Origin of the sequence: Methylobacter sp. BBA5.1 (genome assembly GCF_000746145.1) — a bacterium.
GTDB classification, from domain to species: domain Bacteria; phylum Pseudomonadota; class Gammaproteobacteria; order Methylococcales; family Methylomonadaceae; genus Methylobacter; species Methylobacter marinus.
This window is the reverse complement of record NZ_JQKS01000005.1, coordinates 114673-172343: the sequence shown is the minus strand read 5'-3', so window position 1 is coordinate 172343 and position 57671 is coordinate 114673. Positions and strand designations below refer to the sequence as shown.

Genomic DNA, 57671 nt, shown 5'->3' with positions numbered 1-57671 from the left:
TTTAGCGAGGACCGCTTAGGCCTATGGCATGCCGATTGCTCGCGTTATTCATGTCTAGAGAAAAACTACCGCGCCCGATGTCATCAAGGGTTAATAAAGTTGATTTAAGCTACTGGCCATTGGGTTGTTATACCAGTTTGGGACGGGAATGAAATAAGACCCGCAATTGAGGCAGGATTTCTGTTCCTGTTCAAGGCGCGCAAACAGGCGCATAGCAAGCTATGTAACTGTTTGCGCAACGCCGAAGAGGGACGGAAAGACAACTCAATTGCGGGAGTTATAAAATTCACGTTCCTTAAGTTAAAAGGAAAAGTCGATGTCACACTTCAATGCATTTCTCGAATCCCTTATTACATGGGCAGCGCTGACATCCGGAGAATTAGCCACGACAGCACTGCTTGTGTTTTTTGTCATCCTTTCAACACTTGAGGTGAGTGCCCCTAAAGAAAAACTTCCCCCGACGGGCCGGCGCAAATCCTTTCAAGCCAATATCAACCTGTTTGTTTTCAACAGCGCGGCGCTTTCGCTATTGCCGGTTTCGTCGCTGTTGCTGCTGGCCGAACAATATTCAGGCAACGGCTTGCTGAGCTATATTGCCAATCCCGTCTGGGCAGCCTTTCTGTCGTTCTTATTGCTCGACCTGATGCATTACTTCTGGCATAAAGCCAGCCACAGCTTTGACTGCCTGTGGATGTTTCACAAAGTCCACCACAGCGATCCTTATTTAAATGTTTCAACCGCGTTTCGCGTCCATTTCATTGAACTGTTCATTATCACGGCGCTGAAAGCGGCTTACATTATCCTGTTGGGCGCGGATAAAACCACCGTGCTGATCAATGAGACCATCACGACGCTGTTCGTCATGTTCCACCACTCGAACATTACCTTTCGCGGCGAAAAACTGCTGGGCCGACTCATCATCGTGCCCTGCCTGCATCGGGTGCATCATTCAACCGAACGCCGCGAGCATGACCGCAACTATGGATTTGTACTGTCAATCTGGGATCGCCTGTTTGGCACTTGCGCGGAGTTGGAGCCTGCCGGGATCGGCATCAAAAACAATGTGCCTCAGGATCTGCTGAACCTGTTGAAATTGGGCTTTACCAGTGATCCGGCACCGGTAGCGCCTGTCCCTGAACATGTGAAACCCATGATCGCCGAGGCCGCCTATTACAAAGCCAAATGCCGCGATTTTTCTCCCGGCCATGAGCTTTACGATTGGCTGGAAGCCGAAAGAGACATTCTCGGCGTCATGTATAAAGACAGCCTGCAGAGACAGCCCAGCCGCAGACAGAAGCTGTTCAACCCCAAACTGATCCTCCGGTCCCGTTATGCTTAAGCATCGGTGTCGGCGCATCAATCATCCTCTCATGGCCGGGTTATGCCGCGGCGTAATCCGGCCATTTTTTGGCTTTTCGCGTACGGGACTGGGCGGAAGAACTGAAAGACTGCGCACAGGCCACGCCCATCAATAATGCGTAAGCATAAGAAACGGCCGGAATTTGCATGCTGAAATCAATTAACGAATGAGCCCCGATCAAAACCGTGGCAGCGACACCGATGGCCGGGAAGATCATATCCCTCTTTCTGTTCAGAAAGCCTTTAAAACAAATCCAGGCGATCTTTACAAAACCGTAAAACAACGCCAGGGCCGCCGGCAAACCCAGTTCAAAAACAGCTTCCAGATATGTGTTATGCGCGTAGTCATGAATCATCGGCGTTACTTCGTTTCCGCTGATATCCATGCTCTGGTACAAGTGAAATGCCTCCTCGTAACTGCCCAATCCGAAACCTGCCCAGGGATTGCTCAAAATACTGTTCCAGGTCAAATCATAGACCGTCGTTCTGATTTTGCTTTCCTCGTCGAGGCGGCCGAAACGATCAAGCAACGCCTCGCTGCTGACGAAAAAAATGATCGCGCCAAACAGGATCAGGGAACCGAATATTATCAAGGTATTTTTGTTGCGGGTACGGGGGTTGACATAAAAGAGCAACAAAAACGCCAACAGCGCCAGACTGACGCTCAAAAATCCGCCGCGCGAGTATGACAGGATTAATGCCGAACCGATGGTGAAAAAAGCCAGCAAGGGAAACCAGGCCCGGGTGATCAGGTTCTCGATAAAGCGCTGTTTACCCAGATTGCCGGACAGATTGTATTCCCCCATGGTTTGCATGCGTTCGCTGAGCAAAGCCAGCGAGCAAAGCAGCGTTAACCCCGCAAATGTCGCAAAATGGTTGCGATTGATAAAAGTCGAGGAGACGGAACCGGCATAAGACCTTTCACGCCAGAGCACCATTCTGAAATCGCCTAATTGAATAATCAGGCCATAAACCGCATAAATAAAACCGGCCACCATCAAGCCATAAAAGACGGTTCTGGCCTTGCGGCTGTCCTGGCCATAGCATAAGGCCAGCCAGAACACCAACGCATAGCTGAGCAGGCGCATGATTGACGTCACCGTATCGGCCGGATTCAGTGAAACAGCGCCGGCGGAGAAGTTCAACAGTTCATTTTGCAGCTGCCATAACGGATGCGGCCCGGAGATATAACCGGTCGTTTGCATACAGGCCCAGACCAAGGCGACAAAAAACAAAACGGCGGCATCGCCAATCGCAGCGAAATGCCGAAAAAAAGGAGTTTGCCGTTTTTGGACAAAAAACCGCACCGCCCAAGCCATGGCCAACAGCGCTATCAACAGGGCGCACAGGCTCCATGACCAGGGACGGTTGGCCCCGTAAGGCAAAGGCGACAATAATACGACAGCCAACAAGCTATAGAAGATCATTCAGTTTTACCTAGTGAACGCCAACAGTATAGGCGCGCCATTCCATCAGTTTGATCTTATGCTGCTCGGCGATCTGTTTTAATTTGGATAAGTTATCGGTTGAAATGGCGGTCGTCAGTATGACCTCATCGATATGGTGCTTTGAAACCAGCTCATTGAAATCGCTCAACTGGCCCAATACGGCCTTGCCGTAAACATATTTTTGCCTTAACAGGCTGTTGTCATCGATAAAGCCGACCACATTCACCGAATCCAGCTCGACACTGTGATTTAAATGGCGCTCCCGCACGTATAAACCGCCATGGGTACCGGCGCCGTATATCAAGACATTGCGTTTATTGTGCCGATGGTTGACCGCGCACCATTCCCTGATGACTTGATGGGGCGTCCGTATGCCGATCACGCCGATCAGTGAGAACAGACAAAACAGCAGTAACTGGTTAAACGTGGCAATGCCCGCATTGCCGGTCAGCAGGCAAACCAGTGCCCAGCTAATGCTGCAGCCGACAAGCACGGCCAGCATCAAGGACAGATAGTCCCTGAAAACGCTATTGCGCCAGATTTTAATGTAAACCTTGGACATCAATAGCGATGACAGCACCGGCATGACCCATAAAAACACCTGGAAAGCCCAGTCGCCGATGCCGTGAAACGGCTGCTTTCCCGACAGCACGATCATGCCTGCCAGCCATACGGAAAGCGACATCCACAGCAAATCGAACAACGGATAAAATATCAACTTGAAACGCGTGATCCGGGGTTTGTCGTTGGACCGGGCCAGCAGCCTGGAGGTCTCCCATAACTCGATCTGCAGCACGTATTTAACCAGCAGATAAACAGCGGTGATCAGAATGATGAAAAGCAGGCCGTTGGCGGCCTCCTGGGCGATGATGAAAAACAGCCCCAAACCGACAATCAGCATGTTGACCGCATACAAGACCAACGCGACATGATGCTGTTTAAGGCCGTAATCAAGCAACCGGTGATGCAAGTGTTCTTTATCCGGCTGCATGATTTTAACGCCGGGATTGCCGTCGCGATGCGCCAGTACCTTGCGGATTGAACGGCGCCAGATGGCCAGCAGCGTGTCGATAATCGGAATGCCGGCAATAAAAAAAGGCGCGGCCAGAATGACAAAGAATGAGCCCTTGCCCCCCGCGTGCAAGCTGATGCTGGCCAGGGCGAAACCTAGAAACATGCTGCCGGTATCGCCCAGAAAAACCTTGGCCGGGAAGAAATTATAACGCAGAAAGCCCACGCAGCCGCCCGCCAGAGCCAGGCAGATCATCGCGTCGCCGGGCACGCCCCGGAACATGAACACAGCCGCCAGGCCGACGCTGGAGATCATCGCCAGTCCCGAACATAAGCCATCCAGGCCATCAATCAAATTAAACGCATTGACGATGCCCAGCGTCCAGATCAGAACAAACACCATGCCGCCCCAAAAGCCGAAATCAAAACCCAGCAAATTAAATTGATGGCCTGAGATTAAATAAAGGCAAACCGTTGCCAGCGCCTGTCCCGCCAGTTTGTTTAAAGGCGACATTCCAGCAATGTCATCCACTAAACCGACAATCAGCAAAATGGCTGACGAAATGAAAAAAGCCTGCCACCAGCCGATATCCAGATGGCCGGTAAAATCTGGCCAGAAATAGTGATAAAGCGAATAACAAGCGACATTAAAGCCAATGAATACAATGACGCCGCCGCCTAATGGCGTGATTTTTTTATGAATGCAACGCTCATCAGGCACATCCATCAGGCCTGCAAGCGGAGCCAGTTTTATAAATAATGGAGTTAATAAAATAACAATCGCGGCAGATACACCAAATACTGCCCAATATTCAAACAGATGATCAGATAGCATTTTATGTTTAATCCTTAAGTTAAAAAGTACGACGGGTAAATAGATAATCTCTACAAAAATCAGCCGGCCTGCCGACTGGAAAGGGTTTCACTTTTTTCTTCAGGGCGATTTTTCCATTGTTGAAATAGGTTGCTCGTTTGCAGTCTGTTTACAAGGAGATGGGCCGGACAACGCCGGCTTTAACCGTTTTTGGCCAATACACCTGAATGCAGCGGCGCCGGCTCGGGTTTCTCCGGTATCGCGGCTCTATTGCTTGCCGTCTTGACCCCATGACCGACAGCGAATGCGGTGATTCTGTCCACGGCGGATGCAACCGAAAACTGCTCATTCAAGAGTCTGTTCGCATTTTCCCCCATCTGAATTCTCAGTGTTTCATCATGCAGCAGCGTCAAGGCATTGTTCAGCAAGCCTTCATCATCACCATTGACGGTAATCAGGCCGCCCCCCGCTTCTTCTATCGCCGGCTTCAGGTCATTATTCGGATTAATACTGCCCAGTATGGGCATATGCTGAACCATGTAGCCCAACAGCTTGCCGGGAAAATTATGGGTCGAATGACCGGGATGAAGCGTAAAGAGTCCGACATCGAATTCGGCCAGCATCTGTTTGAATTCATCCTGGGAAACAGCGGGCAGCAATGAAATATTGTTCAAACCTTCCCGGGCCATGGCGCTGCGAACAAGCCCGACTTCATCGCCGTCGCCGACCAGGACAAAATGCGCCCTGGTTTCTGTCCGCATATTTTTTGCCAGGCGCACAATATTCATCATGTCCTGCGCGTGGCCGATGTTGCCGCCATAAAAATAAACAACTTTATCCTTGAGCCCCAGGGCTTCGCGATAATGGCCGCCGCGTGAAGGCACGGGCTCGTTGGCGGCCCAGTTATACAGCACCTCCAAAGGCTTGCCGGTTTGCGTCGTCCTGGCAAACCAGGTCTTATTGCCGGGCGATTGGATCGCGATCGTATCGGCGGCCTGATAGTTGAGCCACTCGAAAAACCGGAAGTATTTAGTGATCGGCGAGCGGGCGCTCAAAATGCCGTTATCAATGACCCATTGCGGAAAAAAGTCCCGCAGAATCAGGTAGCTTGGCGCGCCCCAGTTTTTTTTCAGCTTCCTGACCAGACTGCCCCAGAAAATGGTCGGCGAATAATAAACAATCAGGTCATGCCTGTTGTTATTGAAGTGGTTTTTATAGGCCCGCCAGGCATTATAGGAAAGCAGCGTCTCATTAACGGCTCTTTTCACCTTGGCAACGTTTTTGATTTCGCCCGAACGAAAGCGGCAGACGGTCACGCCATCCAGCACCGTTGTTTCGGCTCGCTTGCCGATTCTGTGATCCGGCGTGATCACGGTGACCTGATTCCCGCGCGCCACAAACTCGACAGCCAACTCATGCATCATCTTGGCGCCGACCTTGATGCTGTCGGGCAAGTAATCGTCAATTATTAACAGTACTTTCATTTAACTCAGCCGGTAATGGGAATAATAGTCGGAATGCGCATTCATCCAGTCGCGCAGCTCAATCAACATGGCCTCATAGGCCGGTTTGCGGTAATTAAAATCAGTTCGCGTGCACACCAGGCTTTTATCAACCATATAGTTTTCATAAGGTTGCACTGAAATATCCTGATTCCATACCTGGGCGAAAAGCCTGAGCAATTCATATTTCGATATCTTTTCGTCCGGGCATAACTGGTAAAGTCCGGTAAGATCCTGCCTGATCAGTTCATGGGTTGCTTTTGCCAATTCAAGCGTCGTCACGCCGGACCAGTAAGCTCTGGAATAGCCTTTGATTTCACCCTGCTGCTTAAAAAACCAGTCCAGCAGGCCGGTGCCGTTGTGTTTGAGCTCCGGGCCAATGATGGAGGTGCGGATGGTCAGATCGCGATCGTTAATGACTTCGCCCAGCGCTTTGGTTCTCGCATAGTTGTCGTTGCCGTCCCGGAAGGCATCTTCATGATACTGGCCATCCTTGCCGGAGAACACACAGTCCGTGCTGATATGGACCAGCTTGAAGCCAAGTTCCGTGCCCAGCCGGGAAAGAAAATGCGGCAGATAACTGTTGATCTGGATGGCGGTGCACAGATCATTGGAGGACTGGCTGACGAGCACGCCGATGCAGTTAATCACCCGATCCGGCTTTACCTCGCTGAGATAGTCCTGCAGCCCGGAAAAATCAAGCACATCCAGTTTCTTATCGATATAACGGCCGTGTTCGCGCGCGACGCCGTGGACATGATATTCACCGGTCGCCTGCAGGTATTCGGTCATGATATGGCCTGCCATGCCGACGCTGCCTAATACCACCACTTTTTTCATATCAATAGTGCTTCCATACGGTTCTGTTGATGTAATCGATGTAGCTGACAATGATCCTGACCACCTTGCGGGACACATTGTCCACGTCATAATCCTTGACGAGATGCACGCTGTTAGGATTCTCGCGCCATTGATCGGTGACGATATCAATCGCATTGATGATGGCTTCGGCTTTAAGCCCCGACATGATCAGCGTACCTTCATCCATGCCTTCGGGCCGCTCATGGGCCTGGCGGATGGTCACGGCGGGAAAGCCCAGTATCGAGGCTTCCTCGGTAATGGTGCCGCTGTCGGAAATCGCGCAAAAAGCCTGTTTCTGCAGACAGATGTAATCAAAGAAACCGAGCGGTTTCATGAACTCGATCAGCGCGTTGAATTGTCCGCCTTTGAAGGACTCCAGTTTCTTCCGGGTACGCGGATGCGTCGAGACAATGACTCTTTTGCCGTATTTTTCGGCTATCGCGTTTAACGACGCCAGCAGATCGTTGAAGTTTTCCTCGGAATCGATATTTTCTTCCCGATGCGCACTGACGATAAAAAACTCCCGTGGCACCAGTCCAAGCCGCTCCAGGACGTTCGATTTCTCGATATCGGCCTGATAGTGGTTCAGCACTTCCAGCATGGAGGAGCCGGTTTTTATCACCGTCTCCGGATGAACGCCCTCGGAGACCAGATAATGTCTGGCATGTTCGGTCAGCGTCATATTGATATCGCTGAGATGGTCGACTATTTTCCGGTTGATTTCCTCAGGCACGCGTTGATCGAAACAGCGATTGCCCGCCTCCATGTGAAACACAGGGATCTTTCTGCGCTTGGCGGAAATCACCGACAAGCAACTGTTGGTATCGCCATAGACCAACAGCGCATCAGGGCATACTTCGGCTAACAGCTGGTCGGATTTTATGATGACGTTGCCGATGGTCTCGGCGGCATTGTTGCCGGCCGCATTTAAAAAATAATCGGGTTTTCGGATTCCCAGTTCCTTGAAGAACACTTCATTGAGTTCATAATCGTAGTTCTGGCCGGTATGAACCAGAACATGATCCGTGTACTTTTCCAGCTGGGCAATCACCCGGCTCAGTTTGATGATTTCCGGGCGCGTGCCCACGATCGTCATAATTTTTTTCATGGCCATCAAAAATCCGACTGGAGTTCGTCTTTGATATAGTCAAGCTTCATCAATAACTCGATCATGCCTTCCACATCCAGTCGCTGCGTATTCTCGGAGGTGTAATCCTGCTCCTGAGACAGGACCTGCTCGCCTTTTTCAAAGTACTTGGCATAATTCAGGTCCCGGGTATCGGCGGGAATTCTGAAATACCGGCCCAAATCTTCGGCTTTCATGTACTCTTCCCGGCACAGCAGCGCTTCATGCTTTTTCTCGCCGTGCCGCGTGCCCAAAATACGAATTTCATTTTTAGCGTTAAAAATTTTCTTTAAGGCCTTGGCCAAGGTTAAAACGGTTGCCGCCGGCGCCTTTTGCACGAAGGTATCGCCTTGCACGCCATGCTCGAAGGCAAACAGAACCAGGTCAACCGCATCGGGCAATGACATCATGAAACGCGTCATCTCAGGATCGGTAATGGTCAAGGGGGCGCCGGACTTGATCTGTTCGACAAACAAGGGGATCACGGAACCGCGTGACGCCATGACATTGCCATAACGGGTATTGCACATGACCGGTCCGTTGGCCGGGACATTGCGGGACGTCGCGACGGACACTTTCTCCATCAGGGCTTTACTCATACCCATCGCGTTGATCGGGTAAACGGCTTTATCGGTGCTTAATACAATGGCATTTTTAACCTGATTTTTGATCGCGGCTTTCAGGGTGTTTTCCGTGCCCAGGATATTGGTTTTAACGGCTTCGATGGGATAAAACTCGCAAGAAGGGACTTGTTTCAAGGCCGCCGCGCTAAACACGTAGTCGACGCCGCACATCGCGGCATTGATGCTGTCGAAGGAGCGCACATCGCCAATGTAAAACTTTATCTTGTCATTGTTATACTGAAGCCGCATGTCGTGCTGCTTTTTTTCGTCACGGCTGAATATGCGGATTTCCTGGATGTCGGTATTAAGAAATCTATCCAGCACGGCGTTGCCGAACGAGCCGGTACCGCCGGTAATCAATAGCGTTTTATTAGTAAACATTATTTATCTGATTTAATTATCGTTAAGAAAAAGGCTACGGTTTTCATATCGTCATCCTGCAGCCCTAAAGTCCTGGCCGCTTGCTGGGCAGACACTGTCATTGATCAATCTCTCGGTAAAAAAGCATGCATTGTGCAATCAAAATCCGCTAATGCGTCAGCAGCGTAGTCCGGTCATCCCTGGCATTAGACGGGCTATTGCCCCGAAAACATCTAACGGCAAAAACCAGCTGATAATGCTTGAGCGCAGAACCTTACCGCTTTTTGCTCATGGCGGAATGATCCGGTAACCGCATGCCAAGCCTGCTTCATCGATACAGGCTGATTAAAATTCACTGTTCCGTACTTGCTTGCTCCCGGCAGAAACTCTTGTTTGTTGGGCCGGCCTCATGCTTTTTTAAACTGTACCCGGTCCGTTTCCAGACATAGCCCAGACGTTTCAACTCTGTCCGCAAAGTGGTATTGCCGACCTGTACGCTGAATGTTTTTTCCAGTCGGTTTAACAGAGCCCGAGCCGTTAATGGCTCTGCTTCAATCCAACTTCTGAGCTGATTTCGGTGCTCATCCGTCAGCTTAATCGGTGCCCCGCTCCGCGGTTTGTCGGGCAAACTGGCGAAGCCCGTTTTTAACCATTTTCGCCGCCGTTCGCGGATCGCTTCCCGAGTCAGTCGCTGCTTTTCGGCCGTTTCCTTGACGGTATATCCGTCAGCCAGCATCAGGATCGTTTCGGCCCGGTTGCTCTCCCGCCAATCGGCGCTTTTCTTAATGAGCCGCTGAAGCTGCTGTCGATCAGTCTCAAGCAATTCTATCGGTTTGACTCCCATTTTTATTCGTTCCTTATAGAGATGGAAAACGGGAAAACTTATGCATGTTATTTATTGAAATAATAATATATTAAGAAAAACTTAATAACTTTATATTACCCAATAAAATAAATATAAAAGCGTGACGACAATCACCTTTTCATGCATTATTTATTCATGTAAACCTTATGATAAATTTATAGAATAATCAGTGAATCGCATCACAATACCATTATCCCAAACACCTTTATATGAATAAAGGTTATTAAATACATGTTTATTTATTGGTAATTGCTTAGCTTGCGACTTATTTGTTGAAAGAGAGTTTATTATATTTCTCTCTTGAGAAATTGATAATTTATAAAGTTTGTGATGAAAATCACCTTAATTTTACAGCATGGCTATGCGGCTTGTGCATTTTTAGTATCAGTAGAATATCAACAGGTATTTCAGTTTGAACTGGTCTTTTTTATATAACCGGACTGGAATATATATTTAGCCAATCGCCCGGTTATTAATTTGAATTAATTATTGTTAATAAGGAAATCCATTGTTCTTTGCGCAGTGCTGCTCCAGTCAAACTTTAGCGCTTGCTTATAAGCTTTATCGGCCATTTTATTCATCATTGAAGCCTGTGCTTCCATACCCATGATTTTTTCATATAAATCGCCCGGCTCATAAGGATCGAAATAGATGCCGGCATCGCCGCCAAATTCAGGCATGGGCTCTATATTTGAGCAAAACACCGGCTTTCCCGCAGCCAGTTTTTCAAGCAAGATATTCGGGCAGCATTCGCAGGATGAAGCAAACACCAAGGCCCTGGCCGATTTATAAAGACCAGGCAGTTGGTCATAATCGATTTTTCCCAAGTAGATGACTTTACCCTGAAGCTCCAACCGGTCAATCAAGGCGATGACTTCTTCGCCATATTGATTATATTTTGGCCCGGCCAAAACCAGAGGATATGGAAAATCATGGTCCCGTAATTTTCTCCAGGCTTTTACAATCTCTTTTTGTGCCTTATAGACATCCAATATCGAAACATATAAATAGAACTGGTCCGCCTGAAGCCCATCCGGCAGATCATAAGACGCTTCAGTATTTAAAAACCGGCTGTTAAGCCCATGCGGCACAACAATGCCTTTGCTCGCTATGCCAGGCAGGTATTGTTTAACAACCGACATTGAGTACTCGGATATAAACACGACCTTGTCCGATTTTTGATAGGACTTCAAAAATACAAACCGCAACAGCCACAGCTTGAATCGAATAAGTGAAACAAGCGGAAACCGTTTCCGCTCCCTGTCATCAAATGGCAGCATGTTTCTTAAGGCCGTCGCACTGAGACAACCTTTTGGCGGCCGGGTAATCATGACGCCACCCGGCGCATAATAGACATCCGCCTGCCAGGCCTGCAATTTTCCGGGCAATGCGAACCGTTCCCACAAAGTCCGGTGCAAAATGCTTTTTGATGCCCAAACCGCCTCAAAGAGTTCGATACGATCCGAGCCGTATTGGGAGAACAACTGTTTATTCTGGCTATTTACCAAAAGTACAACCTTAAAATCGCCCTCCGGTAAATAACTAAGCAGGTTGATCAGGTAAGTCTGACCTCCGCCCCGAAGCGCACTTAATGCATTAATGGCAATAGTTTTCATTTGATTGACGCCGTGCAAAACGCTAGATAGTCGTCAGATATTTTTTCCAGCGCAAAATTGTCGCTTATCTTTGCCGCTTCCCTGGATAACCGGTTTCTGATTTCCGTATTACTGATCAGGGCTTCCAGCCGCCTGGCTAGCAGGTCGACATCCCGCACCGGCACCAGGTAGCCATTCTCGCCATCGACTATTATGTCTCTTGGCCCGGTATCACAATCAAAACTGACGCAGGGAAGCCCGGCCGCCATGGCCTCGACAAGCGCATTGGGAAAGCCTTCGTACAAAGAAGGAAAAGCAAAGACCGATGCCCTGGCTAGCCAGCGATCTATTTCATTAACGGCTCCGGGCATTATGACCCGGTCTTTTACACCTAATTGTTCAGCGTGTTGTTTTAACTGACCATGTAACGGTCCATCGCCTAATATAGCTATCTTCCATTCGGTATCCTTAATCCTTTTGAATGCCTCCAAAAGATATTTTTGGCCTTTTTGATCAACCAAGCGGCCGACGTTCAGGATCATTTTCTCTCTCTCAATATCCTCATAAAATGAAATCGCTTTGAGAGGGTTCGGGATGATCGCTATATTTTTATTTCCTGTGTTTTTTTCAAGAATTAATTTAGCCAAGCCGGTTTGGGCGATAATGCCATCAGCAAATCTATAGGTAATTTTTCTTAGAAGCGATATAAGAATCGGCAATTGTTGCCTAGGGTTATTTCTATCCGAGACAAATACTCTTAAATTAAGAAAGGACGCTGCAAAAATCGTCAATATATTGTATTTACTCATAAAGCTGAGCACAAAATCCGGCTTTTGTTGTTTTAATAACTTTCGTAGTTTAAAAAAAACTTTCAGCTCATTAAAAACCTTGCTAAGCAATCCCGAATGACTAAATCCTAATTGATGAATAATTACATTGTTATTAATGGGATAAAAGTTTTCGGATTTGGCTAATAATACAAGATGTATTTCATGCTGCCTGCTCCAGGCATTTGCCAGTTCCGACATCACCCGCTCAGCGCCCCCCTGATGCAGGGTGGGAATTATCAGCATTATCCTAGACATTCTTTCTTCTCCGTTTAACAAGAAAATAAGATAACCCCATTCCCCAGACAATCAATCTGAAAGGATCCAATAAACTGCCTCGCCCCAGATAAAACGCTATGCTGCCCAATAACGCCGCTATTATCATCCAGTAATAACTTTGCTGCAGCCTAAGCTCATTTTGTGCTTTTTTAAAAAACATGCCTAAAAGAAATAAACAGATTAATACACCGGCCAGCCCGAAGTTAATAAATGCATCGGCTATTAATGAAGTGCCCTCGCCCGAAGTCGGGTTGAGCCCGTATTTTAAATAAGTAATATACCCTGCCGAGCTCATTTCATAGGTAACATCCTCTGAAAGCTGTAAATAAATATTTTGCGCGAGAGGAATAACACTCAATAATCTATCCAGCCAAAGCTTGCCATAGAAATAATCATGATAGCCCGGGACAGTTGCCAATGTACTGTGTAATGTTCTTATACTATCGGCCAACTCCAGAGTAATATCATAGCCGGACATTATCTCCAGGTTATCCAGTCCTGAAGATAATATATCGCCGTCATAAGCACTTCTTCCTAATCCGATTATGGTTAATAACAATCCTCCGATAATACTTATAACAATGAGTTCCACCAAGGTTATTGACCGGATCAAGCTGCCAAATAAAATAAGGAACGCGAAGATAACCTGTATTGCAGCACCTCTATCGCCAATAGACAAAAATAATAAAACGTAGCCGATAGATATAAACAAATACTTTTTATCCAGACTTAAAAGCCAAGCTATACTATTTGTATCAAAGTTATCTTTTTTATCTAATAAAACAACAGCCGTTAATACTATGATAGAAATTGAAAGCAATAATTGAAAATAGACTGAAACACCTTCGCCTACGCCTGTTCCCTGCGAGCCTTTATAGATGCCGCCTGACAAGTAGTCAGATCCTGCTGTCGACAGAAATAAACCACTTAATATTATGGTCAGCCAAAGCAGCTTTTTATAATTAAAAGAATACCTCACTGTATCAGGCACGGTTTTTTTTGCCAGAAGAGAATACCCCAGAAACCAGGAAACAATACCTATGGCCGAAAGCCATGTTGCATAATTGACCTGGTAGGACGTCATCGAGACCTTTGCGTATTTCTCCGGATAAATGTCACTGATAGCCGACATGATGGGCCATTGGAAATGAACTATGCCATAACCTAAAAGGAAAATAACATCCAGACGAAACCAGTTTTTGTTATCCCATTCGCTAAATAAATGAATAAAGATTGCAGTGAAAAAGATAAAAATATAAATACCCAAAAGGCCGGGGTCAGTCACACTTTCAAATTCAGGCTTTACAAAAAAAAGCACCAGCAATAAAAGAATAAAAAACAATCTAATGTATAGTGCATTCATTGTTATCAAGATGTAACTCCTCAACAAAAAATCAGCGTCAATCCCGAACTAACCCAAATCTTAACCACGCCATTCGTCTTTTCAGTTTGTTGAGGGCAAATGGTACTGGACAACAGCCATTTGTATTTTATTTCACATCAATTATCTCAATGCCATTTCATTTCCTGGTGGCAGGATTTACCGGACAATTGCCATGATTTTTCTCTAACACATCAACCATATCCTCAGCCAATAACCCAAAGCGCCATAAACACTCCACTCAAGCACGATTTGTCTTCAGCAACAGATTGCAATGAAAGCCTATGGTCTTTTTGTCTCCATACATGTTTCACGGTGCTTATAAAGCCTCACTGCGCTGTCCTTGTTTTTTAAGCTATTTTTTAGCGCTGATCTCTTTTATTAAGACTACCGACTTCAGTTCGGCCAATGCAAATTAGCTTGATTTCAAAAAGATATCTATGTGTATTGATTATTCGCGGATTATGAACTTGATTCCGGAAAAACTTCTCTTAGAATTTTTTCTTTTTTAACGGAATCTATTGAAGACGTGTTTAAGAAAAAATTATTATTTTTTTCTTTATACTCATCAATTGAACAAATATATTTAGCTGGGACTCCAGCATAAACACTATTGGAGTTCAATTCGCCTCTGACGACACTACCAGCACCAATAATAACATTGTCACCTATTTTGGTACCTAACAGAATAGTTACATTAAATCCTATAAATACATTATTCCCAATAACAATCTTTTTAATTAAATCAATCTTTTTAAGATCTTTGTATAAATTTCTTAAAACCCCCACACCGCCGTCATGATTGATGAAATAAACATTCATTGCGGTTTGAACATTGTCGCCAATTTCTATTAAATATGGTTCAGTTCCAAAATATTTTGTTCGAAACTTACAATTAGTGCCGAATTTAACACCAATAAACCTTGCATAATTATTGGGACTAAGAAATTTATAACCTAAATTTTTTAATATTCCGTTTATTTTTAGCATTTTTAGCCATTATTTTATCAATTAGGAACATATTTTATTGAATTTATCTTTGCACTAATAATGCGTTTGACTCTTCTTTTTTATTCAAAAACCGCTTGTTTTTTATGAAATAAAAAATAAGGTTCGCAAACTGTGCAAATGAAAATAACAATAACATATCAACATAGCTTAATGAGTAGATCTTAAAAGCCAGATAGGCTGAACAAATTAAAGTAAAAAATATAAAATTTACAAGTAGATTGTAATTAAACAATTTGAATATGGAAATAGCCCTGGAATAAGGAATACTAATTGCCCAGACAAAATAGAACACGGCCATATAACTAAAAATGCGTTGTATCTCTTTTATTTCTTCAAAGGAAAATTTACCTTTAAAAAACAGACCCAGAATATAGGGCAAAATGAAATACAATACCGTGAACCCTATCACAAGCAAGAGAACTGTTTGAACCAGAACATCCCTTCTTAAGCTTTTAATTTCATGAAATTTTTTATTGGCGACAACTTCATTCAGTCTGGCCACGTATATATTCACTATAGGGGCGTTTGTTATCTGAAACAAAGCCACTGAAAACTTATTGGCATAATTGAACAATGAATAAACGCCGCTGCCGAAGCTGGTAAAAACAGTAACTAAAATAATATCCTTGAATCCATATAATAATAATCCGATATTCATTTTTATTGAATTTCTGTAGATACTCGGCATCTCCTTTTGAGATATAGACAGCCGGTATCTGTAATTCAGCCTGAAAAAAACCAGATAAAGTTGCCATATGACAGCCAAAATGGCGGCAATGATAGTGGAATAGGCAATAATGACTATATCGCCTTTTGAAAAGAATAACAGGATGATTAAGTTAATGGTTGTAATAAAAATATCAACCAGGTAAAAAACAGCAAAGTGTTTTTCAAGATTCAATATTGCCTTATTGAAAAGAATAATACTCTGGAGAACCAGATAATAAATAAACACATCCAGAAATTCTTTTTTTTCCGGCGAAATCACTCGAAAATTATTAGTGACCAAAAAATACAGCAGGATCTCTGCCAAAGAGATAAGAATCACATTATTGAGCAACACTGAATATAATTTAGCGGCCAACTGTGAATCTTCCACTTTTAATCTTGTGTAATAAGGACTCATAGCACCCCATACACATTGAGCTAAAATACCCAAATAACCCACTATCGTGATAGATAAAAAATAAATATCGGTACTATCCCCTGCGCCGAATTTGCGCCCCAGGAAAATAATAAAAACAAAGGAAATAGTTATATTAATAAGTGACAATAAATTATATTGTAAATTTTTACTGAACATTATATTGCCAATTTTAAATTAAAAATGGTGTGGCTTTTTTGGTGCTTGAAATGCTTACGATTGCTTATTAGGTCCTAATATATATAAACCCACCGATGACCCTAGTTTTTCAGGAAATCAAGCAAGCCGTTCACTATCGGTCCAGGTCATGTTTATTCAGAGAAATGGTTTTCGCACTGACCTGGCTTTAATTTCAGCGAGACCGCTCATCGAAATTCAAGGATTTTTAGTGCCCGGTCAAGCAAGTTAATCCCCTGGCCTTATCAAGGCAGCGCCAAGGTAATTCTCTGCCTGATCTGCTTCAGGCTATTACCTTAGCCAATCATGCCAAGGCTTCCACACAGAGGCGGCAGGAATTTGTCCGAAAAACGATAATTAACCGGGGGTGATATTGTTGTAAGTCAGATACCAGTCCACAAATTTGCCGATCCCTTTCTCAATGGTCGTATCGGGTTTATACCCGACATCCGCTACCAGCGCTTCCACATCGGCATAAGTATCGGGCACATCGCCGGGCTGTAATGGCAACAGCTGTTTTTCCGCGGTTTTACCCAGGGCTTTTTCCAGGGTTTCTATATAAGTCATCAATTCGACCGGCTTTTGGTTGCCGATATTGTAGACCCGCCACGGCGCCTTGCTGGTGCCCGGGTCCGGCAGTTTGCCGGTCCATTCCGGATTGGGTTTGGCGGGATTGTCCAGCGTCCTGATAATGCCTTCGACAATATCATCAATATAGGTAAAGTCGCGGCGGTGTTTGCCATAGTTAAACACCTGGATCGGCTCGCCCGCCAGTATGGCTTTGGTGAATAAAAACAGCGCCATGTCCGGCCGTCCCCACGGCCCGTAAACGGTAAAAAATCTTAATCCGGTGGTCGGCAGTTGATACAAATTGCTATAGGTATGAGCCATCAGTTCATTGGCTTTCTTGGAGGCTGCATACAGGCTGAGCGGATGATCGACGTTGTCGTGCACGGAAAACGGCATCGTTTCGTTGGCGCCATAAACCGAGCTGCTGGAGGCATAAACCAGATGCTCTATCTTCTGATGCCGGCAGCCTTCAAGGATATTGATGAAACCGACGATATTGCTGTCGACGTAGGCATGAGGATTCTCAATGGAATAGCGAACCCCCGCCTGCGCGGCCAGATTGACCACGCGTTGCGGCTGATATTGTTTGAACAATCGATCCATCGTATCCCGATCGGCGATATCGGCGCGGATATCGGTGTAATTCCCGTAATCGAGAATGCGCGCCAGGCGCGCTTTTTTCAGGTTGACGTCGTAGTAATCATTAAGGTTGTCGACGCCTATGACTTCATCGCCTCTTTCCAGTAATTTTATCGCCAGGTGATTGCCGATAAAGCCTGCGGTGCCGGTGACTAATATTTTCATGGTTATAACCTGTCATCAGTTTGGTTAGCGGGAAACAGATACTTCAGATCATAAATTACAGACTCCGGCTTGGTATACCCCTTTATTTGCTCAATGGTCAATTGTTTGAATTGCTCATGCGCGACCGCCAGAATGACCGCATCGTATTTTTTTTCCTCCGGCTTTTCAATCAGGGCAATGCCGTATTCATGCCTGGCTTCTTCCGGGCTGACCCAGGGATCATAAACATGGGTATTGACTTCATAGTCTTTCAGTTCTTCGATAATGTCGATGACCCGGGTATTGCGTAAATCAGGGCAGTTTTCCTTAAAGGTCAGGCCCATGATCAAAACCTCGGCCTGCTGGATATGGATGCGCTTTTTCAACAGGTTTTTTATCAGCTGCGAGACCACATATTCGCCCATGCGATCGTTGATGCGCCGTCCCGACAGGATAACCTCGGGATTATAGCCAACTGCCTGCGCTTTATGGGTCAGATAATAAGGATCCACGCCTATGCAGTGCCCGCCCACCAGTCCGGGCCTAAACGGCAGGAAATTCCACTTGGTTCCCGCGGCCAGCAACACCTCTTCGGTATCGATACCCAGTCGGTTGAACAGGATGGCCAATTCATTGATCAAGGCGATATTGACATCGCGCTGGGTATTTTCAATGACCTTGGCCGCTTCGGCCACTTTAAGGCTGCTGGCCTTGTGCGTGCCGGCGGTAATGATGCTTTTGTAAAGACTGTCGACATAATCCGCGGCTTGCTCGGTAGAACCCGAAGTCACTTTCAGAATATTGGTGACGCGGTGTTCCTTATCGCCCGGATTGATACGTTCCGGGCTATAGCCGGCATAAAATTGCTCGTTGAATTTCAGGCCAGAATGCTGCTCCAGCAACGGCACGCAGACCTCTTCGGTTGCGCCGGGATAAACGGTCGATTCGTAGATGACCACGTCATCGGGCTTCAGAATGGTCCCTATGGCTTCACTGGCTTTTATCAATGGCGTCAGATCCGGCTGCTTGTGTTCATTGATAGGCGTGGGCACGGTCACAATATAGACATTGCAGCTTTTAATGTCTTTCAATGAGGCGGTGTAGCTTAAAAACGCGGCCTGGCCCAGCTCCTCAGTGCTGACTTCCAGGGTCGAATCCCGGCCTGCCTGCAATTCCTGCACGCGCTTTTGATTAATATCGAAACCGATGGTTGGATACTTTTTGCCGAATTCCACTGCAAGGGGTAAACCTACATAGCCTAATCCAACTATGGCTATTTTTGTTTGTTCCAGAGTTTTCAAAATATATCTCCTAAATATCATGAATAATGAACAGGCTAACCATCAGGCATGCACAAAAGAAAATATCAAACCAGCCCCCAGAACGTGCCCGATGATGAGGTTTGTATTTTCGATACCCAAAGCGTCCTTATCTAAAAATTTTTACTGCTGATTTAACTCGTTTAAAGTTGCAGACCCAATGAAAAGTACACACTGTTAATATCGAAATCGGAATTGCTTAAATTTGTCGACCGGGTTCTAAAGCTGTATCCGGTTCTAAGGAAAAAATTACGATTAAGCAGGTATTTTGCCGACAGCCCCGCGTGATAAGTATCTTCCTGACGGCCCAGGCCGCCCTGATAATCATTGAAAACATATCCGCCACTGGCATTGAGCAGGACGTTGCGCAGTAATTCGTGATCGATACTCAACCGGGAGGCGGTACTGAGGTAACCGGATGACAATCCCTGAGTGGTCTCATTAATGGCTCTGTCAACCCGGACAGAAACGGTAGTCAGTCCCGTTGCCATCCATCGCAACCCCATACCGCCTGTCAAGGCGCTGATCGTCTTTAACCGGGCATCATCATATGTCTGCCTGGTATAGCCAATATAGGCATCGCCCACTAATTTCCCGGTAAAATCCAGAGCCACACCGGCAACCGTTTCATAACCGTACGATGAACGCTGCAAGCCATTATCATCAAATTGCCGATCATATTCGATAACGTTGTAACTGCCTCTGACGAACGCCTCATAGGCCGGCATAATCTCGTAACCGATATAGGCGGTCGAGGTACTTATCTGACGGTCGCGATCATCGTTATTGATAAAATTGCTGCTTCTGGTTATGCCGTTATTAAAATCCAGATGTTGAATGTCTTGTAGAACATTAAACCGGAGGCGGTTGATTTTATGCTCATAGCCAACCACACCGCCGGTGATATCATATTGCACGGGCTGCAAGGCATTGAAGGGGGAATCGGGCGATGCCCTGTCTTCATAGCGGTTGGCATAATAAAATTTGGCTGTAGCAAAACTGTTTTTCAATACATCCAGCCTGCCATTCACATCGAAGTCATAGATTTCCTTGTCCTCGCTGCCGTGCGAAGCATAGATCTGTATATCCGTATCGATATGCGCCTCTAAGGCATGGCGATTCCAATCACTTTTGACGCTTAGCCCCGGTTGCAGGTGAAAGATAAAGTCATCCTGAGGGCTGTCTTGCTGCGAATAAATATTATCCTTGTATTCATTCTGGCTTTCAAAAACGGGATTAATCATAAAACTGCCGGCTCTGATGCCTACCGGCGTATAGTCCCTGTTTGTCCGTTCACTGACCCCTATGCCTCTTTCCACGTCCGCGCCCCATACAGATGCCGAGCAAATTAATGTCAGCGGCGAAATAAGATACTTAACAATTCGTATTCGTCGATCACTAGCCATGAAATGTCTAACAACAAGCTTAAGGCGCTTGCACAGCCACTGTAAAAAGGGCTTTAGTCACGACAATCGCGGCTAAAGCCCCTTAATAAAGATACTCATCATGCTCAAGCCGATTGGCTTTATGATGAATTTATCCTTTTATAGTTATAAAAATCCGATGACTCGAATCAGCTAGGTGATACGGGTTTTCCGCCACCGTTATTCAGCGCGTTTTCAAGTCCGTTTAGCGCATGTGAACCTTGCGCCCGGCTGATAAGTCCCTGGAGTACCGCTTCCCGGACGCTGGTTCTCAATTGCTTGACGGCCGTTGCTGTCTCATTCGCTGGAACTTTGCCATGATTGGCTTTGATAGCTTCGATCTTCTCAGCGATATCCGAGGGAACACCTTTCCCATCGACTGCGGCATTGCTCAAAGGGGAAAATACAGCCAAAGCTAATATCAATGTTAATTTCTTCATAATCCTATATACCTATATTCAGTTAAATTAAACAGACAGCATGGATTAAATAATTAAAGACCAAACCCGCCAGCAAAATTAAAATAAATATAATATATCTATTAAAATATTATTAATGCGAATTTATTCACAATTTAATTACCTAATATCCATTACATTGCCCTCAATAAATAAACATACATTCTGATATAACCGGCTCCAGTAGAAATCTGGCACAGTTTAAAAGGATATACCAGTTTTCTTACTAAAGACTTAAAACCGGAAAGCAGTATAACTGATGCCCTAAAAATAAAGGTGATTTTCATCACAAACTTTATAAATTATCAATTTAGATACCCGAAAATATAATAAACTTACCTACCATATATCAATAACATGTTAATTCATTCACAAAAATATACATGTATTAAAATTCCATTTTCCATATGTAAAGGACCGAACAAAAAATGGGAGTCAAACCGATAGAATTGCTAGAAACTGATCGAGAGCAGCTTCAACAACTCATTAAGAAAGGCGCCGATTGGCGGGAGAGAAACCGGGCCGAAACGATCCTGATGCTGGCCGAAGGGCATACCGTCAAGGAAACCGCCGAAAGGCAGCGACTGACTCGGGAAGCGATCCGCGAACGGCGACGGAAATGGCTAAAAACGGGCTTCGCCAGTTTGCCCGACAAACCGCGGAGCGGGGCGCCGAGCAAACTGACCGATCAACACCGCGCTCAGCTCAGGCACTGGCTGGAACAGGAGTCCCTGACCGCTCGCGTGTTATTGAGCCGATTGGAAGAGACCTTCGGCGTGCGCATTGGCGACACGACCTTACGGACTGAACTGAAGCGCCTGGGCTATGTCTGGAAACGGACCCGGTACAGCTTAAAAACGTGTTGTCCGCATGTGGCGAAAAGGTCCAAATAGAGCGCCCGTCCCAGCCTGCATCGGACAGCATGGAGCCGGATTTGCCCGCGCGCCGATAAAACGGATTATCGATCATCCGTCCAAAATGTTGCTTATAGTGAAAAGCGGCGCAGGGCATGCGCGGGTAATAATGGCCGCGTCAGGTGGACGTTAGATCATCGTGGGAATAAGTATTTTTTAGGTTTTTGATGCCCATGTTCGAAAGAAAGCCAAAGGGGACATTTGAATACTGTCCGTTATACCAAATGAAAGATTATGGCTTTACTGGAGCCGCTGACAGAACTGACGCCGTTTTTTGGCAAAGGAATACACACCGATTTTTTCTGAAACCCGATCCAATTATTATTTATGTATAAGATTAAAACCTATTTGTTTTCAGGTTAAAACTATCGGAAATAACGAATACAAAAGCTTGCATTAACCGCACACTACCCTCTCCCATCACAGAAACTGCATACTTAATATGAGGTATTTTAAGTGAAAAAAAATCTTATTCTATTATATTTCCTTAGCATAATATTCTTTGCCACTTTGAATGCACATGCTGAAGAACCAAAAGAGACGTATTATCGTTTAGGCAGCGGTGATAAATTGCAAATCACCGTGTTTAATCACGAAGACTTGACCGGCGAATACACGGTTGACGGGACCGGCAATGTTTCGATACCGCTGATCGGCACTATCACCGCCAAAAACCTGAGCCTGTCGGAGTTTGAAGAGACATTGAGATCCAAACTGAGCCCCGACTATATTGTGAACCCTAAATTCAGCATTCAGGTGCTTAACTACAGACCTTTTTACATTTTGGGTGAAGTAGAAAGGCCTGATTCTTATTCTTACGTAAGCGGCATGACTTATTTAACGGCTGTAGCCATTGCCGGCGGCTTTACTTATCGCGCCAAACAGAATCATGTTTTTGTGATTCACGCGAATGATGCAACGAAAACAGAAGTACAAGCCAAAATGGATATGCCGGTTATGCCCGGGGACATCATCCGGGTTGATGAACGGATGTTTTAATGTTCCAAATGGGTTTTCGCCGCGACTTTTGCGGCGAAAACCCTGCCCTCCAAGCCATTACCTTTAATTTTACAAGCGCTCAAGGATTTACCTCATGCAGCCAAGCAAGCCGCCATTTGCGACAATGGATAATAACGCTTCGTTCCAAGAAGAAGAAACCCTATCGATAAGCCATATACTGCATGTTTTCTGGTTACACCGTCAGATGTTTATTGCGGTTTTTGTGTTTATTACCATTTCCGCCTCTATTGTTCTGTTTCAATTAACACCGGAATACACGTCCGAAGCCAAAATTCTGGTGGGTGCGGCAAAAGCCCAGGTTGTTGACGTTAAAGCCGTGTTAAGCGGCGACATGAGTACTGACGATGCGGTCAAGAGCGAAGTTGAAATTTTGACGTCAAGAAGCCTGGCTAAAAAAGTGATTACCAGGCTCGATTTGTTAAACCATGCCGAATTTAATCCACAACTCAAGGAGAAAAGCTTTTTTTCAAACCTGAATCCTGTCAACTGGATTCCCGATGAGTTTAAAGAAGCGCTAGGCAAAAAATCCGAGCCGCTAACGGAAGAGGAAGCCGAACAGCAACGCCTGGCTAAAGCGACCGATATTTATATTAAAAAATTAACCGCGTCGCCGGTCAGGGGTTCTCAGGTGATCAAGATCACCTTCAAGTCTACCGACCCCAAACTGGCTGCCAAAATAGCCAATACTCATGGCGAAATTTATATCGTCGACCAGCTTGAAGCCAAGTTTGAAGCGACCGAAAAAGCCAGCGCCTGGCTTAATGATCAACTGACTGAATTGCGCATTAAAGTGGCCGACTCCGAAAAAGCGGTGGAAACGTATCGGAGCACCCATAACCTGTCCCGGGGCGCCCAAGGCGAGGGTTTGCTGCAAGGGCAATTGTCCGAAATCAACAGTCAGCTGATCATTGCCAAAGCGGCACGCGCCGAAGCCGGCGCCCGATTGCGCCAGGTAGAAAATTTACTGAAAAACGGCGCGGACATCGAGACAGCGCCTGAAGTGTTGTCATCTCCCTTGATCCAGAGCTTGCGTCAGCAGGAAGCCGAACTTACCCGGAAAATATCCGAGATGGCCGTTGAATATGGCGCCAAACATCCGAAAATGATTCGGATTAAGGCAGAAATCGCTGACTTACAAGCCAATATCGATGCCGAGATAAGAAAAATAGCCGCCGGCCTTAGAAATGAAGTCAATATTGCCAGCAGCCGAGAACAAAGCTTGCAAAGCAGTTTAGCCGCGATCGAATATAGGTCGGGCAGCAGTCAAAAAGACGAAGTGGCATTAAGAGCGCTGGAACGCGAAGCCAACGCCAATAGAATATTATTCGAGACCTTCTTAAACCGCTTTAAGGAAACATCATCCACGCAGGGCATGGCCGAAGCCGATGCCCGGATTATTTCTGCAGCCGAGATACCGCAGCAAGCTTCCTTCCCCAAGAAACCCCTGATGCTTATGCTGATTGTCATTATGGCGACCGTCGTTAGCTCAGCCGTTGTCTTCCTGCTCGAAATGCTTAACCCGGGGTTAAGATCGCCGGAAGAAATCGAGTCATTGCTGGGCGTGCCCGCTATCGGTTTAATTCCCATGATCAATGACCGCGACGCCATTGACTATATTCTGGAAAAACCTAATTCAAGCCTGGCCGAAGCCATTAATTCCCTGCGCGTTTCCATCACGCTGTCCTCGCCTGATAAAGACATCAAATCAGTGATGATTTCGTCGTCCGTTCCTTCGGAAGGGAAAAGCACACTGGCCTTATGCCTTGCTCGCGGCGCCGCCCAGTCAGGACTGAAAGTCATCATTGTCGATGCCGATTTACGACGGCCGACCATTGAGAAAAAACTCGGTCTCCTGACTAAATCGAAAGGTCTCACAGATTTGATTATGTCTGATGAGAAAAACATGGCCGAATTTATGTTTAAAGATGAAAAATCAAATCTTTACATCATGCCGAAGGGCCATGCCGACTATGTCAATGCGACCGATGTTTTCAATTCGCATCGAATGAAAAAATTAATAGAAGCCATGAAGGCGCGGTTTGACCTGATTATTTTTGATTTGCCCCCGGTTATGGCCGTCACCGATGCACGTATCCTGGCGTCACTCATGGACAAAACCATCTATGTCGTCAGCTGGGATAAAACCCCCAGAAAAGTGATCAAAGCCGGCCTGCAGCAATTGGTCAATGCCAACGCCAATATTGCCGGCATTGTTTTACAACAAGTGGATTTAAAACAATACGGCAGTTTCGACTACAGCAATTCCGGACACTTTTATCATTACGGAAAATATGGCCAATATTATTCCAATTGATGCGCCATCATTGGCGGTAAATAATCGGCGATAAACGCCGGACAGGAACAGGCGCCAGAAGACTTTGATCGCGATCATGACCGTTAAGACGCTTACCATCGGTTCGTTGCTCACGCTAAATAGCGGCTAATTACTATGATGAATTTCAATCGTTTTTTCCCCCTCCTTGTTTTATGTCTTGGCATGGCGCTGGCTTTCACCGCAGTGCCCAGGGTCAGAGCGGCGCTGAATCATGTGCCGGTTGAAACAGGCATTGACAAGATTGCGCAACATCACTCCCTGACCGAGGCCGAAGTATCGGCACTGATCAGGAAAGCCCAAAAAAGCATCGAGCTGTTTGATCACCCGGACTACTGGCAGGACTTGAGCGAACTGTTCTATTTTCAGGCCCAAAACCAGAACGTATTCAGCGATGCCGGCCAAGCCCTGTTAAGACAATCGGCGGACAGCGCGCAACAATCGCTACTACGCTCTCCCGCCAACGCCTTCTTATGGTATAAATTAGCCTCTATTGATATTTTGCTGAATGAACAGCCTGATAAAACCCAAAAAAAACTACGCATGTCCATCATCACCGGTCCGCACGATACGGCATTTTTGATACCCCGCCTGCGGCTTTGCTTATCGCTGCTTCCCTCATTCACATCGGACGATATGGCCTTATTGGCCGATCAGGTTGTGGCAGCCTGGGATATATCGCATAAACGATTCGTCAAAGCCATTGACAGCACCCTGTACATGGATGCCATTAGCGCTTTGTTGATCAACAGACATCCGCTTATTCTTCAAGAAATGGTCACGGAATTTGAAAAAACTCATTAATCGATTGTTAAAGGCAAAACCCTATCCCACCCCTGCTTTACCCGACGATACCCGCGTTTACTGCATTGGCGACATTCATGGCCGTCATGACTTGCTGGTTCAGCTGTTGAGCCGGATCAGACAGGATTCGGCCGGCTTTTCCGGCCGCGTGATCATGATTTACCTGGGCGACTTTATCGATAGAGGCCCGCAGTCCCGGGAAGTCATCGAAGAACTGATGCGGAATACGCAGCCGAATATCGAATACGTTTATTTACGCGGCAATCATGAGCAGACCATGCTCGATTTCCTGCATAACGATACTGTCGGCCTTGCCTGGTTCACCTATGGCGGCCAAGCGACTTTAGCCAGCTATAACGCCGTCGGTGATAAGGAAATGCCTAACCAACGCGAAGATTTCATAGCCATACAACGGCAATTATTGAAAAAACTGCCGCACGCGCATTACCAGTTCCTGAAAAGCACCTCGTTTTCTTATTCAATAGGCTCTTATTTTTTTGTCCACGCCGGCATAGATCCTGACTGCCCGTTATCCCGGCAAAAGCCCGATGATCTGCTGTGGATACGGAGTGAATTTACCGGCTCAACCAAACCTTTTGAAAAAATCATTGTCCACGGCCACACCATAACCGATGAACCCGAACTGCTGCCCAATCGCATCGGCATCGACACCGGCGCCTATGCATCGGGCATCCTGACCTGCCTGGTATTACAGGCCGACCAGCAAAGACTGATCCAGACCCGGCCCGAATAACAGCCAGGCGCGTTCGAAACGTTCAACTCTCGATACTGGCCAGCGCGACATACTGCTACAATGCCGTTTTTTTCAACCGTATAAGACCCTAGAAAATGGACGTAATCCAACGTATAGCCGAAGAATTATCCGTCAACAGCCGCCAAGTCAGCGCCGCCGTATCGTTACTGGATGAAGGCGCGACGGTGCCGTTTATCGCCCGCTACCGCAAGGAAGCGACCGGCGGCCTTGATGACGGCCAGTTAAGATTGCTGGAAGAACGCCTGACTTACCTGCGCGAACTGAACGAGCGCCGCAAAACCATACTGGACAGCATCAGCGCCCAGGACAAGCTGACGCCGGAACTGGAAAAGGCCATTCGCGAAGCGGACACCAAAACCCTGCTCGAAGACCTCTACCTGCCCTACAAGCCCAAACGCCGCACCAAAGCGCAGATCGCGCGTGAAGCAGGGCTCGAACCCCTGGCCGATGCCCTGCTCGATGACCGCGGCCTGATTCCGGAACAGATCGCCGCCGGCTATATCGATGCCGACAAGGGCGTGCCGGACAGCGCCGCCGCGCTCGAAGGCGCGCGCCAGATCATCATGGAGCGCATCTCCGAAGATGCCGAACTGCTGGCCGAACTGCGCGAGCGCACCTGGCAGAAAGGCATCCTGCATGCCACCGTCGTCAAGGACAAAGAACGCGAGGCGGCGAAATTCCAGGATTACTTCGATTACCAGGAAGCGATCAGCAAGATCCCTTCGCATCGCGCGCTGGCGCTGTTCCGCGGCCGCAATGAGGATCTGCTCAATCTTGCTCTCAAACCCAGCGCCGAGGAAAAAGAGGAACACGATCTGTGCGCGCAGCTGGTGGCGCGCCATCTCCAAATTACTGACGTGTCCAAGCCGGCCGATGTCTGGCTGGCCGAAACCGCCCGCCTGGCCTGGAAAATCAAGCTGTTCACGCGCATCGACCTGGATTTGAAGCTGCGGCTGCGCGAAGCGGCCGAACTCGAAGCCATCCGCGTCTTCGCCAGCAATTTAAGAGACCTGCTGCTGGCCGCGCCGGCCGGCCCCAAGGCCACGATGGGACTGGACCCGGGCATTCGCACCGGCGTCAAAGTCGCCGTCGTCGATCCGACCGGCAAACTGCTGGCTACCGACACGATTTACCCGCATGCGCCGCGCAACCAGTGGGACGCATCGATAGACACGCTGGCCCGGCTGATCGCCCGGCACAATGTGGACCTGGTCAGCATCGGCAACGGCACCGGCTCGCGCGAAACCGACCAGCTCGTCGCCGATGTGATCAAACGCCACAGCGCGCTTAAATTCACCAAGCTGACCGTATCGGAAGCCGGCGCCTCGGTTTACTCGGCCTCGGAACTGGCCGCCAGGGAATTCCCCGAGCTCGACGTCTCACTGCGCGGCGCCGTGTCGATCGCCCGGCGCTTGCAGGACCCGCTGGCCGAACTGGTCAAGATCGAGCCGAAATCGATCGGCGTCGGCCAGTACCAGCATGACGTCAACCAGGTGCAACTGGCGCGCAGTCTCGACGCCGTCGTCGAGGATTGCGTGAACGCGGTCGGCGTCGATGTCAACACCGCCTCAGTGGCCCTGCTGAAACAGGTCTCGGGGCTGTCGGCCAGCGTCAGCGAAAACATCGTCGCGTTCCGTAACGAGCACGGCCCGTTCAAAAACCGCGCACAGCTGAAAAAAGTGCCGCGGCTCGGCGACAAGACTTACGAACAGGCCGCGGGCTTCTTGCGCGTCATGAACGGCGACAATCCGCTCGATGCCTCGGCGGTACACCCGGAAGCTTATCCGGTCGTCGAAGCGATCATCGAAAACACCGGCAAATCGATACGCGACCTGATCGGTCAAAGCAGTTTCCTGCGCACGCTGAACCCGGCCAATTACACCGATGAACACTTCGGCCTGCCGACCGTGACCGATATCCTGCAGGAACTCGAGAAGCCGGGCCGCGACCCGCGCCCGGAATTCAAAAGCGTGCAGTTCAAGGAGGGCGTCGAGAAAATCACCGACCTCAAGCCGGGCATGACCCTGGACGGCGTGGTCACCAACGTCGCCAACTTCGGCGCGTTCGTCGATATCGGCGTGCATCAGGACGGCCTGGTGCATATCTCGCATTTGTCGGACACTTTCGTCAAGGATCCGCGCGAAGTGGTCAAAACCGGCGATCTGGTCAAGGTCAAGGTGCTGGAAGTCGACGTCGAGCGCAAGCGTATCTCGCTGACCATGAAAAAAGACACCGAGGAAGCCCATCCCAGAGCCGAACGCAAACCTGCAAATGCGGACAGGAAACCCAGGCAGCGGGGACCGGAACCGCAAAAAATCACCGGCTCGATGGCTAACGCATTTGCCAAGGCGCTGAAAAAATAATTTGAAAAAGCTCTGCTATACTTGAGTGAATTATTCAACCAATGCGCAGGACTTGACATGACTAAACTCAACCGCTTTTTTGCTCCACTGCTATTAACGGGTCTGCTGACGGCTTATGCCCCTTTAAATCAGGCCGCTGACATGCAGCAAGGTTATGGCGATCTGTCTTATAGGACCGCTCCACAAATTGACAAGGCCCACCAGGAGACAACCTATGGCGGCAAGGTCGGCAGAAAAGCGGCATCCGCGTTTGCCAATTTAACGACAGGCGTGCTGGAAATCCCCAAGAACATGATCAACACGACCAACCAGAGCAATGTCTTCTACGGCATCATCGGCGGTCTCTTCAAAGGCATCGTCCATACGGCCGGACGCCTGGGCGTCGGCGTTGCCGATCTGGTTACGATTCCGCTGCCTACCAAGCCGATCGCCTATCCGGTCTACATCTGGGAGGATTTTGATGTCGATACGACTTATGGCGAAGTCTTCCGTCTGGATACCACGGAGCCGCCCGCCCCTATTGCGCCGACAGCAGCCGTACAACCGGCCGCGCCCGTTGTCGTACCGCCCAGCGCGCCGATAGTCGACCGCTCCGATGAATATACCCGGGAAACCAACAAAACCCTGGACACCTTCTTCGAAAAGGAAATGATGAAATAAACCTTATTGCTTCAATCCGCATCAGAGAAAAAAGCCCGATAGGACATCCCATCGGGCTTTTTTGTTTGGCCGCCACCTCATGGGCGCCGATGCCGTTCAGCGTTGAAAATCCGCGGATCGACGCCATTATAGTTGGAAACTCAGGGACTTAACTTAGGTCACAGAAACAGTCCCTACGTTGTTTTACAGATGTCATCGCCGTAGTGGATAATGAAAGTCACATTAACATTGATGGGAGTTGAGGTCGATGCCCGGAATATTACGCAGGTTGCTCGGTTTTATCGTACTGGTCGCCACTATAGGTCTGGCGACCTGTCAATCGATGGTGAAGGCCGAGCCTTTTGATTCCAGCTATTTTGCTGGCGCCTTTTTGACCAGTCACTCGCAGGCCGAGTAATGCATCACTTCAGAAAGCCAAAACGGTTTGTTGCCGATACGCTGCACCGCTATTCCCCCCGGGGATTGCTGCTTTATTTCTTGCCGATGTCGCTGATTCCGGCGACGTTTATCGCCTTGGGAAAAGGCTATCTGCCGGGCGTTCTTGTCAACGCCTCAGGTTTTGCGCTTTACATGCTGGCCGCCTGGTGCGTGCGCCAGGGCCTGCAGGCGGAGCATGTTTATAACCAAAGCCGCATCGCCCGTCCGCCCAAATGGCCGCTAAAAATGATATCGGCAATCATCACGGCGCTGACCACCGGCATGATCGCCTGGCTGGGCGCGCTGCATTCGCTGCCGGTAGCACTCCTGTTCGCCGGCGGCGCGTTTCTGGGCATGTATCTGAGTTACGGCTTCGATCCGCTTAAAGAGAAAAATATCGTTGTTGCCCACGGCTATTCCAGGGACGAAATCCTGAAGACGCTGGAAGATTCCTCACGCATTATCCGTAGTATCGAACAGGCCAGCGACCGGATCCGCAATACCGAACTAAACCAGCGTATCGAGCGTATTTGCGGGATTGCCGACGACATTCTGGCAGAAATCGAGGCCGATCCGCGCGATATCCGCCGGGCGCGCAAGTTCCTCAATGTCTATCTGGACGGCGCCAGGCAAGTGACCGAAGGTTACGCCAAAGCCCATCCGCAAGCCCAGTCCGGTGAACTGGAACAGAATTTCCGCAATGTGCTGGAAACCATTGAGTCGGTGTTTCAGGATCAGCATCAAAAACTGCTGGAAGAGGATGTTTTTGATCTGGATGTGAAAATCGAAGTGTTAACCACACAGCTTAAACGGGAAGGCATCCTTTAATGCCTTTTGACCACAGAGGATTTAATCATGAGTGAACAGCAAGCCTCCACGACGACTCAATCAACGTCAAGCTCCGAGAATATCGCCGCATCCAGGGAAATCGTCCCGGGCGTCAAAGCCGAGATGATCCCGCTTGCCGAGGCGCCGGCGGAGAGGCAACAACTCGTTAAGCAGTTGCTGAACGAAATCGATGTCCGCAATACCCAGTCGATCATTTTCTTCGGCAGCAAGGCGCAGGAACAGCTGACCACCATTTCCGACCGCATGCTGGACGGGGTCAAAAACAAGGACATCGGACCGGCTGGCGATGACCTGAACGAAATGGTGGCGACGATACGCGGCTTCGAGGTCGACGACCTGGATCCGAACAAAAAACAGGGCTTTTTCGACCGCCTGCTGGGCAAGGCCAAGCCGGTCGTCAAGTTCCTGCAGCAATACGAGGAAGTGCGCAAACAGATCGACATGATTACCGACAAGCTGGAGCGACACAAGACCAATCTGCTGACCGATATCGTCTCGCTGGACAAGCTTTATCAGGCCAACCTGGACTATTTCCATACGCTCGAGGATTACATCGCCGCCGGCGAGGAGAAACTGCGCGAACTCGATGACGCCGTCATTCCGGAACAGGCCAGGAAAGCCGAAACCAGCGGTGAAGTCATCGACGCGCAAAACCTGCGCGATCTGCGCGCGGTCCGCGACGACCTGGAGCGGCGCGTGCATGACCTGCGCCTGACCCGGCAGGTATCGATGCAAAGCCTGCCCGGCATTCGGCTCGTGCAGGAAAACGACAAGGGACTGGTCAACAAGATCAACTCGACCATTGTCAACACGGTGCCGCTGTGGCGCCAGCAATTGGCGACGGCCGTGACTATTTACCGCTCGTCGCAGGCGGCCGAAACGGTCAAGGCCGCGACCGACCTGACCAATGAACTGCTGGCCGCGAATGCCGAAAACCTGAAGCAGGCCAACGCCGAAACCCGCAAACAGCTGGAACGCGGCGTATTCGATATTGAAACGGTCAAGAAAGCCAACCAGACCCTGATCGCGACCATAGAGGAAAGCCTGCAGATCGCCGACCAGGGCAAGAAGATGCGCAGCGAAGCGGTCGTGCAGCTGGAGCAATGCGAAACCGAACTGAAAAAAACGCTGGCCTCGGCGCATGCCAAGGCAACTGGTTAATTACAGATTCTTACCCCGAAGAGCACGAAGATTATGTCGTTTCTTGCAGGCCGGGTTTACCAACCCCGCCTACCTCTCTTCGCGTCCTTCGTGGTTTTTATATGAATTCATTTTTTCTAAAACAGGAGCAACACAGTGGGCATTCTGGATAAGTTATTCGGCGAGTTTGTCGACGTCATCGAATGGACCGATGATTCCAGCGACACGATGGTCTACCGGTTCGAACGCTACGGCAACGAAATCAAATACGGCGCCATGCTGACGGTGCGCGAATCGCAGACCGCGGTGCTGGTCAGCGAAGGCCGCGTGGCTGATTTTTACGAGCCGGGCCTGTATCAGCTCGAGACGCGCAACATGCCGATCCTGACCACGCTGGAAAGCTGGCCGCACGGCTTCTCCAGCCCGTTCAAGGCGGAAGTGTATTTCTTCAACATGCGCCGCTTTACCGACTTGAAGTGGGGCACCAAGAATCCGGTCATGCTGCGCGACAAGGAGTTCGGGCCGCTGCGGCTTCGGGCCTTCGGCACCTATTCGATCCGCATCAAGGAGCCGCTCACGTTCATCAGGGAAATCGTCGGCACCGGCGCTCATTTCCAGACCGCCGGCATCAGCGACCAACTGCGCAACCTGATCGTCTCGCGTTTTGCCAGCATTATCGGCGAATCGGGCATTCCGATTCTGGACCTGGCCGCCAATTACGACGAGCTGAGCGAGTACATCACCCAAATGATCAGTCCGGAATTCGCCGCCTATGGGCTGGAAGTCCTGCAGTTGCTGGTCGAAAACATCTCGCTGCCGCCGGAAGTCGAAGCGGCCATGGACAAGCGCACCAGCATGGGCATCATCGGAGACCTGAGCCGCTACACGCATTATCAGGCCGCCGAGGCGATGACGGCGGCCGCCCAGAATCCCTCCGGCGCCGCCAACGAAGGCATCGGCATGGGCATGGGATTCGCCGTGGCCAGTCAGATGAGCCGGGCGTTCACTCAACAATCATCAGGACAAGCTCCGGCGACACCGCCGCCCCTGCCCGACTCGGCCGTCGTTTACTACGCGGCCATCAACGGACATCAACAAGGCCCATTCGAACGCCCTGTGCTTGATCAGAAAATCAGCAGCGGCGAGATCAACCGATCGACCCTGATCTGGCATGCCGGCCTCGCGGAATGGACGCCGGCCGAACAGGTGCCCGAACTGGCCGGCGCCTTCGCGCAGGTGCCTCCGCCGTTACCCAAATCATAATCACGCCGTCCGTGTTAAAAACCAAAACTTCATCCCGGCAAGCGCCGGGGCGTTTTCCGTGCGCGCAATGCGGAGCCGTGCTCAAATACGCCCCCGGCACGACGCATCTGGTCTGTGACTACTGCGGCTTTGAAAATCATATTGAATATCGCGCCGGCGTCATTGAGGAATACGACCTGCAGGAAGCCCTGAGGCGACTGTCGGAGCCGCATCCGGAAGCGCCTAAAGCGCAGATTCATTGCAACGAATGCGGCGCCGGGTTTCAGTTTGAAGCCAACATTCATGCCGGCGAATGCCCTTTTTGCGGCTCGCCGATCGTCACGGCCACCGGGCACAGCAAACCCATACAGCCTAAATCGCTGCTGCCGTTCCGCATTGATGAGCCCGAAGCGCGCCAGCGCTTCCAACGCTGGATTAAAGGCTTGTGGTTCGCGCCCAATGCCGTGAAAAAATATGCGCGCAGTCAGTCCAAACTAACCGGCGTTTATCTGCCCTACTGGACCTTTGACAGCGATACGGAGACGGATTATACCGGCGAGCGCGGCGATATTTATTATGTCAGCCAGCCGGTGCGGGTCACGCGCAACAATCAGACCGTCACGGAGATCAGGCGCGTGCCTAAAATCCGCTGGACGCCGGTCAGAGGTCATGTGAGCCGTTTTTTCGACGACGTGCTGGTCGGTGCCAGCAAATCATTGCCGCGCAAGATTCTGGATGCCTTGCAACCCTGGGATCTGGAACAATTGATCCCTTATGATGAACACTATCTGAGCGGTTTTCGCAGCGAATATTATCAGGTCAATCTCGATGAAGGCTTCGACCATGCCAAGCAGGTCATGGACAGCGCGATCTACCGCGACATCGCCTATGACATCGGCGGCGATCACCAACGGATTCACCAGGTCAGTACCCGGCACAGCGGCACGACCTACAAGCATTGCCTGCTGCCGGTCTGGTCGGCCGCGTTCCGCTACCGGAACAAATCCTATCGCTTCGTCATCAATGGCCGCACCGGTGAAGTCCAGGGAGAGCGCCCCTACAGCTGGTGGAAAATCGGCTTTGCGGCACTGGCCGCCCTGTTGCTGGCTGCCGGGGCTTATTTCTACCTGGAAAGTACCGGCGCCTTACAGCATAGTCAGAGCGGCTCTTATTACAACATGCCTTATTACCAGAACAACCGTTATTAACGCGGCCTGTTATGACGGGCCGCTAAAATAAAATTAAACCCGATTAAATAAAACCGTCGCGCTAGCGACACATTAATTAAATCGATCTAACTTCAACTGGCCGCGTAACATCAGTTATGAAATTCATACATCATTTAAAATCGCAATAATCCATATCTATTACTTCCCTGAGTTATATAGTTTTGACCATTCGGGCAGTAACCAATCAAAAGAGATCGAACAGATCATACAAAATTAAAAAACAGGGCAAATCACCTACTTGAAATAGGTGATTTGCCCTGTTTTTTAATATCCTGCCGATATCACTAAATCCCTATTAGCCGATATTACGCACGAACAATTATGTATTCCTTTAGCCGTGCCCGAGCACCATAGCCGTAAGATACGCGGCGGCTGGCCAAATTGACAAAAGCAGAGCTCGAGCCGCCTGCGTCGGGTTTCCGCTGAAGCACAAGCCCGAACTCCCTCCCCCTTAAACAGCCTTCCAATGCCATTACGATCTTAGTTGTTATTAAATACCTTTATCTAAAATGGCATCAATATTGCTTTATCCATGCCGGTTGTTCATTACTCATTACTTCCGCAATCCAGCCGGTCATCTGTAATGAATCTCTCGCCTATATATAACAGCTTGATAATTAAAAATAACGGATTAATCAAATGACACACTTTGCTTTATCTCCCCGATTAAAACTAAAGACCTTAATTTCCGTCTCTCTCGTCCTGTCCGCGTTGGCGCCAGCTTTATCTTTCGCCGGCAAAGCCATGGCTAGCCCCGATGAGATGGACTTCCCGCCCCGGGACATGGCAAAAGAGCAATTAGGCAAATTGCTGTTTTATGACAAAATTTTATCGGGCAATAAAAACACCTCTTGCGCATCGTGCCATCATCCTCTTGCCGGTACTGGCGACGGCCTGTCGCTGGGTGTCGGCGAAGGCGGAAAAGGACTGGGCATCATGCGCGATACAGGCAGCGGCAGCGACGCCATCGCCGAACGCGTGCCCCGCAATGCTCCGCACTTGTTTAACCTCGGCGCACGTGAATTTGTCCGCGTATTCCATGACGGGCGCGTTGAACAGGACAGTAGCGCGCCCAGCGGCTTTAATACACCGGCTGGCGATGCATTTTTAATGGGCATGGATCATGCGCTTGCCGCGCAGGCGGCATTTCCTCCGACCTCCAATACCGAGATGGCCGGCCAAGCCGGTGAAAATGATGTGGCTGACGCGGCCGCGGCCGGCGACCTCCAGCAGGTATGGAGCCTGTTGACCGCCAGAGTCATGGCAATCGAGGAATATCGCACGCTTTTTGCCGCCGCTTATCCTGATCTGCAAGTGCCTGAAAATGTTACCTTTACTCATATAGCCAATGCTATCGGCGCTTTTGAAGCCGCCGCTTACAGGGCCGATAACAGCCCTTACGACCGATATCTGCAGGGTGATAATCAGGCAATGAGCAAAAGCGCCGCGGAAGGCCTGAAAATTTTCACCGGCAAAGGCCAATGCGCCAGCTGCCATTCGGGGAAATTCCAAACGGATCATGATTTCCATGCACTGGGCGTGCCTCAAATTGGTCCGGGAAAAGGCGATGGCTTTAATGGCCATGATGATTACGGCCGGGAACAGGTCACAGGCGATGCCAATGACCGCTATCGGTTCAGAACCCCGACGCTTCGCAACGTGGCCGTTACCGGCCCATGGGGGCATGACGGGGCTTACAATACCCTGGAAGCCATGGTCAGGCATCACCTGAATCCAGAGCAAAGCCTTAATGCTTATGATGCGGCCCAGGCGGTCCTGCCCTCCCGCGCGGATCTGGATGCACAGGATTTTATTGTCCATAATGACGATACCAGCCGCTTCAATCTGGCAAACAGCATAGAAATCAACCCTGTGGCGCTTAATGACAACGAAATCAAGCTGCTGCTGGATTATTTACACGCCTTGACCGACCCCAACAGCCTGGATCTCAGATACACGGCCCCCGCTAGAGTGCCCAGCGGCCTTCCTCTGGCAGACTGAGCGACTCCGTAGTCAGGCCCTCCTCTGAGGGCAGGCTTCACACATAAAAGGCCGCGGGTGGGATGCTTTTACGGCTTCCCGTCCTGCGGTCTTGATCCCGTCCGAATTTTTACAGCCAGAGCCCGGCGGCTTATACCATTTGGCCGCTTGTGAACAATCAGATCAATTCAGCGATACTGCTGGCGGCTCTTTTGACATCCAGGAAAATCAGGCCCAACTTGGCGTTGGGCTTGGCCAGTACGGTCAATACCGCTTCCTTGCCGGCATAAGTCATCAGCACATAGCCCAAATCGCCTTTAATCAGCACCTGTTCCAATTCCCCGCGCGCCAGTTCCTGCGCGGTACGGTCGCCCAGCGACAACATGGCGGCGCTCATGGCGCCGACCCGGTCTTCATCCAATGAAGCCGGCAGCACGGAAGCCATCATTAAACCGTCGGTTGAAATGACACCTGTCGCCTCAATGTCCGCGGAAGCACCGTTCAATTCCGAAAGTACTGAAATTAACATATCTGAACGCATCAGAATCTCCTATTTGTCTCTGTAGGCGGTCGCCAGGTTGGTAAATAACGCACGGCTCATGCCGGAAATCTTAAGAAATTTTTCCAGTTCCTCCGCCAGGCTGGCTTCTTGGTAGGATTGCTGCATTACCAGGAGCGACAGGCCGGTAACGGCACTGATCGCGCTCAATATCTGGGCACAATATTCTTTATCGTCCCCATAGGTTTCAACAATCAGGGCGATCAGACGGTGATTGATCAACGTCATCGCACCCGCCATGAATTCAACCGGCAAATTGACTTTTACATGCACATCGCCCACTTTGAACATGTGCTCGGTATAGGCCTTATCGAAAGGCCCGCTGAATAACCCTTCCATCCACCGGGTATGGGTTTTCTTCAGTGATTCGACCCGCCCTTCCAGAAAAGCGGATGCCTCCGGAATGGCAAGCAGATGCTGGTAAAAATCCTCGGTAATTCCTGCCAGCTTGGGCTTGATTTGCTCACCTACCTCGATTAACAAGGCTTCCCGTTCAGGCGTCAACTCGCTGAACGATTTGGCGTATTGCGTTAATTTTTCAAAATCATGCGGCATATAATGCCCCCTAATGTCATTATCAGGGCTTACGCAAGCTTGTGGGGCGACTGAAGTCGCCCCCACAGGTTTTAAACCCGCTTGTTTCGACGGATGAATAGGCAAACTGCGTAAGTCCTAATTATTATAATTTTTGATTACTTAATATTATTTGTAAGAGCAACCTTTATATCCATGCATGCGATCACTCTTGAATCCAAGTATATACCAACTATTTCAGTAGGAAATTATAGATCCCCATTAATATTCAATTTCCGTGACATATTTCCCAAAACGATAAAATACCTGTTTTTCTTCTGAATCAAGCTCGGATTTGTCCGTTTTGTCTATTGATGGAACCGATAGGAAGAGCGGGGTATACCGGTTTAATCATTATCAGACTTCTGGATGTGGTTTTTTGCAAGCCTGCCCCTCAAGGGAATCTTGAATAGCGCATGATGAAAAAGTCGATACCGGCAAAAGGCAAAACGGCGCCTTGCCGCCAATATTAACCGCAAGGAACCGGTCCGACCGCTTGCAGTCGGACGGGAATGAATGAGGAAGTCAATACAATAGTACTATCGCGTTACAACCTTGAGAAACGGCCTTGCCGTTTTTGCAGGAAATGCTGCTCCAGCTTATGAAAATAAACATAAATGCCATAAATGAGCCCGCCCGCTACCGGCAATGCAAAATACCAATGCTCTTTGGCAAAGGCCAATACGCTTAATAATTGCTCGCCAAAGAAATAAGCCGGGGTTATGGTAATCGCCGCCCATACCCATGCGCTGAGCAGGTTGATCAAGGCAAACTGTTTTGCCGAGTATTTGGTGATGCCGATCGACATCGGAATGACGGTGCGCAAACCGTACATATAGCGCTGCATGAATATAATAGGCCAGCCGTATTTTTTCAGCAGCAGATGCGCGATCGCAAACTTGCGCCGCTGGCTATGCAGTTTGCGCTGGATAAAGCCTTTGTTGAAGCGCCCGATATAAAAGTAGATTTGATCGCCGGCAAAACCGCCTAAACCCGCCACAAAAACCGACATGAAGTACTGCATATCGCCGGTATGAGACAGGATCCCGGCCATGACCAGGCCGATTTCACCTTCTAATATGGACCACAGGAACAGGATAATATAACCGTATTCCTTAAGCCAACCGATAAATAATTCTTCCATTAAGCTTTAAGTTTCAGTGAGATACTACTCAAATTGCAACTACGATTGATCCCTTCATAGTTTGGTCGATGGTGTAACCCTCCCTATCCCGGCATAAGCCCTGATGGACGGCCGCGGAAGACTATAGGTTAATAGTGCTGTCAAAGCAACATAAGCTTTGCCTGTATGGATGGGGTTGAGCTGTAATCCTAAAGGGCCGCGGAAGGCATGTCAGTGAAATGCCGGGCACGAGTCCGTGCGCAAGTTCACGGGCTTTGATACGGCGGCCGGCTTACAAAGTCTTTACCGGCTCATCCGCATTATTGAGAAGTTTTCGATAGTTGATCGAAACCTTAAGACCCGCGAAACGACCTGCCATTTTGATCAGTTCCTGGGTCGACGAATCGAATGTCAGCTTCACCTCGCTTAGCGCGCGGTCTTCATAGCCTTTTTCTATATTGTGGGTTTCCAGCAGAAAATGATAAACGTACACTTCGTTCCGTTCCTCGATGCGCACTTCCAGCGGCGCGCCCAACTGCGCGATGACGGCCGGTTTCCTGGGCAGTTCGGCGGTAATCTTTTCCAGCAGATCGGTGTTGGCCCGCAGCTGTCTTTTGTCTTCATCGATTTCAGCGCCGCCGATCGAGCGTAATGACACTTCCAGAAACTTGGGCGGAGCGATCTGCAGGAATAATGACGAGAAAGACCAGGAGGTAATGCGATCCTCCTCGTTAAAAGTTAAATCCGAATAGAATTTGATTTCCGGCTTAACCGGCTGATTGCGGCTGTCGACCTTACGGAACCAATAGCGAAAGCGCCGCCCCTCTGCCGTGGGATCATTCTCACTGGGATACAGCCTGGCCAGCGAAATAAAATCCTTGCTGTACATGATCGGTTTTTTAAATTCCAGGCTAAAATCATCGGCCGCCACCACGGTAAAGTAGCGGTCGAACTCGCCCATTTGCAGATACGTCTGATAGGCGCGCAGCCAATAAATGCAGCCGGTCAGCGACATGGCCAACAGCAACAGGGCAATCCCGCGAAGGCCGCGCTTGATGACAGCCATGTCAATGGCGTGTTTCGGATTCATGCGTGACGGTCTCATCGGCTAACAGGCTTTCCACGTCAACCTTGTCAAAATGGTATTGCTCGCTGCAGAATTCGCAGCCGACCTCAATGGCGCCCCGCTCTTTCAGAATATTTTCCAGATCCGCCCGTCCCAGCGCCCGTAAAGTTCGTTCAAGCCTTTGGCGGGAACAAACGCATTTGAACATTACCGGTTCGGGATCGAACATTCGAACTTTTTCTTCATGGAACAGGCGATGCAGCATCGGCTCGCAATCCAGCGCCATTAACTCCTGCTCGGTCACGGTGTTTGCCAGCAGCTCGATGCGCTCCCAATCGGCCCGGTAATTTTGCTGCGCCGGCAACTCCTGCAATAACAGGCCTGCCGCCTGGGTATCATTGGCGAACAGCCATAAACGGGTACGCAGTTGCTCCGATTGGGTAAAATAGGTTTCCAGGGCGTTGGCAAGACCCTCGCCCTGTAGCGGCACGATACCCTGATAAGGCTCGCCGTTTTCAGGCTCTATGGTCAATACCAAGCGCCCGTGCCCGAACATCTGCTCCAGCGGACCGGCCGTCACGGCATCGGCGCTTCTGACCAGCCCCCTTATTTTTCGGTCATGCATGCACTGCGCAACCAGTGTTTTCAGATCACCGTCGCCCTGCGCCTGCAATATCATCGATCCTTTGAATTTAACGGTAGCGGACAGCATCGTGACGGCCGCCAAGGCTTGTCCCAACTGCCGCATCACATTGTGCGGGCCCCGCTGATGCTTCTTTGCCGCTTGCCAGCTGGTTTCCAGCTTGACCCATTCGCCGCGAACGCCCAGCTCTTCAAATAAAAAACGGCGTAAAACATCTTGTTCTCTCATGTCTATCCAGTGTTGATTGTCGTTACTTGTATACACTTTATTCTCATTTCAGATCAGAGTAACCTGTGTTCAAACAGTTCCTGATCCACCTATGATCGAGGTTTATGAATTATGATTATCTCATCAAAAAAGCTCGCACTGCCAGACCCGGCGAGCGCATTGCCGGGCCGTGATACCCCCATGCCGGTGACCAACCGGCATTTCGTTACCGGCAACCCGATCCTGCCGCCGTTTCCGGCCACCCTGGAACAGGCCATATTCGGCCTGGGCTGCTTTTGGGGCGCGGAACGAAAATTCTGGGAATATCCGCGCATCTACAGCACCGCCGTCGGATACAGCGGCGGTTATACGCCCAATCCGACTTATGAAGAAGTCTGCTCGGGACTGACCGGCCATGCTGAAGTGGTCAAAGTCGTTTATGACCCGGCTTTGACGAGCTTCGGCGAACTGCTGCGGCTGTTTTGGGAAACTCACGATCCCACTCTGGGCATGCGCCAGGGTCCTGACATCGGCACGCAATACCGCTCCTGTGTTTACACCTGCACGCGGGAGCAACTTGATGAGGCCCTGGCATCAAGAGCCCATTACCAGCACCGGCTCACCGAGGCGGGCCTCGGGAAAATAACGACAGAGATCCGGCCGGCCGGCGCATTTTATTATGCCGAGGATTATCATCAGCAATATCTGGCCAAGAGGCCCGGAGGCTATTCCTGCATAATACCTATCGAGCTCAGCGGCCGACCGAAATACACTGACTGAAAGCGCCCGGTAATAAGCGGCGCAGTGAAGCGCATCGCTCGCGAACGATGCGCCTCCTGTCGTCGGCGCATCCTATGTTTAAGCAGGGAAATTATTGACGACCAAATCCTGATCATCAGTTATTTCTGATGCTGCCTGGGCGGCTTCAGTCGCCCAGGCAGGTGCTCGAGACCTCTCCAGCCGGAGTCCGAACCAATGGACACAAAATTGTCATATCAGCGGTCGATACTATCTGCCGCTGATTTTTTTTGCGGATTCTCCGGCCTCGTTTATTAATTTATGCCCGCCCGCTGGGCTCATTGTATAATTCGAGGCACTGTTTTTATTTCCAGACCAAGCAAGGACTGATTGAACTTTATGACCTCTGAAAAGCGCCCTACTCGCCGCCGCCGTGGCATTTATCTGTTACCTAATCTGTTCACCACGGGAGCCATGTTCGCCGGTTTCTACGCCATTACCTCGGCGATGGGCGGGCGTTACGAGACCGCCGCCGTGGCGATTTTTGTTGCGATGGTCCTGGACGGACTCGACGGCCGCGTGGCGCGCCTGACCAATACGCAGAGCGAATTCGGCGTGCAGTACGACAGTCTGTCGGATATGGTTTCGTTCGGCATGGCGCCGGCCCTGGTCATGTATCTGTGGGCTTTTTCCAGCCTCGGCAAGCTGGGCCTGTTCGCGGCCTTTGTCCATATGGCCGGCGGCGCCCTGAGGCTCGCGCGCTTCAATACCCAGGTCGAGTCTGCCGACAAGCGTTATTTTCAGGGACTACCCAGCCCCGCCGCGGCCGCCATCCTGGCCGGATTCATCTGGATTTGCCTGGAATATGGCTATGATATTGAAGTGCTTAAATATCTCGCGATTGTGTTGACCATCAGCACCGGACTGCTGATGGTCAGCAACTTCCGCTATTCCAGTTTCAAGGAAATCGATTTGAAAGGCAAAGTGCCTTTTGTCATGGCTATTGCCGTCATGCTGGGCATTGCGTTTATCATGGCGCAGCCGCAAATCATGTTGTTTGCATTGTTTTTGGCTTATGCGATTTCAGGCCCCGTCATTACGCTGGTTATGCGCAGACGCCGACTGCAGGGGCGCAAATCCTGAAAAAATCTGCTTGAGAGCCCACAGCCAATCGCGTATAGTCAAGATTATGTCCATTCAGTCCGCCACGCCTTTTAAAGCCCTTTTGACTGTCGCCCGATCTTCCGGGCCAGGGCTGCGCGCTTTGCTGTGTCTATCTTTACGATTCCTGCCCTGACGGGCGCATTCTTCTCTCTTATTTTGTTTAAACCCCTTTACTTAATCACTATCGACGGACGAGTTGATAGCTCTCCATGTATGGAGCCCCTATGAAAGACAAATTAATCATATTCGATACTACCTTGCGCGATGGCGAGCAGAGCCCCGGCGCATCAATGACGCGCGATGAAAAAGTCAGGATCGGCAAGGCGCTGGAACGTTTGAGAGTGGATGTGATCGAGGCCGGCTTTCCCATTGCCAGTCTCGGCGATTTCGAGGCCGTTCAGGCCGTGGCCAAGGCCGTAAAAGACAGTACCGTATGCGGCCTGGCCAGGGCGCTGGACAAGGACATCGACCGCGCCGGCGAGGCACTCAAAAATGCCAACCGGTCACGCATTCATACATTTATCGCCACCTCGCCTATCCACATGCAGATGAAACTGCAGATGCAGCCCGAGCAGGTGATCGAATACGCCGTCAGAGCCGTGAAACGCGCGCGGCAGTACACCGATGACGTCGAGTTTTCGGCCGAAGATGCGGGCCGTTCGGAAGAGGACTTTCTATGCCGTATTTTCGAGGCGGTTATCGATGCCGGCGCCACGACGCTGAATATCCCCGACACGGTCGGCTACAGCATTCCGCAACAGTTCGGAGAGACCATCGCCAATCTGATCCGGCGCATACCGAATTCGGACAAGGCCATTTTCTCCGTGCATTGCCATAACGACCTGGGTCTGGCCGTCGCCAATTCCCTGTCGGCAGTCATGAACGGCGCGCGCCAGATCGAGTGCACGATCAACGGCCTGGGCGAGCGTGCGGGCAATGCCTCGCTGGAGGAAGTCGTCATGGCGGTCCGCACCCGCCAGGATGTCTTCGCCTGCCAGACCGGCATCGACACACGCGAGATCGTCACCTGCTCGAAACTGGTCTCGTCGATTACCGGCTTCCCCGTGCAGCCTAACAAGGCCATCGTCGGCGCCAATGCCTTTGCGCACGAGTCCGGCATTCACCAGGACGGGGTGCTGAAAAGCCGCGAGACTTACGAGATCATGCGTGCCGAGGACGTCGGCTGGACAGCCAACCGCATGGTCATGGGCAAGCACTCCGGCCGCAATGCCTTCAAGAGCCGCATGACCGAGCTGGGCTTTGAATTTGCCTCCGAGGAAGAATTGAATGAAGCCTTTTTCCGCTTCAAGCAATTGGCCGATAAAAAGCACGATATCTTCGATGAAGACCTGCAGGCGCTGATATCGGAAGTCGGTTTCGAGTCCGAGGATGAACTCGTCAAATTGATTGCCCTGAAGGTCTGCTCCGAAACCGGCGAAATTCCCAATGCCACGGTCACCTTGCGCATCGACAATCAGGAAGTCACGGGTACCGCCACCGGCGGCGGCGCTGTCGACGCCAGCCTTAAAGCCATCGAGAAACTGGTGCGGTCCGACGCCTCGCTGGAACTTTACTCGGTCAACAATATTACCAACGGTACCGATGCTCAGGGCGAGGTGACGGTGCGTCTCGAAAAAGCGGGCCGCATCGTCAATGGCCTGGGCGCCGATACCGACATCGTGATCGCCTCGGCTAAAGCCTATGTCAATGCCATCAACAAGCTGCAAGCGCCGGATCAGCGCCGGCATCCGCAAAAAGGCGATGTCTAGCCTTTTAACAAACCGCCATGGATAACGCGCTGCGCTTGCAATACCTGGAGGCGATGGGAATCGAGGTATGGGTTCCCAGAGCCGCGCCCGCGCACGACGAAAGTCCGCAACCGCCCGCTGCCGAGGCACTGCCGGCCGTCACTGAAGCGCCGGCGCCGGCCGAACGGCAACCGGTTGACAGAACGCAAGCCGAGCCCGACGACTGGGATTCATTACAAGCCGAAGTGGCAACGTGCCGAAAATGCGCTTTATGCGAAACGCGCACGCAAACGGTTTTCGGCACCGGCAACAGACGGGCCGACTGGATGGTGATCGGCGAAGCGCCGGGGCAAAGCGAAGATCAGCAAGGCCGGCCTTTTGTCGGCAAGGCTGGGCAACTGCTAACGGAAATGCTGCGAGCCCTGGGCCTGGACAGGGAGAAAGACGTATTCATCGCCAACATCTTAAAATGCCGCCCGCCCGGCAATCGCGACCCGAAAGCCGACGAGATTGAAGCCTGCCATGCGTATCTGCAGCGGCAGCGGGCACTGGTTCAGCCCAAGATCATTCTGGCTGTAGGGCGCATTGCCGCGCAGGCCTTGTTAAAAACCAAGGCCCCGTTAGCCAAGCTCAGAGGCACTGTGCATACTTTAGATGAAACGCCGGTGGTTGTGGTTTATCATCCTGCCTATTTATTACGATCGTTGCCAGAAAAGCGCAAAGCCTGGCTGGATCTACAATTAGCGATGAAAACGTATACAGAAGGTTGATTATGCAGGCGTTGTTAGACAAGATAAAAAATTGGCTGGTTTATGATGCGGACAGAGAGTTTTATGCCAAAATATTTCCCGATTCAGTCGACAGAAAAGATTTGATGCGCATTAGAAGAATGGCGTTATCCGATTTACCCGGGGTGATAACGGTCGAAAGAAAAAGTTATCAGTTTCCCTGGGGCGAAGATATTTTCAGGGATTGCTTCAGAGCCCGTTATGAATGCTGGGTTTGCGAAGAACAGGACAAAGTGCTCGGTTATTGCATTGCCTCGATCGCGGTTGGCGAGGCGCATGTATTGAATATTTGCGTGGACCCTGCCGAGCAAGGCCAAGGCATTGGCCGGAAACTGCTGGAGAATCTGATTGAAACGGCAAGAGGCCGGGCCGAAACGGTTTTTCTGGAAGTGCGGCCGTCCAATACCGTCGCCATCGCGCTTTACGAAAATTTGGGCTTCAACGAAATAGGCATCAGAAAGGATTACTATCCGGCTGAAAACGGCCGCGAGGATGCGCTGATGCTGGCATTGGAACTTTTTTAACAGCATCACCCGCGCCTCATTCATCGGTTTCAAATAGCGGACCAGGTGGCACAGTCCGCTATTTCCATCATCTTCCGGTTTTATTAACCACCCTGCTTCGCCAGCTTGAATCCTACATTCCGCGGCAAAATTTGATCCAATCAGAATTATTTCAGTATCGATTGTTAATCGGCCTGCTCATTTTCCTTGATTCCCAGGCGTTTTAATCTGGCAATGCCTACGGATTGATGCCCTGATACCGTAAATGAACAGACACATAGGGGCAAACCTGTGTGTTCGCCCTTGCTCAACGGTTCACCTTTGGCCAGCGGTTCCCCCGATAATTTATTATGCACCCGAAGCAGGGCGGACACATAGGTCCGCCCCTACAATGCATTCGCACGATACAGGCGCCCCCTTTGATTTGTATGAGCCGCATCGCAAATTATTAGGTGATTTCCATGTTACCTATTATTCCGGCAGTGGCTGAATTGGCTGCGGAATGTCGGTTGAATCGAAACACACCTGCCGTTGGCAAATCTTTATCGTCAAATCTGCTTTTCTCAGAATCAAGCCCGGGGACATCAAGTCTGTTAAAGCTCCCCATTGTTCAATAGCAACCTCCATTGAATACTCAATAACTCCTCTTTGTGTTTCATCGGTTGATTACCTGACGGATTCAGCTGTCCTGAATAGAAAAATAATTAAACTATGTTATTTAACTCACTCAATTGCGTGATTTTACACATAAATATTAAGGTAATAATTGCCGCTTTTTTTAAAAACAGCGCCATCACGCGGACCATCGCAGTCAGCGCTTAACTATTAACATGGCATGTAAAATGCTTAACATTAGCAGATCATTAACTAATAAATTAAACAATAATGAAAAAATACGTATTCTTATTAGGAGCGAGTTATTTAGGAAGCGGGATTGCTGCCGAACCAGCACCGACAGACCAGGCCGACATCATTGCCGGCCAGAATAAAGAACATGTGCAAATCGCGGAAGATGCCATGCTTCTGGATACGATGATCATCAAGGGGCAGTCATCCAATATCGATGTGCCTTTCGGCTCTTATCTCGACCATTCCAAGATAGCGCTATCCAGGACGGCTATCAGCGACACGGCCAAAATGTTCAGCGACGTACCCGGCGTAAGCCTTTCCGGCGGCGGCGGTATTTCAAGCAGGCCCATTATTCATGGCATGGCGGATGACCGCCTGCGCGTACAAGTAGACGGCATGAATTTGATTTCGGCCTGCGCCAACCACATGAATCCGGCTCTTTCCTATGTCGCCCCTTCCAGCGTCCTCAGCGCCCAGATCCTGGCCGGCATTACACCGGTGAGCCTGGGCGGCGACAGTATCGGCGGGACTATTCGCGTCAATTCGGCCGACCCCGAATTTGCCGAGGACGGCGAGGCGCCTTTGATCAGGGGCCAGTTGTCAGGCTTTTACCGCAGCAACGGCGATGCGTACGGCGGCAATATTTCCGCCTCGATCGCGAATGAGAATGCCTCACTGACTTACACGGGCTCTTCGGTACAGTCGCGCAATTACAAAGCCGGCGGCAATTTCACGACCGCCAACCGAATCAACGGCAATGACGTCGTCGCCTCTTCGCTCTATCGTTCCGAAAACCAGTCGCTGTCATTGGCTTTGCGCAACGACAATCACCAGGCCATTATTAAGGTAGGCCAACAAAATATCCCTTATCAGGGCTTCCCCAATGTGCGCATGGACATGGTCGGCGACGACAGCTGGTTTGCCAATGTTTCCACCAAGAGCCAGTTCGACTGGGGTAATCTGGAAACACGCGCCTATCACGAGGATGCCCGGCACAAGATGAACTTCCTGAAGGACAAAGGCGGCGAAACGGGGCGGACCATGCCCATGGATACGCACGGCATCAACCAGGGCTTGTTGGTCAAGGCCAATATCGACCTGACCGACCAGCATATGCTGACCGTCGGCAGCGAATACCAACGCTACCGCCTGAATGACTGGTGGGATCCGATCGGCACCAACCCGATGCGAATGATGCAGGGGCCGGGACCGTTCTGGAACATCTTTGAAGGCAAGCGCGACCGGTTTGATGTATTCACCGAATGGGAAGGCCGCTGGAACCAGCAATGGCTGACCCAGGTCGGCATCCGCGTGGGCGGTGTGGAAATGGATGCCGGCAATGTCATGGACTACGGCAAAGTGACCGAAGAGGCCGGAGCGTTCAACAGCACCAAGCGTAAACGTACCGATGTCAATATCGACTGGACGGCATTGGCGCGCTATACCTTCAACGATATGCAGACTTACGAGCTGGGCATTGCCAGAAAAACCCGCTCGCCTAGCCTTTACGAACGCTATGCCTGGTCGCGCGGCACCAAGATGAACATGATGGGCATGACCATGGTCATGCCCATGAGCATGTTCATGAACAACTGGGTCGGCGACGGCAACGGCTATGTAGGCAATGTCAATCTGCAGCCCGAAGTCGCCCATACCGTCAGCGCGACCGCCGACTGGCACGACGCCAACATGGAAGACTGGCAAGTCAAGGTCACGCCTTTTTATACCACCGTCGACAATTATATCGATGCCGAGCTGTGCCAGCCGGCCAACGGTGTAACCTGCGCCAGCCCCGCGAGCGGCGGCTTCAACCTGCTGCAACTGAACAACTTTGATGCGCATCTGTTCGGCGTCGATGTGTCCGGCAGGAAACTGTTGCTGCAATCCAGCCAATACGGCAGCCTGACCGGTAAAGCGATCATGAGCTATGTCAGAGGACAAAACAACGACACAGGCGGCAATCTGTATCAGCAAATGCCGTTTAATGCCCTGGTATCACTGGAGCATCAATTGGGCGGCTGGACCAGCACGATTGAAACCCAGATCGTCGATGCCAAAAACCATGTACAGGACGTGCGCCTGGAGCCGCAAACAGCTGGATATGCACTGCTGAATCTGCGTAGCAGTTACAGCTGGAAGCATATGCGCATCGACGCTGGCATAGAAAACCTGCTGGATAAAAATTACGCCCTGCCGTTAGGAGGTACTTACATTGGCGAAACCAGCGTGGCCGGAACCGCGGTGCCCGGCATGGGCCGCTCGTTCAATGTCGGCCTGACGTTGACCTATTAGCCCCTTCTCCGGTTGCGCCCGGCAAGCGCCGGCCAACCGGAAACCCTGTCCTGCATTCTGCAACAGGATCAATAACCGGCTTCGGCAACCCTGACGCCAAAGCCGCGCCTCATCCGTATCATTATTAATAAGCATAAAAAAACCGCGCGGGATACAGACAACTGCATCCCGCGCGGTTTCTTCATCAATCCGCCTGTACTTTTCCGGTTATTGCTTATTTCAAGGCGGCCGTGACATGCGGCTCGATCGCCTGATACATGGTTTGATGCATGCGTGGGTTGGCGGCGATCACATTGCCCGATCCCATGTATTTGTCATTGAAGGAAAAATCGGTGACAACGCCACCGGCTTCCTTGATCAGCAGGATGCCTGCCGCCATATCCCATTCATGCAGGCCGATTTCCCAGAAACCGTCCAACCGGCCGGCGGCCACATAAGCCAGGTCCAGCGCCGCGGCGCCGGCCCGCCGGATACCGGCCGAATCCGCCGACAAAGCGCGGAACATGCCCAGATAAGCATCGAGGTGCTGTGGGTTTTTAAAAGGAAAGCCCGTGCCGATCAGCGCGCCCATCAAGCCGGTCTGAGCCGTGACTCGAATACGGCGGCTATTCAGCATGGCGCCGCCGCCGCGCTTGGCGGTAAACAACTCATCGCGCAACGGGTCATAAACGACGCCCACTTCGATTTTACCTTTGTGCATCAAGGCAATGGAAACGGCATATTGCGGAAAGCCATGCAGGAAATTCGTTGTGCCGTCCAGCGGGTCGATCACCCAGATAAAATCATTGCCTTTGTGCTCGCCGCTTTCTTCAGCCAGAATACCATGCTCGGGATAAGCGGCTTTGATGATGTTTATGATCTCTCGCTCGGCCATTTGGTCGATTTCGCTGGCAAAATCATTTTTGCTTTTCTGGTTGATGCGTAAACGACCGACATTGTCGGCGGAACGTACGATAAGGTCGCCGGCGCTTCTTGCGGCGCGGACGGCAATATTAAGCATTGGTTGCATAGGCTGAATTTGTAATGAGCAAGTAGAAAACATCCATAGCATACCAAATCTTTTGCTAAAATTGACTCTTTTTTCCACGAAGAGACAACATTGCTGTCCAATATCAAAATCGTTCTGGTCGAAACTTCGCATCCGGGCAATATAGGCGCCGTCGCTCGGGCCATGAAGAACATGAGGATGGATAATCTGTGGCTGGTCGCGCCCAAGATTTTTCCGAGCGCCGAGGCAACCTCGCGGGCATCCGGCGCCGATGATGTGCTCGCGCGCGCAACCGTCTGCCAAAGCCTGGAGGAAGCGGTTGCCGATTGTCAGCTGGTGATCGGCGCCAGCGCCCGCTGCCGGACCATCAGCTGGCCGGAAATGACGCCCCGCGAATGCGCCGAAAAACTGGCTGTTGAAGCCCGGACGGCAAAAGCCGCCATTATCTTCGGCCGGGAAAATTCCGGGCTGAAAAACCACGAGCTGGATCTGTGCCGTTATCTGCTGCGCATTCCCTGCAACAGCGAATACAGCTCATTGAATCTTGCCGCGGCCGTGCAGGTGATCTGTTATGAACTGTTCGTCGCCTCCGGCCAGCCGCACGAAATCACGATCGGCGACAAGGGCGAGGATCCGCAGGCCACGACGACGCAAATGGAGATGTTTTACGACCATCTCTATGAGGCCCTGACCGATATCGGCTTCATGCATCCCGACAAATCAAAATCGATCATGCGCCGCCTGCGCAGGCTTTTTAATCGCGCGCAACTCGATACCAAAGAAGTGGACATCCTCAGAGGTATCCTGAGAATGTCTCAGGGCCATAAAAGGAATCAATGACATGTTCAACCGATTGAAAGAAGACATCCTGTGCGTTTTCGAGCGTGACCCGGCGGCGCAATCCGTTTTCGAGGTCATTACCGCCTACCCCGGCATTCACGCCATCCTGATTCACCGCATCAGCCATTATTGCTGGAACGCCGGTTTCAAATGGCTGGCGCGCTTTATCGCCCATATCGGCCGCTGGCTGACAGGCATCGAAATCCATCCCGGCGCCCAGATAGGCCGGCGCTTCTTTATCGATCACGGCATGGGCGTCGTGATCGGCGAGACCGCCGTGATCGGCGACGACTGCACGTTGTATCACGGCGTCACGCTGGGCGGCACGACCTGGCAGAAAGGCAAGCGCCATCCGACGTTGCACAACGGCGTGGTCATCGGTGCCGGCGCCAAGGTTTTAGGACCTATCGAGATCGGGCAAGGCGCCCGCGTCGGCTCGAATTCGGTCGTCTTGAAACCCGTCCCGGCCGGCGCGACGATAGTCGGCATTCCGGGCCATATCGTCGACACCAAAGTCAAAAAAGCAACGATGGGGCGCGATGCGATCGCCAGCAAGATGGGCTTTGACGCCTATGGCGCAACAGCCGATATGCCGGACCCCATCGCCAACGCCATCAACCGCATGCTCGATCATATTCATGTGCTGGATGAACAGATAGAAACCATGAAAAAAGCACTGAATGACGCCGGCATTGCCTACTCGGAGACACCGATGCCTGATCTGGAAGGTTGTGAAATCGAGGACGGCTACGAAGACCGGAAAGAGGAAATCTAGACACCGGTTTGCGCCCCGGACATTTCGTCCCTACGGGCGCGCGGCCCCATCCCTTCGTCCCGGCAATTCCGCTCATGCAAACGGCAAGACTTTGTCGCGGGGCCGGAAGCGCCTGATTAAGAAACCCTTAACTAACTGATTACAATAGTTTAATACTTTAATAGGGATGACCGTCGGCAGATAAAAATAATGACCCTATAAAAGTTGACTATTTTGCTAGGTTAAGTATAGTAATGAGAACCTATTGTATTTATAAAGGATAGTCTTGTGCGCTTAACCACTAAAGGCCGCTATGCCGTGACAGCTATGCTGGACCTGGCTTTTCACAGCCAGAAGAAGCCAGTTACCCTAACCGATATTGCAACTCGTCAAACAATTTCCCTGTCTTATCTGGAACAGTTATTTGCGCGTTTACGCCGTGCCGGCATGGTCAAAGGCGTTCGCGGGCCGGGCGGCGGCTACAAGCTCAGCCGCAAGGCCAATGACATCAATATCGCCGATATTATTGCCGCCGTCGATGAACCGCTTGATTCCACCAAGTGCGGCGGCGAAGCCAACTGCCAGAATAACCAGGCCTGCCTGACCCATGACTTATGGATGGGATTGAGCGAACAGATTCGCCATTATCTGACCGGCATCAGTCTGGGTGAATTGCTGGAAAGGCATCAGGTTCAGGAAGTTGCCAAAAGGCAGGAGCAAGATGCTGAGCGAGTGATTGAAATCCATCGCCAAAATGGAGCTAGAGCTTAGTTTAAATGATCTACCTTGATCATAACGCGACAACCCCGATCGACGAACGGGTGTTGGACGCGATGCTGCCCTTTCTCACCACTTTCTACGGCAATCCATCCAGCCTGTACCGTCCGGGCCGGGTCGTTCGAAGCGCCCTGGAGACGGCCCGCGGACAGGTCGCCTCGCTGGTTGGCGTACAGCCTGCGCAGGTCATTTTCACCAGTGGCGGCACCGAAGCGAATAATCTGGCTCTGGCCGCGGGCAACCCCGATGCCGGACTTGCCATTTCAGCCATTGAGCACCCTTCCATTGCCGAACCGGCCCAGCGCATGAACAGCCAGGGTCGTGAGCTTGCCATCGTTGCCGTCGATGCCGACGGCCTGATTACCCAAGAGGCCATCGACGCCATTATCAGGCGCAAGCCCGGCCTGGCGTCTTTCATGCTGGCAAACAATGAAACCGGCGTCATCCAGGATGTGGCCGCCTATGCGCGGCAATTAAGGGCGCATCGGATTTTCGTGCATACGGACGCCGTGCAGGCGCTGGGAAAAATCCCGGTAGACTTCAATCAGCTCGGCGTGCACTTGATGTCCCTATCCAGCCATAAAATCTACGGGCCGAAAGGCTGCGGCGCCCTGGTGTTCGAAAAAGGCGTCGAAATCAATCCGCTATTACTGGGCGGCGGCCAGGAACAGGATCTGAGAGCCGGCACCGAAAACGTCGCGGCCATCATCGGATTCGGCAAAGCGGCGGAACTGGCCGGAGTGGAACTGGCCGAACGCAGCCGGCGCCTGCTCGCTTTAAGGGAACAGCTCGAAGATGGCTTGACAACCATCCCCGGCTTGACGATTTTTGCCCGGCAGGCTCAGCGATTGCCCAATACCGTCCAGTTCGGCATAGACGGGCTCGACGGCGAGATGCTGCTCATGAAGCTGGATCAGAAAAACGTCGCCGTTTCCAGCGGCTCGGCCTGCGCCAGCGGCGCCAGAGAGCCCAGCGCCGTGCTGACGGCCATGGGCGTCGAACCCGAGCTGGCCAGAAGCGCCATTCGCGTCAGCCTGGGACAAGCCAATACGGCCGCCGACATCAGCAAATTCATTGAATTATTGAAATCCTTGTTGTAAAGGATCAAGTACCAAGAGGTTATTATGTCTGTTTCATTAACGGAAAGCGCAGCGAATCAAATCAAGAAACAACTGGAAAAGCGCGGCAAAGGCATCGGCTTAAAACTCGGCATCAAAAAATCCGGCTGCTCCGGTTATGCTTATGCGCTCGATTATGCTGATGAACTGGCCGAGAACGAAGTCGTGTTTGAACACTTCGGCGTCAAAATCATCGTTCAGGAAGCCGATCTGCCGGTGGTTGACGGCATCGAAGTCGATTACCGCCGCGAAGGCATCAATGCGGCGTTCCAGTTCAACAATCCCAATGTCAAAGCCACCTGCGGCTGCGGCGAGAGTTTTTCCGTTTAACAGCCAGGCTCATGGAGCGGCTAGCAGACAGCCGCTCTCACCTGCCCTTTCAACAACGTCAACGTCTCAAGCCATTGGCAAAACAGCCCTGCTGAATAAAATACAGCGCCTGTTCTACGGCAGGCTCCCGCTGCATAATAAAGGGATGTGAGTAAGGCACAACGATAAAATCCTGCATGCCCGCCACCCGCGCCCGGTTTACCGACACCTTGCCGTCGTTAACACCAGGAATGAGCAAAGAGAGCAAAGGATTGACGCTTCTATCACCGGCGATCACCCCTACCGGAAAATTCACAGGCCCCAAGGCATTGGGCAGACTATCTTTATCCGTACCCAACTGTAACCCGGCCGGACCGTTTAACAGATAAAACAATGGCCAGCCTGCCAGTCTGTCGACAATTTCACTGCCCTGGCTGGGCGGAGCCAGCATAACCACATGCCCCAGTTTAGCGATGGGTTTTGCCGACAAGTAATAGCGAATCAGAATCCCGCCCATGGAATGGGTCAGGAAATGAATTTTTTCAATCTGCTCTGAGTCGCACTCTGCCAGCGCCTGTGCGATATACTCTAACGCTAACGACTCAATCGCCCTTTTACGCGAAGGATAATTCACATTGATGATTTTATAGCCGTATGCCGCCAGCAGCTTACCGGCTTTATTCATGCTGAAGCGGCTTCTGGCCAGGCCGTGCAGCAGAATAATGGCTTCCGAATCCTGCTCTATATTTTTCAGTTTATGTTTTAAATTTTCCATAACGTAACAATACACCCGGCAATAACAATAAATTCAACAGCGTAGAAGACGCCAGCCCGCCAATGATAATCGCCGCCATCGGCCCCATGATCTCGCGCCCCGGATTGTCGCTGTCGAAAGCGATCGGAAACATGGCCAGTCCGGTCACCATCGCCGTCATCAAAATGGCCGGCAACCGTTCCTGGGCGCCCTGTATGGCTGTTTCCAAATTCCAGCCTTTGCCCTCGACTTCGATCAGATAGCGGTAGTGCGACAGCAGCATGATGCTGTTGCGCACGGTAATGCCGAACAAGGTGATGAAACCGACGACCGAGCCCACCGACAGCGCCGCCCCGGTCAACACGACCGCGGCAACGCCGCCGACCAGGGCAAACGGCAGATTGACCAGCGTCAGCAGGACGTGGCGAGCGCTGCCTATGGCAACATAGATAAAGATCAGCACGCCGGCACCGGCCAGCAAGGCATGCAGAATCAGCTCGTAACGGGCCTGGGCCTGCTCGGCCGCCGCGCCCGTGAATTCGGGATAAACATCGGCCGGGAACGGAATCTCTTCCTGCACGCGCGCCTTGAGCTCGCGCATGAAATCATCGAGATCCCGATCGATGACATTACAGGTCACGGTCTGCCGTCGTTGCGCGCCCTGATGCAGGATGTTGTAGCGGCTGGCCGCGTGCCTGATCTCCGCGACCTGAGACAGCATGATCAGGCTGCCGTCCTGAGTCCTGATCGGCAACCGGGCAATCGATTCGGGCTGTTTTCTCAGCTCCGGCGCCAGGGCCACGGCGATATTGAAGATTTTATTGCCCTGAGCCTGCTTGCCGACGACATGCGTCTCGTAGGCGGCCTGCAGAGTATTGATAACCTGCGACGGCGCGATACCCCAGAAACCCAGCTGATCCAGATCCAGATCGATCCGCACCAGCGGCGTGCCGGGCGGCGAGCGCAGCTGCACGTCGGCGGCGCCGGGAATGCCGCGCATGATTTCGGCGAGCGCCCGGGCCTTGTCGTCTAGCACCGCCAGATCATTGCCGTAAATATTGACGACGACCGGCGAGGTATAACCGGAAATGGTCTCGTCGACCCGCTCCGTCAGAAAAGTATTGGCTTCGAATAAAATGCCCGGAAAATCACTCAGGATTTCCCTGAGTCTGTCCAATATCCGCTGCTGCTCCGATCCCGACATGGGCTTGAGGCGGACCTCGTACTCGCTGTAATGGCTGCCGTAGGTATCGGCGCCTCGCTCTGCCCGCCCGGCCCATTGCGATACCGATTCGACGCCTTCGATTTTCAGAAACTGTTCGGTCAGCCGACGGCCGATTCTTAACGATTCCTGCAAGGACGTGCCGGGCATGCTGGCCGTATGAACTATGTAATGGCCCTCGCGCAACTCGGGCAGGAACTTGCTGTCGAGGCTGAAAAAAGCCAGCAAACCGGCCAGACACACGATCACGCTGCCGGTCATGACCACTTTAAATCGCCTGATCGCGAAACCCAGCAAACGCTCATAGAGCGGCTTGAGACGCTTGATCAGCGGCGGCTCGTCGTGCGCGGCATGGCTGCCCAGCAGTACGTAGCACAGGGCCGGCGTCAAGGTCAGCGCCACCAGCAGCGACATCAGGATAGCCAGGATGTAGGAGTAGCCCAACGGCGCAAACAAGCGCCCTGCCACGCCGTTCAGGGTCAATAGCGGCACAAACACAAGCGCGACGATAAAGCTCGCGTAAACGACCGAGCCGCGCACCTCCAGCGAAGCCCTGTAAACGACATCGGCGACGGGCAGCGGTCGATCCGACAAGCGGTTTTCGCGCAGGCGCCGGAAAATGTTCTCGGTATCGATAATGGCGTCATCGACGACCTCGCCCAGCGCGATTGCCAAGCCGCCGAGCACCATGATATTGAGATTGACTCCGGCTTCCAGCAGGACAATGACGGCGCTGATCAGCGACAAGGGAATGGCCAGCGCGGAAATAAAGGCCGTGCGGAAATCGAACAGAAACAGATACAGAATAATGATCACGAACAGGCCGCCGATCAGCAGATGGATCGACAAATTGGCCACCGATGCTTCAATATAATCGGCCGGCCGGAACAGATGCGAATGGAACACAATCGCCTGCTTGCTGAAGATAGGCTCGAATTCATCCAGCACCTGCTCCACCCGCCTGGAGACGGACAAGGTATTGGCGTCGTATTGGCCGATGACCATCATGACAATACCGGTTTTGCCCATGATTTGCGCGCCGCCGATAGCCGGCTCGGGCGCATAGGCAATCGTTGCCACTTCGCCCAGGGTTATGTTGCGGCCCTGATCGCGCCTGACGAGGATTTTGGCGAATTGTTCGGGCGTCGCGGGTTGCCCGGTCACCTGCAGCGTGAAACGCTGGTTGTCGTTTTCGATAAAACCGCCGCCCTGAATAGTGCCTGCTTGCGAGGCGGCCTGAATGATGTCGTCCAGCGCCAGGTTAAAGCGATGCAGCTGCACGGGATCGACCTGAATCTGCAACTGCGCGACTTCGCCGCCGAACACATTGACATCGGCAACGCCGGGCACGGACATCAGGCGCGGCACCAGCGTCCAGTCGACCAGGCTGCGCAAGGCCATCAAATCCTTGCTGTCGGAGCTCAAGCCGATCGTCAAAACCGTCGCGGACGACGAGGAAAGCGGTATCGCCACGGGCGTGCCCATACCCTGCGGCAGCCGTCCCGGCAGGCTCGCCAGCCGCTCGCTGACCAACTGCCGGCTGCGATAGATATCGCTGTCCTCGCTGAAGGTCGCGGTCACGATCGACAGGCCCAGAATCGATTCGGAACGCACCGATTCCATGCCGATCAGGCCGCTGATCGCCATTTCAATCGGCTGCGTCACCAGCACTTCGACCTGCTCGGAAGACAGCCCCGGCGACTCGGTTTGAATCACGACCTGTTTGGGCGAAAAAGCCGGAAAAATATCGAGCCCGGCCGTGGAAAAGCGATAAACGCCATAGACCAGGATCAGTACCGCCAGGGCGATGACAATGCCGTGGCAACGGATGGAAAAACGGATGAGAGCAGCCAGCATGGTTTTGTTAATATTCCCGATTAATCACGATTTTCAGTCGCATGGACTGTAAGGCTTCCTGGATGGCTGTGCTTCAGCCGGGCGGCGGCATTAAACGATGGGCGATGACGGGTTAATCATCATCCTCATCGGGGATC

Annotated in this window: 51 protein-coding genes (1 of these 51 running past the window's edge); 25 read left to right on the top strand and 26 right to left on the bottom strand. The window is 50.9% G+C overall.

What is annotated here, in order from left to right:
• Positions 1-316 precede the first annotated feature (316 nt).
• Entirely contained in the window at positions 317-1339 is a 1023-nt protein-coding gene (locus EK22_RS04925; RefSeq protein ID WP_020159421.1) for a sterol desaturase family protein, read from the top strand.
• Between the two features lie 40 nt (positions 1340-1379).
• On the opposite strand, the gene EK22_RS04920 is transcribed toward EK22_RS04925, so the two are convergent.
• From EK22_RS04920 to EK22_RS04845, 16 genes are all read right to left on the bottom strand, one after another.
• Positions 1380-2786, bottom strand: a complete 1407-nt coding sequence (locus tag EK22_RS04920) for an O-antigen ligase family protein (RefSeq protein WP_036248574.1) — start codon at positions 2784-2786, stop codon at positions 1380-1382.
• 10 nt (positions 2787-2796) lie between these two features.
• Complete coding sequence (locus EK22_RS04915; RefSeq protein ID WP_036248571.1) at positions 2797-4653, bottom strand: hypothetical protein; 1857 nt, start codon at positions 4651-4653, stop codon at positions 2797-2799.
• Positions 4654-4832: 179 nt separating this feature from the next.
• Positions 4833-6116, bottom strand: coding sequence for a glycosyltransferase family 4 protein (locus tag EK22_RS04910; protein ID WP_036248568.1), 1284 nt, complete (start codon positions 6114-6116; stop codon positions 4833-4835).
• On the bottom strand, positions 6117-6974 hold the full coding sequence (locus tag EK22_RS04905; RefSeq protein ID WP_036248565.1) for a dTDP-4-dehydrorhamnose reductase family protein: 858 nt from the start codon (positions 6972-6974) through the stop codon (positions 6117-6119).
• Between the two features lies 1 nt (position 6975).
• A complete protein-coding gene (gene wecB, locus EK22_RS04900; RefSeq protein ID WP_027147284.1) occupies positions 6976-8103 on the bottom strand; it encodes a non-hydrolyzing UDP-N-acetylglucosamine 2-epimerase in 1128 nt (375 codons plus the stop codon).
• Between the two features lie 5 nt (positions 8104-8108).
• The gene (locus EK22_RS04895; RefSeq protein WP_020159415.1) at positions 8109-9125 is read right to left on the bottom strand and encodes a polysaccharide biosynthesis protein; all 1017 of its coding nucleotides are present in this window, start codon (positions 9123-9125) and stop codon (positions 8109-8111) included.
• A gap of 331 nt (positions 9126-9456) precedes the next feature.
• On the bottom strand, positions 9457-9948 hold the full coding sequence (locus tag EK22_RS04890) for a helix-turn-helix domain-containing protein (protein ID WP_051961681.1): 492 nt from the start codon (positions 9946-9948) through the stop codon (positions 9457-9459).
• A 503-nt stretch (positions 9949-10451) separates the two neighbouring features.
• Positions 10452-11585 carry a glycosyltransferase family 4 protein gene (locus EK22_RS04885; protein WP_020159413.1) on the bottom strand — a complete coding sequence of 378 codons (1134 nt, stop codon included), beginning with the start codon at positions 11583-11585 and terminating at the stop codon, positions 10452-10454.
• The gene (locus EK22_RS04880; RefSeq protein ID WP_051961680.1) at positions 11582-12649 is read right to left on the bottom strand and encodes a glycosyltransferase family 4 protein; all 1068 of its coding nucleotides are present in this window, start codon (positions 12647-12649) and stop codon (positions 11582-11584) included. The genes EK22_RS04885 and EK22_RS04880 overlap by 4 nt, the downstream gene beginning before the upstream one ends.
• The gene (wzy, locus tag EK22_RS04875) at positions 12642-14033 is read right to left on the bottom strand and encodes an O-antigen polysaccharide polymerase Wzy (RefSeq protein ID WP_036248563.1); all 1392 of its coding nucleotides are present in this window, start codon (positions 14031-14033) and stop codon (positions 12642-12644) included. Before wzy ends, EK22_RS04880 begins: the two co-directional genes overlap by 8 nt.
• 480 nt (positions 14034-14513) lie before the next feature.
• Positions 14514-15041 (bottom strand): acyltransferase, encoded by a 528-nt coding sequence (locus EK22_RS25170; RefSeq protein WP_020159410.1) that lies wholly within the window; start codon positions 15039-15041, stop codon positions 14514-14516.
• Between the two features lie 43 nt (positions 15042-15084).
• Positions 15085-16365: a lipid II flippase MurJ gene (locus tag EK22_RS04865; RefSeq protein WP_036248561.1), complete on the bottom strand. Its 1281-nt coding sequence runs from the start codon at positions 16363-16365 to the stop codon at positions 15085-15087.
• Between the two features lie 375 nt (positions 16366-16740).
• The gene (locus EK22_RS04860; RefSeq protein ID WP_020159408.1) at positions 16741-17757 is read right to left on the bottom strand and encodes an NAD-dependent epimerase; all 1017 of its coding nucleotides are present in this window, start codon (positions 17755-17757) and stop codon (positions 16741-16743) included.
• A gap of 2 nt (positions 17758-17759) precedes the next feature.
• Positions 17760-19028, bottom strand: coding sequence for a Vi polysaccharide biosynthesis UDP-N-acetylglucosamine C-6 dehydrogenase TviB (gene tviB / locus EK22_RS04855; RefSeq protein WP_369798184.1), 1269 nt, complete (start codon positions 19026-19028; stop codon positions 17760-17762).
• Between the two features lie 170 nt (positions 19029-19198).
• Positions 19199-20374, bottom strand: coding sequence for an outer membrane beta-barrel protein (locus tag EK22_RS04850; RefSeq protein ID WP_161786373.1), 1176 nt, complete (start codon positions 20372-20374; stop codon positions 19199-19201).
• 254 nt (positions 20375-20628) lie between these two features.
• Positions 20629-20919, bottom strand: a complete 291-nt coding sequence (locus EK22_RS04845; protein ID WP_020159405.1) for a hypothetical protein — start codon at positions 20917-20919, stop codon at positions 20629-20631.
• Between the two features lie 446 nt (positions 20920-21365).
• Here EK22_RS04845 and EK22_RS04840 point away from each other — a divergent pair, with 446 nt between their 5' ends.
• From EK22_RS04840 to EK22_RS04785, 13 genes are all read left to right on the top strand, one after another.
• A complete protein-coding gene (locus tag EK22_RS04840; protein WP_020159404.1) occupies positions 21366-21830 on the top strand; it encodes a helix-turn-helix domain-containing protein in 465 nt (154 codons plus the stop codon).
• 477 nt (positions 21831-22307) lie between these two features.
• Positions 22308-22850: a polysaccharide biosynthesis/export family protein gene (locus tag EK22_RS04835; RefSeq protein WP_020159403.1), complete on the top strand. Its 543-nt coding sequence runs from the start codon at positions 22308-22310 to the stop codon at positions 22848-22850.
• A 94-nt stretch (positions 22851-22944) separates the two neighbouring features.
• Positions 22945-25185 carry a GumC family protein gene (locus tag EK22_RS04830; RefSeq protein ID WP_020159402.1) on the top strand — a complete coding sequence of 747 codons (2241 nt, stop codon included), beginning with the start codon at positions 22945-22947 and terminating at the stop codon, positions 25183-25185.
• Between the two features lie 135 nt (positions 25186-25320).
• A complete protein-coding gene (locus EK22_RS04825; RefSeq protein ID WP_036248552.1) occupies positions 25321-26007 on the top strand; it encodes a hypothetical protein in 687 nt (228 codons plus the stop codon).
• Positions 25991-26761 (top strand): metallophosphoesterase family protein, encoded by a 771-nt coding sequence (locus EK22_RS04820; protein WP_051961678.1) that lies wholly within the window; start codon positions 25991-25993, stop codon positions 26759-26761. Before EK22_RS04825 ends, EK22_RS04820 begins: the two co-directional genes overlap by 17 nt.
• A gap of 95 nt (positions 26762-26856) precedes the next feature.
• A complete protein-coding gene (locus EK22_RS04815) occupies positions 26857-29145 on the top strand; it encodes a Tex family protein (RefSeq protein WP_036248549.1) in 2289 nt (762 codons plus the stop codon).
• Between the two features lie 57 nt (positions 29146-29202).
• Complete coding sequence (locus tag EK22_RS04810; protein WP_020159398.1) at positions 29203-29805, top strand: exosortase system-associated protein, TIGR04073 family; 603 nt, start codon at positions 29203-29205, stop codon at positions 29803-29805.
• 247 nt (positions 29806-30052) lie between these two features.
• Positions 30053-30202: a hypothetical protein gene (locus tag EK22_RS24870; protein WP_020159397.1), complete on the top strand. Its 150-nt coding sequence runs from the start codon at positions 30053-30055 to the stop codon at positions 30200-30202.
• Complete coding sequence (locus EK22_RS04805; RefSeq protein ID WP_036248546.1) at positions 30202-31050, top strand: 5-bromo-4-chloroindolyl phosphate hydrolysis family protein; 849 nt, start codon at positions 30202-30204, stop codon at positions 31048-31050. Before EK22_RS24870 ends, EK22_RS04805 begins: the two co-directional genes overlap by 1 nt.
• Before the next feature lie 27 nt (positions 31051-31077).
• A complete protein-coding gene (locus tag EK22_RS04800; RefSeq protein ID WP_020159395.1) occupies positions 31078-32232 on the top strand; it encodes a toxic anion resistance protein in 1155 nt (384 codons plus the stop codon).
• A 135-nt stretch (positions 32233-32367) separates the two neighbouring features.
• Positions 32368-33474 carry an SPFH domain-containing protein gene (locus EK22_RS04795; RefSeq protein ID WP_036248543.1) on the top strand — a complete coding sequence of 369 codons (1107 nt, stop codon included), beginning with the start codon at positions 32368-32370 and terminating at the stop codon, positions 33472-33474.
• An 11-nt stretch (positions 33475-33485) separates the two neighbouring features.
• On the top strand, positions 33486-34661 hold the full coding sequence (locus EK22_RS04790) for a TFIIB-type zinc ribbon-containing protein (protein ID WP_036248539.1): 1176 nt from the start codon (positions 33486-33488) through the stop codon (positions 34659-34661).
• A 765-nt stretch (positions 34662-35426) separates the two neighbouring features.
• Entirely contained in the window at positions 35427-36683 is a 1257-nt protein-coding gene (locus EK22_RS04785; RefSeq protein ID WP_200882562.1) for a cytochrome-c peroxidase, read from the top strand.
• 157 nt (positions 36684-36840) lie between these two features.
• On the opposite strand, the gene EK22_RS04780 is transcribed toward EK22_RS04785, so the two are convergent.
• From EK22_RS04780 to hslO, 5 genes are all read right to left on the bottom strand, one after another.
• The gene (locus EK22_RS04780) at positions 36841-37203 is read right to left on the bottom strand and encodes a roadblock/LC7 domain-containing protein (RefSeq protein WP_020159390.1); all 363 of its coding nucleotides are present in this window, start codon (positions 37201-37203) and stop codon (positions 36841-36843) included.
• A gap of 9 nt (positions 37204-37212) precedes the next feature.
• Complete coding sequence (locus EK22_RS04775; protein WP_020159389.1) at positions 37213-37776, bottom strand: protoglobin domain-containing protein; 564 nt, start codon at positions 37774-37776, stop codon at positions 37213-37215.
• Between the two features lie 565 nt (positions 37777-38341).
• Positions 38342-38938, bottom strand: a complete 597-nt coding sequence (locus EK22_RS04770) for a DedA family protein (protein WP_020159388.1) — start codon at positions 38936-38938, stop codon at positions 38342-38344.
• Positions 38939-39209: 271 nt separating this feature from the next.
• Positions 39210-40007, bottom strand: coding sequence for a hypothetical protein (locus EK22_RS04765; RefSeq protein WP_036248534.1), 798 nt, complete (start codon positions 40005-40007; stop codon positions 39210-39212).
• Positions 39985-40854, bottom strand: a complete 870-nt coding sequence (hslO, locus tag EK22_RS04760; protein WP_036248531.1) for an Hsp33 family molecular chaperone HslO — start codon at positions 40852-40854, stop codon at positions 39985-39987. Before hslO ends, EK22_RS04765 begins: the two co-directional genes overlap by 23 nt.
• Before the next feature lie 111 nt (positions 40855-40965).
• On the opposite strand from hslO, the gene msrA reads away from it, so the two are divergent.
• From msrA to rimI, 5 genes are all read left to right on the top strand, one after another.
• Complete coding sequence (msrA, locus tag EK22_RS04755) at positions 40966-41613, top strand: peptide-methionine (S)-S-oxide reductase MsrA (protein ID WP_051961675.1); 648 nt, start codon at positions 40966-40968, stop codon at positions 41611-41613.
• 357 nt (positions 41614-41970) lie between these two features.
• Entirely contained in the window at positions 41971-42714 is a 744-nt protein-coding gene (gene pssA, locus EK22_RS04750; protein ID WP_020159384.1) for a CDP-diacylglycerol--serine O-phosphatidyltransferase, read from the top strand.
• Between the two features lie 245 nt (positions 42715-42959).
• Positions 42960-44504 (top strand): 2-isopropylmalate synthase, encoded by a 1545-nt coding sequence (locus tag EK22_RS04745; RefSeq protein ID WP_036248528.1) that lies wholly within the window; start codon positions 42960-42962, stop codon positions 44502-44504.
• 17 nt (positions 44505-44521) lie between these two features.
• Complete coding sequence (locus tag EK22_RS04740) at positions 44522-45253, top strand: uracil-DNA glycosylase (protein WP_036248525.1); 732 nt, start codon at positions 44522-44524, stop codon at positions 45251-45253.
• 2 nt (positions 45254-45255) lie between these two features.
• Complete coding sequence (gene rimI, locus EK22_RS04735) at positions 45256-45795, top strand: ribosomal protein S18-alanine N-acetyltransferase (RefSeq protein WP_036248522.1); 540 nt, start codon at positions 45256-45258, stop codon at positions 45793-45795.
• Positions 45796-45959: 164 nt separating this feature from the next.
• On the opposite strand, the gene EK22_RS24125 is transcribed toward rimI, so the two are convergent.
• Positions 45960-46148: a hypothetical protein gene (locus EK22_RS24125; RefSeq protein ID WP_152565001.1), complete on the bottom strand. Its 189-nt coding sequence runs from the start codon at positions 46146-46148 to the stop codon at positions 45960-45962.
• Positions 46149-46659: 511 nt separating this feature from the next.
• Between EK22_RS24125 and EK22_RS04730 the strand changes: the two genes are divergently transcribed.
• A complete protein-coding gene (locus tag EK22_RS04730) occupies positions 46660-48915 on the top strand; it encodes a TonB-dependent receptor plug domain-containing protein (RefSeq protein WP_036248520.1) in 2256 nt (751 codons plus the stop codon).
• 214 nt (positions 48916-49129) lie between these two features.
• Here the strand turns inward: EK22_RS04730 and EK22_RS04725 are convergent, their stop codons facing one another.
• Complete coding sequence (locus EK22_RS04725; protein WP_036248517.1) at positions 49130-49924, bottom strand: inositol monophosphatase family protein; 795 nt, start codon at positions 49922-49924, stop codon at positions 49130-49132.
• 90 nt (positions 49925-50014) lie between these two features.
• Here EK22_RS04725 and EK22_RS04720 point away from each other — a divergent pair, with 90 nt between their 5' ends.
• The 5 genes from EK22_RS04720 (at position 50015) to EK22_RS04700 (ending at position 53722) form a co-directional block, all read left to right on the top strand.
• On the top strand, positions 50015-50743 hold the full coding sequence (locus tag EK22_RS04720; RefSeq protein WP_020159378.1) for an RNA methyltransferase: 729 nt from the start codon (positions 50015-50017) through the stop codon (positions 50741-50743).
• Position 50744: 1 nt separating this feature from the next.
• On the top strand, positions 50745-51518 hold the full coding sequence (gene cysE, locus EK22_RS04715) for a serine O-acetyltransferase (RefSeq protein WP_036248514.1): 774 nt from the start codon (positions 50745-50747) through the stop codon (positions 51516-51518).
• 267 nt (positions 51519-51785) lie between these two features.
• Positions 51786-52268: a Fe-S cluster assembly transcriptional regulator IscR gene (gene iscR, locus EK22_RS04710; RefSeq protein WP_020159376.1), complete on the top strand. Its 483-nt coding sequence runs from the start codon at positions 51786-51788 to the stop codon at positions 52266-52268.
• A 5-nt stretch (positions 52269-52273) separates the two neighbouring features.
• The gene (locus EK22_RS04705) at positions 52274-53374 is read left to right on the top strand and encodes a cysteine desulfurase family protein (RefSeq protein ID WP_036248511.1); all 1101 of its coding nucleotides are present in this window, start codon (positions 52274-52276) and stop codon (positions 53372-53374) included.
• A gap of 24 nt (positions 53375-53398) precedes the next feature.
• Entirely contained in the window at positions 53399-53722 is a 324-nt protein-coding gene (locus EK22_RS04700) for a HesB/IscA family protein (RefSeq protein WP_036248509.1), read from the top strand.
• A gap of 58 nt (positions 53723-53780) precedes the next feature.
• On the opposite strand, the gene EK22_RS04695 is transcribed toward EK22_RS04700, so the two are convergent.
• From EK22_RS04695 to EK22_RS04685, 3 genes are all read right to left on the bottom strand, one after another.
• Positions 53781-54476, bottom strand: coding sequence for an alpha/beta hydrolase (locus tag EK22_RS04695; protein WP_036248506.1), 696 nt, complete (start codon positions 54474-54476; stop codon positions 53781-53783).
• The gene (locus EK22_RS04690; protein ID WP_036248503.1) at positions 54457-57534 is read right to left on the bottom strand and encodes an efflux RND transporter permease subunit; all 3078 of its coding nucleotides are present in this window, start codon (positions 57532-57534) and stop codon (positions 54457-54459) included. Before EK22_RS04690 ends, EK22_RS04695 begins: the two co-directional genes overlap by 20 nt.
• A 112-nt stretch (positions 57535-57646) precedes the next feature.
• Positions 57647-57671, bottom strand: partial view of an efflux RND transporter periplasmic adaptor subunit gene (locus tag EK22_RS04685; protein WP_235209219.1) — the 3' end only. Its footprint extends 986 nt past the window's final position; the window shows 25 of its 1011 coding nt (coding positions 987-1011); its start codon lies beyond the right edge, outside the window; it ends in the stop codon at positions 57647-57649.

What these genes read in the sequence shown, in the direction of transcription:
- EK22_RS04765 (WP_036248534.1), bottom strand. Translation starts at nt 40,007, where the DNA reads ATGAATCCGAAACACGCCATTGACATGGCTGTCATCAAGCGCGGCCTT.
- EK22_RS04745 (WP_036248528.1), top strand. Translation starts at nt 42,960, where the DNA reads ATGAAAGACAAATTAATCATATTCGATACTACCTTGCGCGATGGCGAG.
- EK22_RS25170 (WP_020159410.1), bottom strand. Translation starts at nt 15,041, where the DNA reads ATGCTAAAAATAAACGGAATATTAAAAAATTTAGGTTATAAATTTCTT.
- EK22_RS04825 (WP_036248552.1), top strand. Translation starts at nt 25,321, where the DNA reads ATGATGAATTTCAATCGTTTTTTCCCCCTCCTTGTTTTATGTCTTGGC.
- EK22_RS04815 (WP_036248549.1), top strand. Translation starts at nt 26,857, where the DNA reads ATGGACGTAATCCAACGTATAGCCGAAGAATTATCCGTCAACAGCCGC.
- EK22_RS04780 (WP_020159390.1), bottom strand. Translation starts at nt 37,203, where the DNA reads ATGCGTTCAGATATGTTAATTTCAGTACTTTCGGAATTGAACGGTGCT.
- EK22_RS04695 (WP_036248506.1), bottom strand. Translation starts at nt 54,476, where the DNA reads ATGGAAAATTTAAAACATAAACTGAAAAATATAGAGCAGGATTCGGAA.
- EK22_RS04840 (WP_020159404.1), top strand. Translation starts at nt 21,366, where the DNA reads ATGGGAGTCAAACCGATAGAATTGCTAGAAACTGATCGAGAGCAGCTT.
- EK22_RS04915 (WP_036248571.1), bottom strand. Translation starts at nt 4,653, where the DNA reads ATGCTATCTGATCATCTGTTTGAATATTGGGCAGTATTTGGTGTATCT.
- EK22_RS04740 (WP_036248525.1), top strand. Translation starts at nt 44,522, where the DNA reads ATGGATAACGCGCTGCGCTTGCAATACCTGGAGGCGATGGGAATCGAG.
- EK22_RS04775 (WP_020159389.1), bottom strand. Translation starts at nt 37,776, where the DNA reads ATGCCGCATGATTTTGAAAAATTAACGCAATACGCCAAATCGTTCAGC.
- EK22_RS04690 (WP_036248503.1), bottom strand. Translation starts at nt 57,534, where the DNA reads ATGCTGGCTGCTCTCATCCGTTTTTCCATCCGTTGCCACGGCATTGTC.
- EK22_RS04830 (WP_020159402.1), top strand. Translation starts at nt 22,945, where the DNA reads ATGCAGCCAAGCAAGCCGCCATTTGCGACAATGGATAATAACGCTTCG.
- EK22_RS04910 (WP_036248568.1), bottom strand. Translation starts at nt 6,116, where the DNA reads ATGAAAGTACTGTTAATAATTGACGATTACTTGCCCGACAGCATCAAG.
- wecB (WP_027147284.1), bottom strand. Translation starts at nt 8,103, where the DNA reads ATGAAAAAAATTATGACGATCGTGGGCACGCGCCCGGAAATCATCAAA.
- EK22_RS04805 (WP_036248546.1), top strand. Translation starts at nt 30,202, where the DNA reads ATGCATCACTTCAGAAAGCCAAAACGGTTTGTTGCCGATACGCTGCAC.
- pssA (WP_020159384.1), top strand. Translation starts at nt 41,971, where the DNA reads ATGACCTCTGAAAAGCGCCCTACTCGCCGCCGCCGTGGCATTTATCTG.
- EK22_RS04845 (WP_020159405.1), bottom strand. Translation starts at nt 20,919, where the DNA reads ATGAAGAAATTAACATTGATATTAGCTTTGGCTGTATTTTCCCCTTTG.
- EK22_RS04800 (WP_020159395.1), top strand. Translation starts at nt 31,078, where the DNA reads ATGAGTGAACAGCAAGCCTCCACGACGACTCAATCAACGTCAAGCTCC.
- EK22_RS04925 (WP_020159421.1), top strand. Translation starts at nt 317, where the DNA reads ATGTCACACTTCAATGCATTTCTCGAATCCCTTATTACATGGGCAGCG.
- msrA (WP_051961675.1), top strand. Translation starts at nt 40,966, where the DNA reads ATGATTATCTCATCAAAAAAGCTCGCACTGCCAGACCCGGCGAGCGCA.
- EK22_RS04885 (WP_020159413.1), bottom strand. Translation starts at nt 11,585, where the DNA reads ATGAAAACTATTGCCATTAATGCATTAAGTGCGCTTCGGGGCGGAGGT.
- EK22_RS04700 (WP_036248509.1), top strand. Translation starts at nt 53,399, where the DNA reads ATGTCTGTTTCATTAACGGAAAGCGCAGCGAATCAAATCAAGAAACAA.
- EK22_RS04865 (WP_036248561.1), bottom strand. Translation starts at nt 16,365, where the DNA reads ATGTTCAGTAAAAATTTACAATATAATTTATTGTCACTTATTAATATA.
- EK22_RS04880 (WP_051961680.1), bottom strand. Translation starts at nt 12,649, where the DNA reads ATGTCTAGGATAATGCTGATAATTCCCACCCTGCATCAGGGGGGCGCT.
- EK22_RS04920 (WP_036248574.1), bottom strand. Translation starts at nt 2,786, where the DNA reads ATGATCTTCTATAGCTTGTTGGCTGTCGTATTATTGTCGCCTTTGCCT.
- EK22_RS04725 (WP_036248517.1), bottom strand. Translation starts at nt 49,924, where the DNA reads ATGCAACCAATGCTTAATATTGCCGTCCGCGCCGCAAGAAGCGCCGGC.
- EK22_RS04785 (WP_200882562.1), top strand. Translation starts at nt 35,427, where the DNA reads ATGGCTAGCCCCGATGAGATGGACTTCCCGCCCCGGGACATGGCAAAA.
- cysE (WP_036248514.1), top strand. Translation starts at nt 50,745, where the DNA reads ATGTTCAACCGATTGAAAGAAGACATCCTGTGCGTTTTCGAGCGTGAC.
- wzy (WP_036248563.1), bottom strand. Translation starts at nt 14,033, where the DNA reads ATGAATGCACTATACATTAGATTGTTTTTTATTCTTTTATTGCTGGTG.
- EK22_RS04905 (WP_036248565.1), bottom strand. Translation starts at nt 6,974, where the DNA reads ATGAAAAAAGTGGTGGTATTAGGCAGCGTCGGCATGGCAGGCCATATC.
- hslO (WP_036248531.1), bottom strand. Translation starts at nt 40,854, where the DNA reads ATGAGAGAACAAGATGTTTTACGCCGTTTTTTATTTGAAGAGCTGGGC.
- EK22_RS04730 (WP_036248520.1), top strand. Translation starts at nt 46,660, where the DNA reads ATGAAAAAATACGTATTCTTATTAGGAGCGAGTTATTTAGGAAGCGGG.
- EK22_RS04895 (WP_020159415.1), bottom strand. Translation starts at nt 9,125, where the DNA reads ATGTTTACTAATAAAACGCTATTGATTACCGGCGGTACCGGCTCGTTC.
- rimI (WP_036248522.1), top strand. Translation starts at nt 45,256, where the DNA reads ATGCAGGCGTTGTTAGACAAGATAAAAAATTGGCTGGTTTATGATGCG.
- EK22_RS04810 (WP_020159398.1), top strand. Translation starts at nt 29,203, where the DNA reads ATGACTAAACTCAACCGCTTTTTTGCTCCACTGCTATTAACGGGTCTG.
- EK22_RS24870 (WP_020159397.1), top strand. Translation starts at nt 30,053, where the DNA reads ATGCCCGGAATATTACGCAGGTTGCTCGGTTTTATCGTACTGGTCGCC.
- EK22_RS04890 (WP_051961681.1), bottom strand. Translation starts at nt 9,948, where the DNA reads ATGGGAGTCAAACCGATAGAATTGCTTGAGACTGATCGACAGCAGCTT.
- EK22_RS04705 (WP_036248511.1), top strand. Translation starts at nt 52,274, where the DNA reads ATGATCTACCTTGATCATAACGCGACAACCCCGATCGACGAACGGGTG.
- EK22_RS04770 (WP_020159388.1), bottom strand. Translation starts at nt 38,938, where the DNA reads ATGGAAGAATTATTTATCGGTTGGCTTAAGGAATACGGTTATATTATC.
- EK22_RS04860 (WP_020159408.1), bottom strand. Translation starts at nt 17,757, where the DNA reads ATGAAAATATTAGTCACCGGCACCGCAGGCTTTATCGGCAATCACCTG.